Origin of the sequence: Kitasatospora mediocidica KCTC 9733 (assembly GCF_000744225.1) — a bacterium.
GTDB lineage: Bacteria > Actinomycetota > Actinomycetes > Streptomycetales > Streptomycetaceae > Kitasatospora > Kitasatospora mediocidica.
In genome coordinates this window covers 2,543,094-2,599,751 of the sequence record NZ_JQLN01000005.1, presented here as the reverse complement: position 1 = coordinate 2,599,751, position 56,658 = coordinate 2,543,094, and the positions used below count along the sequence as shown (strand labels likewise).

Annotated in this window: 48 protein-coding genes and 1 pseudogene (2 of these 49 running past the window's edge); 19 read left to right on the top strand and 30 right to left on the bottom strand. The window is 72.5% G+C overall.

The annotated features are described in order from the left end of the window. Both BS80_RS25725 and BS80_RS25720 read right to left on the bottom strand, forming a co-directional pair. Window positions 1-33, bottom strand: the 5' end (the start) of a protein-coding gene (locus BS80_RS25725; protein ID WP_232246596.1) for a class I SAM-dependent methyltransferase. 873 nt of this gene lie to the left of the window's left edge; the window shows 33 of its 906 coding nt (coding positions 1-33); its start codon is at window positions 31-33; its stop codon lies off the left edge, out of view. A gap of 131 nt (window positions 34-164) precedes the next feature. Beyond that, window positions 165-1,148 (bottom strand): YihY/virulence factor BrkB family protein, encoded by a 984-nt coding sequence (locus BS80_RS25720; RefSeq protein WP_063772050.1) that lies wholly within the window; start codon window positions 1,146-1,148, stop codon window positions 165-167. Window positions 1,149-1,441: 293 nt separating this feature from the next. On the opposite strand from BS80_RS25720, the gene BS80_RS25715 reads away from it, so the two are divergent. Both BS80_RS25715 and BS80_RS25710 read left to right on the top strand, forming a co-directional pair. After that, a complete protein-coding gene (locus tag BS80_RS25715; protein ID WP_035800975.1) occupies window positions 1,442-5,014 on the top strand; it encodes a bifunctional glycosyltransferase/CDP-glycerol:glycerophosphate glycerophosphotransferase in 3,573 nt (1,190 codons plus the stop codon). Between the two features lie 334 nt (window positions 5,015-5,348). After that, on the top strand, window positions 5,349-7,712 hold the full coding sequence (locus BS80_RS25710) for a CDP-glycerol glycerophosphotransferase family protein (RefSeq protein WP_051967047.1): 2,364 nt from the start codon (window positions 5,349-5,351) through the stop codon (window positions 7,710-7,712). A 7-nt stretch (window positions 7,713-7,719) separates the two neighbouring features. On the opposite strand, the gene BS80_RS25705 is transcribed toward BS80_RS25710, so the two are convergent. Then, complete coding sequence (locus tag BS80_RS25705) at window positions 7,720-9,528, bottom strand: hypothetical protein (protein WP_035800973.1); 1,809 nt, start codon at window positions 9,526-9,528, stop codon at window positions 7,720-7,722. A gap of 316 nt (window positions 9,529-9,844) precedes the next feature. Between BS80_RS25705 and BS80_RS25700 the strand changes: the two genes are divergently transcribed. Further along, on the top strand, window positions 9,845-11,440 hold the full coding sequence (locus BS80_RS25700) for a hypothetical protein (protein WP_035800971.1): 1,596 nt from the start codon (window positions 9,845-9,847) through the stop codon (window positions 11,438-11,440). Between the two features lie 20 nt (window positions 11,441-11,460). On the opposite strand, the gene BS80_RS25695 is transcribed toward BS80_RS25700, so the two are convergent. From BS80_RS25695 to BS80_RS25675, 5 genes are all read right to left on the bottom strand, one after another. Beyond that, window positions 11,461-12,018 (bottom strand): 2'-5' RNA ligase family protein, encoded by a 558-nt coding sequence (locus BS80_RS25695; protein ID WP_051967045.1) that lies wholly within the window; start codon window positions 12,016-12,018, stop codon window positions 11,461-11,463. Next, entirely contained in the window at window positions 12,018-13,073 is a 1,056-nt protein-coding gene (trpS, locus tag BS80_RS25690) for a tryptophan--tRNA ligase (protein WP_035802828.1), read from the bottom strand. Before trpS ends, BS80_RS25695 begins: the two co-directional genes overlap by 1 nt. 30 nt (window positions 13,074-13,103) lie before the next feature. Further along, window positions 13,104-14,417 carry a hemolysin family protein gene (locus BS80_RS25685; RefSeq protein WP_035800967.1) on the bottom strand — a complete coding sequence of 438 codons (1,314 nt, stop codon included), beginning with the start codon at window positions 14,415-14,417 and terminating at the stop codon, window positions 13,104-13,106. Window positions 14,418-14,499: 82 nt separating this feature from the next. Further along, window positions 14,500-15,492 (bottom strand): malate dehydrogenase, encoded by a 993-nt coding sequence (locus tag BS80_RS25680; protein WP_035800966.1) that lies wholly within the window; start codon window positions 15,490-15,492, stop codon window positions 14,500-14,502. Between the two features lie 243 nt (window positions 15,493-15,735). Then, entirely contained in the window at window positions 15,736-16,146 is a 411-nt protein-coding gene (locus tag BS80_RS25675; protein WP_035800965.1) for a DUF3017 domain-containing protein, read from the bottom strand. A 254-nt stretch (window positions 16,147-16,400) separates the two neighbouring features. Here BS80_RS25675 and BS80_RS38055 point away from each other — a divergent pair, with 254 nt between their 5' ends. The 4 genes from BS80_RS38055 (at window position 16,401) to BS80_RS25655 (ending at window position 18,564) form a co-directional block, all read left to right on the top strand. After that, window positions 16,401-16,886 carry a DUF4190 domain-containing protein gene (locus BS80_RS38055; RefSeq protein WP_051967043.1) on the top strand — a complete coding sequence of 162 codons (486 nt, stop codon included), beginning with the start codon at window positions 16,401-16,403 and terminating at the stop codon, window positions 16,884-16,886. Further along, complete coding sequence (locus BS80_RS25665) at window positions 16,883-17,281, top strand: DUF2752 domain-containing protein (protein ID WP_051967042.1); 399 nt, start codon at window positions 16,883-16,885, stop codon at window positions 17,279-17,281. The genes BS80_RS38055 and BS80_RS25665 overlap by 4 nt, the downstream gene beginning before the upstream one ends. A 56-nt stretch (window positions 17,282-17,337) precedes the next feature. After that, entirely contained in the window at window positions 17,338-18,027 is a 690-nt protein-coding gene (locus tag BS80_RS25660) for an RDD family protein (RefSeq protein ID WP_157536566.1), read from the top strand. Between the two features lie 96 nt (window positions 18,028-18,123). Continuing rightward, complete coding sequence (locus tag BS80_RS25655) at window positions 18,124-18,564, top strand: RDD family protein (protein WP_051967040.1); 441 nt, start codon at window positions 18,124-18,126, stop codon at window positions 18,562-18,564. A gap of 66 nt (window positions 18,565-18,630) precedes the next feature. On the opposite strand, the gene BS80_RS25650 is transcribed toward BS80_RS25655, so the two are convergent. Beyond that, entirely contained in the window at window positions 18,631-18,882 is a 252-nt protein-coding gene (locus BS80_RS25650) for a hypothetical protein (RefSeq protein WP_035800962.1), read from the bottom strand. Then, entirely contained in the window at window positions 18,879-19,259 is a 381-nt protein-coding gene (locus BS80_RS25645) for an ATP-binding protein (protein ID WP_051967038.1), read from the bottom strand. Before BS80_RS25645 ends, BS80_RS25650 begins: the two co-directional genes overlap by 4 nt. Window positions 19,260-19,539: 280 nt before the next feature. On the opposite strand from BS80_RS25645, the gene BS80_RS25640 reads away from it, so the two are divergent. From BS80_RS25640 to BS80_RS25630, 3 genes are read left to right on the top strand one after another with little or no spacing between them, the layout of a single operon-like run. Further along, window positions 19,540-20,391 carry a helix-turn-helix domain-containing protein gene (locus BS80_RS25640; RefSeq protein WP_035800960.1) on the top strand — a complete coding sequence of 284 codons (852 nt, stop codon included), beginning with the start codon at window positions 19,540-19,542 and terminating at the stop codon, window positions 20,389-20,391. A 10-nt stretch (window positions 20,392-20,401) separates the two neighbouring features. Beyond that, window positions 20,402-20,605, top strand: a complete 204-nt coding sequence (locus tag BS80_RS25635; protein WP_035800958.1) for a DUF397 domain-containing protein — start codon at window positions 20,402-20,404, stop codon at window positions 20,603-20,605. Between the two features lie 37 nt (window positions 20,606-20,642). Then, window positions 20,643-20,837 (top strand): DUF397 domain-containing protein, encoded by a 195-nt coding sequence (locus BS80_RS25630; RefSeq protein ID WP_035800957.1) that lies wholly within the window; start codon window positions 20,643-20,645, stop codon window positions 20,835-20,837. Window positions 20,838-20,913: 76 nt separating this feature from the next. Here the strand turns inward: BS80_RS25630 and BS80_RS25625 are convergent, their stop codons facing one another. The 3 genes from BS80_RS25625 to purN form a co-directional block, all read right to left on the bottom strand. Then, window positions 20,914-21,348 (bottom strand): VOC family protein, encoded by a 435-nt coding sequence (locus BS80_RS25625; RefSeq protein ID WP_035800956.1) that lies wholly within the window; start codon window positions 21,346-21,348, stop codon window positions 20,914-20,916. Between the two features lie 129 nt (window positions 21,349-21,477). Next, window positions 21,478-23,061 (bottom strand): bifunctional phosphoribosylaminoimidazolecarboxamide formyltransferase/IMP cyclohydrolase, encoded by a 1,584-nt coding sequence (gene purH, locus BS80_RS25620; RefSeq protein ID WP_035800955.1) that lies wholly within the window; start codon window positions 23,059-23,061, stop codon window positions 21,478-21,480. Then, entirely contained in the window at window positions 23,058-23,717 is a 660-nt protein-coding gene (purN, locus tag BS80_RS25615; RefSeq protein ID WP_035800953.1) for a phosphoribosylglycinamide formyltransferase, read from the bottom strand. Before purN ends, purH begins: the two co-directional genes overlap by 4 nt. Window positions 23,718-24,218: 501 nt before the next feature. Here purN and BS80_RS25610 point away from each other — a divergent pair. Further along, complete coding sequence (locus tag BS80_RS25610) at window positions 24,219-25,028, top strand: hypothetical protein (protein ID WP_051967035.1); 810 nt, start codon at window positions 24,219-24,221, stop codon at window positions 25,026-25,028. A 7-nt stretch (window positions 25,029-25,035) separates the two neighbouring features. On the opposite strand, the gene BS80_RS25605 is transcribed toward BS80_RS25610, so the two are convergent. After that, entirely contained in the window at window positions 25,036-26,499 is a 1,464-nt protein-coding gene (locus tag BS80_RS25605; RefSeq protein WP_051967033.1) for a cell division protein PerM, read from the bottom strand. Window positions 26,500-26,600: 101 nt separating this feature from the next. Between BS80_RS25605 and BS80_RS38050 the strand changes: the two genes are divergently transcribed. Further along, window positions 26,601-28,055 carry a helix-turn-helix domain-containing protein gene (locus BS80_RS38050; protein ID WP_051967031.1) on the top strand — a complete coding sequence of 485 codons (1,455 nt, stop codon included), beginning with the start codon at window positions 26,601-26,603 and terminating at the stop codon, window positions 28,053-28,055. Between the two features lie 128 nt (window positions 28,056-28,183). Here BS80_RS38050 and sucD read toward each other — a convergent pair whose 3' ends face one another. The 6 genes from sucD to BS80_RS25570 form a co-directional block, all read right to left on the bottom strand. After that, a complete protein-coding gene (gene sucD, locus BS80_RS25595) occupies window positions 28,184-29,077 on the bottom strand; it encodes a succinate--CoA ligase subunit alpha (RefSeq protein ID WP_035800951.1) in 894 nt (297 codons plus the stop codon). Between the two features lie 19 nt (window positions 29,078-29,096). Continuing rightward, window positions 29,097-30,272: an ADP-forming succinate--CoA ligase subunit beta gene (gene sucC / locus BS80_RS25590; protein WP_035800950.1), complete on the bottom strand. Its 1,176-nt coding sequence runs from the start codon at window positions 30,270-30,272 to the stop codon at window positions 29,097-29,099. Window positions 30,273-30,552: 280 nt separating this feature from the next. Next, window positions 30,553-31,740, bottom strand: coding sequence for a VWA domain-containing protein (locus tag BS80_RS25585; protein WP_035800949.1), 1,188 nt, complete (start codon window positions 31,738-31,740; stop codon window positions 30,553-30,555). Continuing rightward, window positions 31,737-34,121 (bottom strand): DUF5682 family protein, encoded by a 2,385-nt coding sequence (locus BS80_RS25580; protein WP_035800947.1) that lies wholly within the window; start codon window positions 34,119-34,121, stop codon window positions 31,737-31,739. The genes BS80_RS25585 and BS80_RS25580 overlap by 4 nt, the downstream gene beginning before the upstream one ends. A gap of 31 nt (window positions 34,122-34,152) precedes the next feature. After that, complete coding sequence (locus BS80_RS25575; RefSeq protein ID WP_051967030.1) at window positions 34,153-35,247, bottom strand: ATP-binding protein; 1,095 nt, start codon at window positions 35,245-35,247, stop codon at window positions 34,153-34,155. Between the two features lie 179 nt (window positions 35,248-35,426). Then, window positions 35,427-35,864 carry a nuclear transport factor 2 family protein gene (locus tag BS80_RS25570; protein ID WP_035800944.1) on the bottom strand — a complete coding sequence of 146 codons (438 nt, stop codon included), beginning with the start codon at window positions 35,862-35,864 and terminating at the stop codon, window positions 35,427-35,429. A gap of 93 nt (window positions 35,865-35,957) precedes the next feature. Between BS80_RS25570 and BS80_RS25565 the strand changes: the two genes are divergently transcribed. Genes BS80_RS25565 through BS80_RS25555 form a run of 3 tightly spaced genes read left to right on the top strand, consistent with a single transcriptional unit; the run spans window position 35,958 to window position 39,503 of the window. Beyond that, a complete protein-coding gene (locus BS80_RS25565; protein WP_035800942.1) occupies window positions 35,958-36,527 on the top strand; it encodes a PadR family transcriptional regulator in 570 nt (189 codons plus the stop codon). Between the two features lie 60 nt (window positions 36,528-36,587). Next, a complete protein-coding gene (locus BS80_RS25560; protein ID WP_035800940.1) occupies window positions 36,588-37,892 on the top strand; it encodes an SWIM zinc finger family protein in 1,305 nt (434 codons plus the stop codon). A 9-nt stretch (window positions 37,893-37,901) separates the two neighbouring features. Next, window positions 37,902-39,503, top strand: coding sequence for a DUF5691 domain-containing protein (locus tag BS80_RS25555; RefSeq protein ID WP_035802819.1), 1,602 nt, complete (start codon window positions 37,902-37,904; stop codon window positions 39,501-39,503). A gap of 7 nt (window positions 39,504-39,510) precedes the next feature. On the opposite strand, the gene BS80_RS25550 is transcribed toward BS80_RS25555, so the two are convergent. Further along, window positions 39,511-39,918, bottom strand: a complete 408-nt coding sequence (locus BS80_RS25550; RefSeq protein ID WP_035800938.1) for a cobalamin B12-binding domain-containing protein — start codon at window positions 39,916-39,918, stop codon at window positions 39,511-39,513. A 116-nt stretch (window positions 39,919-40,034) separates the two neighbouring features. After that, entirely contained in the window at window positions 40,035-42,605 is a 2,571-nt protein-coding gene (pcrA, locus tag BS80_RS25545; RefSeq protein WP_035800936.1) for a DNA helicase PcrA, read from the bottom strand. A 190-nt stretch (window positions 42,606-42,795) separates the two neighbouring features. On the opposite strand from pcrA, the gene BS80_RS38045 reads away from it, so the two are divergent. Next, on the top strand, window positions 42,796-43,299 hold the full coding sequence (locus BS80_RS38045) for a hypothetical protein (RefSeq protein ID WP_051967028.1): 504 nt from the start codon (window positions 42,796-42,798) through the stop codon (window positions 43,297-43,299). Here BS80_RS38045 and BS80_RS25530 read toward each other — a convergent pair. Both BS80_RS25530 and BS80_RS25525 read right to left on the bottom strand, forming a co-directional pair. Further along, the gene (locus BS80_RS25530; RefSeq protein WP_083975198.1) at window positions 43,280-44,800 is read right to left on the bottom strand and encodes a glycosyltransferase family 39 protein; all 1,521 of its coding nucleotides are present in this window, start codon (window positions 44,798-44,800) and stop codon (window positions 43,280-43,282) included. The two genes, BS80_RS38045 and BS80_RS25530, sit on opposite strands and share 20 nt — an antisense overlap. Before the next feature lie 39 nt (window positions 44,801-44,839). Further along, window positions 44,840-46,039: a glycosyltransferase family 39 protein gene (locus tag BS80_RS25525; RefSeq protein ID WP_035800932.1), complete on the bottom strand. Its 1,200-nt coding sequence runs from the start codon at window positions 46,037-46,039 to the stop codon at window positions 44,840-44,842. Window positions 46,040-46,308: 269 nt separating this feature from the next. Between BS80_RS25525 and BS80_RS25520 the strand changes: the two genes are divergently transcribed. Beyond that, window positions 46,309-47,658 (top strand): acyltransferase family protein, encoded by a 1,350-nt coding sequence (locus BS80_RS25520; RefSeq protein ID WP_083975196.1) that lies wholly within the window; start codon window positions 46,309-46,311, stop codon window positions 47,656-47,658. Window positions 47,659-47,727: 69 nt separating this feature from the next. Here the strand turns inward: BS80_RS25520 and BS80_RS25515 are convergent, their stop codons facing one another. Both BS80_RS25515 and BS80_RS25510 read right to left on the bottom strand, forming a co-directional pair. Continuing rightward, entirely contained in the window at window positions 47,728-48,429 is a 702-nt protein-coding gene (locus BS80_RS25515) for a LuxR C-terminal-related transcriptional regulator (protein WP_035800927.1), read from the bottom strand. Beyond that, on the bottom strand, window positions 48,422-49,894 hold the full coding sequence (locus BS80_RS25510; protein WP_157536565.1) for a PspC domain-containing protein: 1,473 nt from the start codon (window positions 49,892-49,894) through the stop codon (window positions 48,422-48,424). The genes BS80_RS25515 and BS80_RS25510 overlap by 8 nt, the downstream gene beginning before the upstream one ends. Window positions 49,895-50,026: 132 nt before the next feature. Here BS80_RS25510 and BS80_RS25505 point away from each other — a divergent pair, with 132 nt between their 5' ends. Together BS80_RS25505 and BS80_RS25500 are read left to right on the top strand one after the other, a co-directional pair. Beyond that, entirely contained in the window at window positions 50,027-51,577 is a 1,551-nt protein-coding gene (locus tag BS80_RS25505) for a PspC domain-containing protein (protein ID WP_035800925.1), read from the top strand. Further along, on the top strand, window positions 51,574-51,792 hold the full coding sequence (locus tag BS80_RS25500) for a hypothetical protein (RefSeq protein WP_035800924.1): 219 nt from the start codon (window positions 51,574-51,576) through the stop codon (window positions 51,790-51,792). The genes BS80_RS25505 and BS80_RS25500 overlap by 4 nt, the downstream gene beginning before the upstream one ends. On the opposite strand, the gene BS80_RS44150 is transcribed toward BS80_RS25500, so the two are convergent. The 4 genes and pseudogenes from BS80_RS44150 to BS80_RS25485 form a co-directional block, all read right to left on the bottom strand. Next, on the bottom strand, window positions 51,789-52,067 hold the full coding sequence (locus BS80_RS44150; RefSeq protein ID WP_232246654.1) for a Rieske (2Fe-2S) protein: 279 nt from the start codon (window positions 52,065-52,067) through the stop codon (window positions 51,789-51,791). The two genes, BS80_RS25500 and BS80_RS44150, sit on opposite strands and share 4 nt — an antisense overlap. A gap of 213 nt (window positions 52,068-52,280) precedes the next feature. Then, a pseudogene (locus BS80_RS44145) lies at window positions 52,281-52,835 on the bottom strand (DoxX family membrane protein); the annotation flags it as partial. A 193-nt stretch (window positions 52,836-53,028) separates the two neighbouring features. Further along, window positions 53,029-54,624 (bottom strand): glutamine-hydrolyzing GMP synthase, encoded by a 1,596-nt coding sequence (gene guaA, locus BS80_RS25490; protein WP_035800919.1) that lies wholly within the window; start codon window positions 54,622-54,624, stop codon window positions 53,029-53,031. Window positions 54,625-55,524: 900 nt separating this feature from the next. Continuing rightward, on the bottom strand, window positions 55,525-56,658 hold the 3' portion of the coding sequence (locus tag BS80_RS25485; protein ID WP_063772047.1) for a sensor histidine kinase. Its footprint extends 174 nt past the window's final position; the window shows 1,134 of its 1,308 coding nt (coding positions 175-1,308); its start codon lies beyond the right edge, outside the window; the stop codon is at window positions 55,525-55,527.

Here is a 56,658-nt window from a genome sequence, read left to right as displayed (position 1 = left end):
GGGCAGCGCGGGGCGGGAGTCGAGGGTGACCACGGGTGCCTCCTACGGCAGGCCGGTGGCCGGGCACTGCCGGCGAAGCCGGCCGGGGGAACGTGCCAGGCCCCGGATCGGACGTGATCCTAACCACTCCGATGATGGCTGAGAAGGGGATGGACGGCGACCTCTCAGCGGTCCGGATGAGCCGTACCCGAACGCCTGCCGGACGCGCTGGAACCACTGGCCCCAAGGGCCCCAGCAGGCTCCAGAGCGGCCTGGCGGGCGGCCTCGGCACTGGCCAGCGCCCTGTCCCGGGCCGCGGCGGGGTCGGCCAGCGCCGTCCAGGAGACGCAGTACATCAGCAGGCGGGAGACGAAGTTGATCCACAGCAGCAGCGCGATCGGGACGCCGAATGCTCCGTACAGGCTCTTTCCGGACACCGAGCCGAGGTAGGAGGCGAGCAGCACCTTGAGCAGCTCGAATCCGACCGAGCCGATCAGCGCGCCGATCACCACGTCGCGCCGGCGCTGGTCGGTGATCCGTGGGAACGGCGCGAGGAGGTAGCCGAAGAGCAGCATGTCGGCGCCGACCGCGATCACGAAGCCGGCGGCCGCGAGCAGGTAGTGGGCGGGGCCGTGGTCGGCCAGGCCGAGGCCCCGGGCGAGCCGTCCGGCCAGCGAGCTGCCCACCGCGGAGGCGCCGAGCGAGATCGCCGAGACCAGGCCGAGGCCGGCCAGCACCAGGCAGTCCCGGCCCTTGACCAGCAGGAGGTTGCCGCCCTCCTCGGGCAGCTGCCAGATGTCGCGGATCGAGCCGCGCATGGTGTTCACCCAGCCGAGGCCGGAGAGCAGCAGAATCACGCCGCTGACCGCGCCGACGGCCCCGGCGTTGGCGATCAGCGAGTCGAGGCCGAGCGAGGTGGCCAGGCCCGGGACCTGCTCGCCGATCTTCACCTTGATCTCGTCCACCCGGGTCGGGGTGAGGGTCGCCACCGCGATCGCCAGGGCGACGGTGAGCAGCGGGAAGAGCGCCAGGAAGCCGAAGAAGGTGACGGCGCCGGCCAGCCGGTTGGCCTTGGCCGCGGTGAAGTGCTCGTAGGCGCGGTAGGCGCGGGTGCGCAGTACGGCGGCGACGAGCGGACCGATCACCGGCAGCCTGGTCAGGAATTCCATGGGCGACGCCTACCCTGACGTCGCATCGAAAAGTCCTTTTCGGACGGCTTTGGCCCTGGAGGGGTCAACTCCGGTCTGCGCGGTGAACGCCCGGCGGTCCGCCGCGGGCACCGGGCCGGGCCGGGCGGCCGCGGCAGCCGGTCTGTGCCGCACCTCCGGAGCGGGAAAAACGGCTCCTGGGAGGGCTCACGGGCGGAGGGTAGGATTCGCCGCGTACCACCTGCCGCTGCTCCCCGTAGCACGCCGATCGCGCAGGCCGGTCGCCCGTCCCCGATGAAAGGCCCGCACAGCTGATGGCCCCCCGTCTCTCTGTCGTTGTCCCTATCTACAACGTCGAGCGGTACCTGGAGGAGTGCCTGGAGTCGATCGCCGCCCAGACCATGAGCGACCTTGAGTGCATCATGGTCGACGACGGCTCCAAGGACGGCAGTGCGGCCCTCGCGGAGGCATTCGCGGCCAAGGACTCCCGGTTCCGACTCGTCAGCAAGAAGAACGCCGGGCTCGGCGCGGCCCGGAACACCGGGCTGCTGCACCTGACCGAGGGCACCGAGTTCATCGCCTTCGTGGACAGTGACGACACCCTGCCGCCGAGCGCGTACGAGCTGATGATCACCACGCTCGACAAGACCGGCTCGGACTTCGCCACCGGCAACGTGCTGCGCTTCCGGGCCGTCGGCCACTACCAGTCCGGCGGGCACCGCAAGCCGTTCAAGGACACCCGGCTGCAGACCCACATCACCGAGATCCCGTCGCTGGTCACCGACCGCACGGCGTGGAACAAGGTCTACCGGCGCTCCTTCTGGGACGCGGCCGGGATCCTCTACCCCGAGGGCATCCTCTACGAGGACGCTCCGGTCAGCGTGCCGCACCACTACATGGCGCGCAGCGTGGACGTGCTCTCCGAGCCCATCTACCACTGGCGCGAGCGCGAGGTCGGCGAGATGTCGATCACGCAGATGCGCACCAACCCGCGCGGGCTGATCGACCGGGTCACCTCGATGGAGCTGGTCCGGGCCTGGCTGCTCAAGCAGACCGACCCGAAGTACAAGGACTACCTGCGCTCCTACGACGAGAACAACCTCGTCGAGGAGATCCCGATGTTCTTCTGGGACACCCTGGACGGCGACCAGACCTACCGCGCCGCCTACCAGGAGTGCGTCAGCCGGCTGCTGCGCGCGATCGGCCCCGAGCTGGTCCGCAAGCTGCGCGCGCCGCTGCGCCTGAAGTACCACCTGACGCTGCAGAACCGGATGGACGAGTTCATCGAGCAGCTGCGCTTCGAGCAGGACAGCAACGGCGCCGCCCCCGCGCGCGGCCTGCTGCGCCCGTACGCCGACTACCCGTTCCTGCGCGGCGGGCGCAAGAGCGTGCCGGCCGACGTGCTGCGGCTGGACAACGCGCTCGTGATGCGCAGCCGGGTGTACGCGTCCGACTGGGTGGACGGGAAGCTCCAGCTCACCGGGCACGCCTTCCCCGAGCACCTGGGCGCGGAGAACAAGCACGACATGGTCAAGGTGATCGTGCTGCGCGAGGCCAAGGGCCGCCGGGTGATCGCCGTCCAGACCAAGGCGCAGTACAGCCCCGAGGCCACTGCCAGCTCCCCGCACGACCTGTACAGCTGCGACTGGGCCGGCTTCGAGACGGCCATCGACCCGGCCAGGCTCAAGCGCCGCGGGCAGTGGCAGGACGGCACCTGGCGGGTGCTGATCGCCGGTATCGGCAAGGCCGGCCTGTACAAGGGACGGATCTCCGGCGGCTGGCACGACTCCTCGCAGAGCTTCCCCTCGCACTGGGTGGACGACAACGTCCGGGTGATCCCGACCCTCAAGGACAGCTTCCTGCACCTGCGGGTGGAGACCCTGCGGGCCAAGGTCACCGAGCTGCACGCCGGGGACGGCGAGGTGCGGATCACCGGCACCGTGCGCTCGGTCTCCGACCTGGCCGGTGTGCGGCTGCAGCTGAGCCACGCGGAGTCGGACGCCGTGCTGACCTTCCCGGTCGAGTTCGGCATCCCGGCCGGCCGCGCGGTGCCTTTCGGCGCCACGGCCCCGGTCGCCGAGCTGGTCGCCGTCCGCGAGTCCTGGGCCGCGCTGGACCCGGCCGCCGCCGACCGCCCGGCCGACCACTGGGACGCCTCGCTGCTGCTGGCCGACGGCTCGGTGGTGCCGATCGTGGTGGACGACCGGCAGCCGCCGGCCCACTTCGACCTGGCGCTGTCGCCGGACGCCCCGCTGGGCGACGCCCGTTCGCTGATGTCCAAGCCGGACACCGACGGCTACCTGCAGTTCGCCGACCACGTGCTCCAGCCCGTGGTGGACGAGCTGCGGGCGAGCGGGCCGGACTCCTTCGTGCTGAAGGGCCGCTTCCCGCTGCCCGGCGAGCACCGCTACGAGCTGGTGCTCCGGCACGGCTTCCGCGAGGAGGACCACGCCTACCCGCTGGTGATCAGTGACGGACGGTTCGAGGTCGAGCTGCCGACCGTGCCGACCGGGTCGTTCGCCGGCCGGGTACCGCTGCACAAGGGCACCTGGGACCTCTTCTTCCGGCCCGAGAACAGCTCCGGCGAGCTCAGCTGGCCCGCGGTCATAGTGGCCCCCGAGTGCCACGGGGTGCTGCCGATGTCGACGGACTCGCGCGGCAAGCCGATCGAGCTCCAGCGCCGGTACTACGACACCCTGGCCCTGGAGTCGCACTCCGCCCTGCTGCCGGAGGAGCGCAGCGGCTACCGCCAGCGCCAGCAGCGGATCTCGGCCTACCCGGCCGCCCAGCGGCGTCCGCTGCGCGACGCGGTGCTCTACAACGTCGCGCTCGGCGGCCACTACGCGGGCTCGCCGCGCGCCATCCACGAGGAGCTGGTGCGCCGCGGACTGCCGCTGGAGCACCTCTGGACGGTCGACGACCTGCAGACCGACCTGCCGCAGAGCGCCGAGTCGGTGCGCCAGTGGAGCCCCGAGTGGTACGAGGCGATGGCCACCTCGAAGTACATCGTCACGAGCACGCACCTGCCCGACTTCGTCACCCGCCGGCCCGGACAGGTCGTCCTGCAGACCTGGCACGGGACGCCGTTGAAGCGGATCGGTCACGACTTCGAGAAGATCTGGTTCATCGACAGCGAGTACCTCAACCAGCTGGACCGTGAGGTCCCGCTCTGGGATCTGCTGGTCTCGCCCAACAGGTTCTCGACGCCGGTTCTCCGCCGCGCATTCGGCTATTCGGGTGAAATCGTCGAATCCGGGTATCCGCGCAACGACGTCTTCTACTCCCCCGACCGGGAGAAGCGGGCCGCACAGGTGCGCGAGCGGCTCGGCCTGCCGGAGGGCAAGCAGGTGGTGCTCTACGCGCCGACCTTCCGCGAGGACCGCAAGCGCCCGCACGGCGGCTACCAGTTGGATCTGCGGATCGACCTGGAGGCCGCCAAGGAGGCGCTGAGCGAGGACCAGGTGCTGCTGGTCCGGGCCCACTCGATCGTGCACGGCCAGGTGCCGGGCGCCGGCAACGGCTACGTCTGGGACGTCTCCACCTACCCCGACATGGCCGAACTCCTGCTGGTGGCAGACGTCCTGGTCACGGACTACTCCTCGGCGATGTTCGACTTCGCCAACACCGGCCGGCCGATCCTGTTCTTCACGTACGACCTGGAGCACTACCGCGACAACCTGCGCGGCTTCACCTTCGACCTGGAGGAGCAGGCGCCGGGCCCGATGCTGGAGACCTCCGAGGCGCTGGTCGCCGCGCTGGGCTCGATCCCGGCCAGCACCGCCGAGTACGCCGGGAAGTACGAGACGTTCCGCGCCACGTACTGCGATCTGGACGACGGCCAGGCCTCCGCCCGGGTGGTCGACGCCATGCTCGGCACCGAACACTGATTCGTCAGACCCGAACTGCTCTGCGGCCCCGCGCGATTCGCACGGGGGCGCAGAGCAGTTCGGTTTTAATCCGACATTGACACTCTGACTGGTTTTTTCAAGAAACTCTCAGTTCGGGGCAATTGACGGGGATAAGCGCCGCAGTATGGGATAGCCGATGGAATCAGGAGTCACCACCCCCGGGGTGACTCCGGCTCCTCGGCCACCGCCATGGCCGTATACCGCCATGAAGGGCTTTCTCCCTCTGATGCCTCTTGCTGCCCAGATCGACCGCGCGTCTTCCAGCGCCTCGTCCGCTTCCCCGGCTGCGAGGGCCCTCGCCCAACCCCCCAGGATGGGGATCCGCGAAGCCCGTTGGAGGGACGGCAAGCTCGTCCTCACCGGCTTCGCACACCGCCAGGACCGGTCCTCCGGCCGGCGCGGCAGCGCGCTGACCGTGCTCACCCTGTCCCTCGTCGGCGGCAGCCGACGGGTGCGCGTCCTCACCCGGCCGCGGCTGATGCCCGAGGCCACCGAGGAGAGCGGACAGCAGGAGCTCAACCACGACTGGTCCGGCTTCACCGCCGTCGTCGACCCGCGCCGGCTGCGCCGCGGCGGGCGGTGGCAGGACGGCCTGTGGACCGTCACGGCCACGCTCTGGACCGGTCTGCACCGCCGCAGCGGGACGCTGGCCCCGCACTGGTGCGGCTCCGGCGAGTACCCGCCGCTCGGCTGGCCGGACCCCGACGTGCTGGCCGAGCCGCTCTTCGCGGACGGCGAGCTGCAGTTGCGGCTGACCACCGTACGGGCCAGGATCACCGCGGCCCGCGCGGTCGGCGACCGCCTGGAGCTCACCGGCCGCACGGACGCCGGCGCGGCCGAGCTGCGGCTGCGCCACCGGCCGAGCCGGACCGAGCTGCGCTGCCCCGTGCGGCCCGGCGCGGACGGCTCGTTCACCGCCGACGTCCCGCTCGACGAGCTCGCGGCCGCCCGCCTGCCGGGGCACGACGGCATCGGGCACTGGGACGCCGAACTGGTGACGGCCGACGGCCTGCGGCCGGCGCCGATTGTCGACGAGCGGGTCACCGGCCAGTACCCGTTGCCGGATGGCGAGCGGGTGCTGCGGCTCAAGCGACTGGCCGACGGCCGGATGCAGTTCTGCGACCAGCGGCCGGTCCCGATCGTCGACCAACTGACGGCCGGACCGGACGGCTTCGAGCTCAGTGGCAGCCGCAGCCGCGGCACGTCCGAGGCGCTCGAACTCGTCCTGCGGCACTCCGACGGCAGCGCGGAGATCCGCCACCCGGTGCGTGTCGCCGCGGACGGCGGCTTCCGGCTGCACCTCCCCGCGACGGTCGACACCTCCTACGGCGGCCGCCTCCCGCTGCGCCAGGGGGTCTGGGACCTGCTGCTGCGCCCGGTGGACCGCCCCGGCGACGAACAGCACCTGGTGGTGGCCCCCGAGGCCCTGGACAGCCTCCCCACGCCCGCCCGGGTCGGCGGCAAGACCGTGGCCCTCCAGCGCCGTTGGCACGAGACCCTGATCCTGGACTCGCACCCGGTGCTCTCCCCCGCCGAGCGCAACGGCTGGGCGCAGACCCGGCTGCGCACCGAGGACTACCGGGAGGCCCGGCGCCTCCCGCTGCGCCAGAGCGTGCTGTACGACGTGTTCGGCGGACGCGGCTACGCCGACTCGCCGCGCGCCGTCCACGAGGAACTGGTGCGCCGCGGCACGCCGTTGGAGCACCTGTGGGTGGTCGACGACGCGCAGGCCGAGCTGCCGCCCGGGCTGCGCACCGTGCGCGCCTACAGCCCCGAGTGGTACGAGGCGTTGGCCACCAGCCGCTACCTGGTGGGCAACACGCACTTCCCGGACTTCCTGCACCGGCGCGCGGGCCAGACCGTGGTGCAGACCTGGCACGGCGGCCCGCTCAAGCGGATCGCCTACGACGTCGAGAACGCCTGGCTGGCCGACAGCGGCTACCTCGACCAGTTGGACCGCGAGTCGCCGAACTGGAGCGTGCTGCTCTCCCCCAGCCCGTTCGCCACCCCGATCATGCGCCGGGCCTTCCGCTTCGCCGGCGAGGTGCTGGAGTCCGGCTACCCGCGCGACGACTCGCTGGTGACCGGCGATCCGGCCGAGGCGGCCCGGATCCGGGAGCGGCTCGGCATCCCGGACGGCAAGCGGGTGGTGCTGTACGCCCCGACCTGGCGCGACGACGACCGGACGGACGGCGGCTACCGGCTCGACCTGCGGATCGACCTGGACGCCGCCCGCCGCGCGCTCGGGTCCGACCACGTGCTGCTGGTGCGCCCGCACGCGCACGTCCACGACGCGCTGCCGTGCGCCGGGGACGGCTTCCTGTACGACGTCGGTGACTACCCGGACATCCGGGACCTGCTGCTGATCGCGGACGTGCTGGTGACCGACTACTCCTCGGTGCTCTTCGACTTCGCCATCACCGGCCGCCCGATGCTCTTCTTCACCTACGACCTGGACCACTACCGGGACGATCTGCGCGGCTTCTACCTGGACTTCGAGCAGCACGCCCCCGGGCCGCTGCTGGAGACCTCCGAGCAGCTGATCGCCGCCCTGAGCGACCTGCCCGCCGCCACCGACGGCTACGCCGAGCGCTACCGGGACTTCCGCCGGACGTTCTGCGGTCAGGACGACGGCCGGGCCTCGGCCCGGGTGGTGGACTGGATGCTCGAGCGGTGAGCGACGGTCAGCCGGCGTGCCGCCAGACCACGTAGCCGTGCGCCCGGTCGGCCACCGCGACGGACCAGCCGGCCGGCGCGGTCGGCCAACTGGCCTGCGGCGAGGGGTTGTTCCAGTCCACCGGCAGCACGGCCGCGGTGGCACCGGCCGGTGGCGGCTGGCCGCCGTACAGGTTCACCGTCCACACCCGTCCACGATCGACCTCGTACGACTGGCCGGCCCGGATCAGCCAGTCGAGGTTCTGGTCCATCACCAGCTTGTCGTCGGGGTGCACCTGGCCGGTGCCGGTCATCCGGAGGGCGCCGGCCTCGTGCGCGGCGACGTACGGCCGGACCACGTGCTGGGTGATCACCACGCTGGAGACCAGGGCCAGCGCGGCCAGCGCCAGTGCGAGCAGCGGCACCGCCCGGCGGGCCAGCACCGCGAGCAGCACCACCAGCACGAGGACCAGCAGCCCGGTGGCGGTCGAGCGCAGCACCCGCAGCGAGGTCCAGTGCCCGGCCAGGAACGAGACGTCCGGCAGGCCCCAGAGCTCGAAGGTGCCGTGGCGCAGCTTGCGGCCGGCCAGCTCGGTCACGACGCCCGCGCAGAGCAGCACCAGGAGCAGCGTCGCGCCCGTGCGCAGCAGCAGCGTCCTGACCCCCAGCAGACAGAGCCCGGCGGCGCCGACCAGGAAGAGCGGCGCGACCAGCGGCGCGGCGTAGCGGGCATAGACGAAGTCGTCGATCCGGCCGTCGTCGGGCAGCGTGACCGCCGAGGCGACGATGATGCCGAACAGCACCGCGAGCAGCGTTCCGGCGCTGATCCGTGCCGCGCGCGGCACGGACGGGCGGAACACCGCCACCGCGCAGCTCACGATGCCCAGGCCGCCCAGGCCGAAGCCGGAGAGCACGAAGTACCAGGTCTGGCCGAAGCTGCGGGCCACCGAGCGGCCCAGCAGGTGCGGGTCGGTGAGCGAGCTGAAGAAGAGGCTGTCCACCTCGCCCGCCGTGCTGCCGGGGAAGCGGGTGGCCAGGTAGGCGTTGACCAGGTGCACCGCGCCCACCGCGACGGCCAGCGCGCCCAGCGCGGCCAGGGTCGCGCGGCGCGGCGCCCAGCCCAGGGCCAGGACGCCGAGCAGCAGCAGCGTGGTGATCACGATGACCACGCTGCCGCGGTCGTGCAGCGCGTACGCGTAGCCCGTCAGCAGGCCCAGCAGCACCGCGCAGAGCGTCCGCCGGCGCGGCGTCCCCTCGGACAGCCAGCCGTGCAGCGCCAGCAGCCAGCCCAGCAGCACCACCGCGAGGATGCCGTCGGTCATCGCGAACTGCCCGTAGAAGAGCACCGGCGAGAGCAGCCCGGCCGCCGTCGCGAAGCCGTAGGCCGGCAGCTTCGGGACCCGCAGGCGACGCAGCATCAGGAAGCCCAGCGGCAGCACGAGCGCGGTGACCAGCGCGTTGGTCAGCAGCACCAGGTGGTAGCCGGTGGCCGCGCTGTTCGTCAGGGCCAGCGCCGGGGCGACCAGCAGCGGGTAGCCGGCCGGCAGCAGGTGGCCGACCGGGATCTCGGTGACCGGTCCGCCGCCCAGCACCCGGGCGATCACCAGGTAGGAGGGCTCGTCGGGGTCGACGGCGGGAAAACTCTGCGCACGGGCCAGCAGCAGGCGGACCGCGAGCTGCGCCAGGTAGCCGACCGCCAGCAGCGCCGGCCAGGCCCACCGCCTGCCGTCCAGCGCGGCCGAGAGCCGGGCCCAGCCGGTGTCCGGCGCCGGGGGCCCGACGGCTTCACCGACCCGGCCGCCTCCGTCCGGCTGCGGCGCGTGGTCAAGAGAGCTCATCGAAGGTCGCACACCCGGGAACTTCCGTTAGCTGGACAAGCCGGACTCACAGCACGGCCGTTCGACCGTATCACCCGCCCCCGCCGGGGAAGCGGGCACCGGATTCTCAGGCAGCCCCACTAAGACCGACCGGCACATGGTGGGTGGAGGAAGGAGCGGGTCGAGGGCCGAGTCTGGGCGGTGCCGACGAAGGAGCCCATGCGGAGCATCGGCGACTGAGGAGAAGCCGTCCAGGCGAGAGCCATCGGGCCGCGACGCCGCCCACCATGTGCCGGTCGGTCTAAGGTGGAGGGCCGCCCCTGCCACGGAGACCACCATGCCGAAGACCGCTCCCGTCCGTCCTGCGGGCTCCGCGCAGCTGCGCCGGGCACTCGGACGGGTCCCCCCGCCGTGGCGGCTCCCGCTGGCGGTGCTGGCCGGCACCCAGGCGATCTGGCTGTGCTGGTGGGCCGCCTTCTACCCGGGCCTGCTGAGCTTCGACTCGGTGATGTACACCTGGCAGGTCACCACCGGGAACTGGGCCTCCGACCACTCCGTCCTCTACGACTGCTTCGTGTGGCTGGTCCTGCACCTGCCCGGGAAGTTCGCCCTGCTCACCCTGGCGCAGACCACGGCGATGTCCGCCGTGCTCGGCTACGCCTGCGTGGCGCTGCGCGGGCTCGGGGTGCGCGGGCGCTGGAGTGCGGCGGCGGCGCTCGCGGTCGCCGCGCTGCCGCCGACCGGGACCTTCGTGGTCTTCGTCTGGAAGGACGTGCCGTTCACCATCAGCGCGGTGCTGGTGTTCGCGGCCGGCGCCCGGCTGCTGGCCCGGCGCTACGGCGCGTCGGCCGCCGCAGTGCGCGGCTACCGTCCCGGCGCACCCCGGTTCGACCTGCTGATGCTGACCCTCGGCCTGCTCGGCGTCGGCCTGTTCCGCAACGCGAACGAAGGCATGGTGCTGATCGCCGGGGTCGCGCTGCTGCTCGTCCTGCCCGGCCTGCGCAGGACGCTGGCGGTGCTGACGGCCGCGGCCGTGCTGCTGCCGCTGGCCGGACAGCTCTGGCTCTACCCGGCCGTCGGCGTCAAGCAGCCGCCGGCGGACGCCGTCTTCGCGCTCAACTACTCGGACATCGCGGTCGCGTACGACAAGGCGCCGGGCCTGTTCAGCGCGGCGGACCAGCGGCTGCTGACCGAGGTCGCCCCGCTCAGCACCTGGAAGGCGGGCGCCAACTGCTACTCGGGCGACGCGCTGACCAACAGCTCGGCGCCGTTCGACCGGGCGGCCGCCGACCGGTTGAACGGACAGCTGCTGGCCCTGTGGACCAAGCTGCTCAAGTCCAGTCCCGACATCGTGATCGGTGCCCGGATCTGCCGGGCGCACATCGCCTGGGCGCCGTTCTCCGACCCCACCCAGTACGGCGCCAGCACGATCATCTCGCCGCTGGACCGCTCGCCCGACCTGTGGGGCTGGACCGCCCCGGCCGCCACCGCCGACCTCAGCGCCGGGCACGTGGCCCCGAACGGGAAGATGCTGGGCAGCCGCTACCTGCCCGCGCTGCGCAGCCACCCGCTCTCCAGCACGCTGCACAAGGCCGGCGTCTGGCTGCAGACCGCCAGCAAGGTCAGCCAACTGGACTGGCTGCTCTGGCGCGGCGCGACCTGGTGCTACGTCGCCTACGCGGCGCTGGCCCTGTACGCGGCCGGGCGGCGGCGCAGGGGTGTGCTCGCGCTCGGCGGGATCCTGCTGGGGCTCCAGCTGACGCTGATCGCGGCCAACCCGGCGGAGCTGTTCCGCTACAACGTCGTGCCGCTGTTCGTCGGACCGCTGTGCCTGGGCCTGATCGCCGCCCGCCGCGCCCCGCGCCGCGCCGCCGCAGTGCGGCCGTCCCCGGTGGAGCGTCAGGAACAGGAGCAGGAGCCGGCGCTCGGCTGAGGGCGCTCCGGCGGGAGCGCTCAGGCTCCGAAGGTGAAGGCCTGCCAGGGGCGCCAGATCTCGTCCGCGCCGAACCGGGAGAGGCTGAAGCCGGGCACCGCGAAGGCGGCCTGGAAGCCGCGGACGTCGGCGTACGCGGCGTCCAGCGCCGCCTCCGACAGCCCGTGCGCCACCGTCACGTGCGGGTGGTACGGGAAGGCCAGCTCGCGGGCCAGCGGTCCGGAGCGGATCGCCGCCTCCAGCTCGCGGCACTCCTGAGCCCCCTCCTCGACCCGGACGAAGACCACCGGGGAGACCGGGCGGAAGCTGCCGCCGCCCTGCAGCAGTACCCGGAAGGACCGGTACGCGCGGGCCACCGCGGCCAGGTGCGCCCGCACCTCGGGCAGCCGCGCGGCCGGGACCCCGGTCGGCGGCAGCAACGTGATGTGCGTCGGTATCGCGCGCGCCAGCGGATCGCCGTACCCGGCCCGGGCGTCCTGGATCGCCGAGCCGAATGGCTCGGGGACGGAGACGGACACGCCGATGGTGACGGCCTCGGCGAGGCCGTCACCATCGACGGGGGTGGGCACGGAGGGCATCAGCGCTCGGCGGCCGCGAGGCCGGCCGGCGTCAGGAACCCGATCCGGTCGTAGACCGTGGCCAGCGTCTCGGAGGCCACCGCGCGGGCCTTCTCGGCCCCCACCGCGAGCACCCGGTCCAGCTCGGCCGGGTCGTCCAGGTACTCCTGGGTGCGCTGCTGGAAGGGGGCGACCCACTCGGTGAAGACCTCGGCCAGCTCGGTCTTCAGGGCGCCGTACATCTTGCCCTCGAAGTGCGCCACCAGCTGGTCGACGCTCTGCCCGCTGAGCGCGGAGTGGATCCGCAGCAGGTTGGAGACGCCGGCCTTCTTCTCCTCGTCGTAGGTCACCACGGTGTCGGTGTCGGTCACCGCGCTCTTGAACTTCTTGGCGCTGACCTTCGCCTCGTCCAACAGGTTGACCAGGCCCTTGGCCGAGGAGGCCGACTTGCTCATCTTGGCCGTCGGGTCCTGGAGGTCCAGGATCTTCGCCGTCTCCTTGAGGATGTACGGCTTGGGCAGCGTGAAGGTGGGCTCGTAGCGGCTGTTGAAGCGCTCGGCGAGGTCTCGGGTGAGCTCCAGGTGCTGGCGCTGGTCCTCGCCGACCGGCACGGCGTCGGCCTGGTAGAGCAGGATGTCGGCGATCTGCAGGATCGGGTAGGTGAAGAGACCGACCGAGGTGTGGTCGCTGCCCTGCTTGGCGGACTTGTCCTTGAACTGCGTCATCCGGGCGGCCTCGCCGAAGCCGGTGAGGCAGTTCATCACCCAGGCGAGCTGGGCGTGCTCGGGCACGTGGGACTGGATGAAGAGGGTGCTGCGCTCCGGGTCCAGGCCCGCGCCGAGCAGCTGCGCGACGGAGACCCGGGTGTTCTCGCGGAGCGTGCGCGGATCCTGCTGCACGGTGATCGCGTGCAGGTCGACCACCATGTAGAAGGCGTCGCTGGACTCCTGGAGGTCCACCCACTGGCGCACCGCGCCGAGGTAGTTGCCCAGGTGGAACGAGCCGGAGGTGGGCTGGATGCCGGAGAGCACCCGGGGGCGGTCCTTCACCGGACCGTTGACCGCTGCGTTGACCATGCGCACCATTCTTCCAGTTCCGGAGAGCGGTCAGGACACCTCGTCGTTTGGAGGTTCTGCCAGTCGTTCAGCGCTCACCCGGACCCGGTCGATCCGGCGCCCGTCCAGCGCCGCGACGCTCAGCACCACGCCCTCGGCGGTCACCACCTGGTCCCCCACCGACGGCAGCTCGCCGAGCTCGGCGACCACGTAGCCGGCCACCGTCTCGTACGGGCCCTCGGGCAGCGCGACGCCGGCCTCCTCGGCGAAGTCGGGCAGGTTGAGCAGCCCGTCCACCTCCATGCCGCCGCCGGCCAGCTGCCGGGTGGTGGTGGTCTCCTGGGCGTCGTACTCGTCGCGGATCTCGCCGATCACCTCCTCGACCAGGTCCTCCAGGCTGACGATGCCGGCCGTGCCGCCGTACTCGTCGACGATCATCGCCAGGTGGTGCCCCTCCCGGCGCATCTCGCTCATCGCCTCCAGCACGCGCTTGGTGGCGGGCAGCAGCTTCACCGGCCGGGTGATGTCGCGGACCCGGACGGCCTGCTGGCCGAGCGCCCGGTAGAGGTCGCGGACATGCACGAAGCCGACCACCGCGTCGTAGCTGCCCTCGATCACGGGGTAGCGCGAGTGCGGCGAGGAGCTGGTCTCCTCGCGGACCTCGGTCAGCAGCTGGTCGGCGTCCAGGAAGGTGACCTCGGTGCGCGGCACCATCACCTCGATCACCTGCCGCTCGCCGGCCGCGAAGACATCGGCGATCAGCGCCCGTTCGTCGCTGCCGAGTTCGGTGTTGGCGGCGACCAGGCCGCGCAGCTCCTCCGAGCTCATGCTGCCCCGGCCCGCCTTGGGGTCGCCGCCGAGCAGCCGGACCATCAGGTTGGTGGAGTGGCCGAGCAGCCAGATCACCGGGCGCAGCGCGACGGACATCACATCGACCACCGGCGCGGCCAGCAGCGCGATGGGCTCGGTGCGCTGGAGGCCGATCCGCTTGGGGGTCAGCTCACCCAGGACGAGCGAGATGTAGGAGATGAGCAGGGTCAGGCCGACCAGCGCGACGGCGTCCGCCACGCCGGTGGAGAAGCCCATCCGGACGAAGAGCGGGGCGGCCTTGCCGGCCAGCGTGTCCGCGCCGAAGGCGGCCGAGAGGAAGCCCATGCAGGTCACCCCGACCTGCACGGCGGCCAGGAACCGGTTGGGGTCGGCGGCCAGGTGGGCGGCCCGCGAGGCCCGCTTGGTGCCTCGCTCGGCGAGCGAGCGGATCTGGCCCTCGCGCAGCGAGATCAGCGAGATCTCGGCGATGTTGAACAGCCCACCGAGGATGATGAAGACGAGGACGAGCGCGGCATCCTCGAGGGTTTCGTTCACGGTCGGTCAGTTTACGGCGGCGGCCGACCACCTCCGACGAGGGAGGTGGCCGGCCGCTCCGCACCGGTGGCTGGGATCAGCTTCAGATCAGGCCGAGCTCCTGCACCGCGTTGCGCTCCTCGACCAGCTCGGCGACCGAGGCGTCGATCCGGGCGCGCGAGAAGTCGGAGATCTCCAGGCCCTGGACGATCTCGTACTTGCCGTCCTTGGTGGTGACCGGGAAGGACGAGATGATGCCCGCCTCGACGCCGTACGAGCCGTCCGAGACGATGCCCATCGAGGTCCAGTCGCCGGCCGCGGTGCCGTTGACCCAGGTGTGGACGTGGTCGATGGCGGCGTTGGCGGCCGAGGCGGCCGAGGAGAGGCCGCGGGCCTCGATGATCGCCGCGCCGCGCTTGGCGACGGTCGGGATGAAGTCCTTCTCGACCCAGCCCAGGTCGCTGCCGGTCGCCTCGAAAGCGGTCTTGCCGGCGATCTCGGCGTGGAAGAGGTCCGGGTACTGGCTGGCGGAGTGGTTGCCCCAGATGATCGCCTTGGTGATGTCGGCGACGGCGGCACCGGACTTCTTGGCGAGCTGCGCGATGGCGCGGTTGTGGTCCAGGCGGGTCATCGCGGTGAACCGCTCGGCCGGCACGTCGGGGGCGTTGCGCTGGGCGATCAGGGCGTTGGTGTTGGCCGGGTTGCCGACGACCAGGACCTTGATGTCGTCCGCGGCGTGGTCGTTGATGGCCTTGCCCTGCGGGCCGAAGATGCCGCCGTTGGCGCTCAGCAGGTCCGCGCGCTCCATGCCCGCGGTGCGCGGACGGGCGCCGACCAGCAGCGCCACGTTGGCGCCCTCGAAGGCGGTGCCGGCGTTGTCGGTGATGGTGATGTCGCGCAGCAGCGGGAAGGCGCAGTCGTCGAGCTCCATGGCGACGCCCTCGGCGGCCTTGAGGCCCTGCGGGATCTCCAGCAGGCGGAGGTTCACCGGCACGTCCGCGCCGAGCAGGTGGCCGGAGGCAATGCGGAACAGCAGCGCATAGCCGATCTGGCCGGCCGCTCCGGTGACGGTGACGTTGACGGGGGTGCGAGTCATTTTCCTACTCCTGCGATCGCCAGGTGCCACGCTCCACAGCAGCGACACAGGGCTGGCCGACGCACTGGAGCCGAGGAGGATCTCTCGACATCGAGAGACCCCGCGTCAGGCTATCGCAAGGAAGCCGTCCTTACCGCGTGCATCGGTGGCTGGTGCGTCACAGAACAAGCCCGCCCCCGGCGGGAGGCGGGCTTGCGGGCCGTTCGGGCCGTTCACACGGCGATCCGCTCGGTGGCGGCTCGCTCAGTGGCGGCGGCCGATGAACTTGCCGAGGTGTTCCAGGACATCGGCCTGCAACCAGGGATCCGGCTGGGCGATCAGCGCGAGCAGGACGATCACCGCCCCAAGGAAGAGCAGCACCAGCACATCGGTGAAGCGGCTGCGCACCGCGAGCAGACCGACCTCCGGCACCAGCGCGCGCAGCACCGCGCCGAGCAGCAGGCCGGCGCCTATCGTCAGCAGGCCGTACCGGAAGTCACTGGTGACGGTGACGGCCAGGCCGATCCCGACCACGGCCAGCACCAGCGTTATCGGCCACTGCCGTATCGGCAGCGTGTGCCCGCTGTCCATGGCCGCGCCGGATCCCTCCGGCGGCAGCGTGCCCGTGGTCTTGACCGGCCGACGGCGCGACCGGCCCACTCGTACCGCGTTCATGGGGTGTCCCTCGAACTAGCGAGCGGCCTGGCGCTCGGCCGCCTCGACGATGTTGTGGAGCACTCCCATCCTCCCGGATCGGCGGCACTGCTCCCGCACGGGCACCCGCGATTCCGCCGACCTTAACGGATTGTGTGGATCCAGTTGCGTTTGCGCCACAGTTGCGCCCGACGCCCGTCGAGCGGCTGGACAGCCCGCCGCGCGACAGTTGACGATAGGCCCGAGCACATGTCCGACCCCGGGGGAAGAGCACGATGAGCAATCCGTATCAACAGCCGCAAGGTCCTTATGATCCGTACGGCCCGTCGAACGGCTACGGACAGCAGGGCGGTTACGGACAGCAGCCCCCGGCCGGATACCCGCAGCACCAGCAGCAGCCCGACCCGACGTACGGTCAGCAGCCCTACCCCCCACAGCCCGGCTACGGCCAGCAGGCTCCCTACGGCTACCCCGGCTACCCGGCCGCCCAGCAGCCGTACCCCGCGGTGCAGCCGCCGAACAACCTGGCCGTCGCCTCGGTGGTGCTCGGCTTCGTCAGCGTCCTGGGCATGTGCGTCCCGTTCGCCGTCGTGCTCGGACCGGTCAGCCTGGGCCTGGGCATCGGCGCGCTGGGCCGGGCCAGGAAGACCGGCGTCGGCCGGAGCCTGGCGATCGGCGGTGTGGTGATCGGCTCGGTCGCCACGCTGATCCTGGTCGCCATGGTGGTCTTCTACGCCAGCGCCTTCAGCAAGATCCCGTGATCACCCCGGTCCGGGCCACCCCGGCCCCGGCCTCACCGGCCGGCCGACTGGCCCGTGCGGCGCTGCGCTGCGGCCTGGCGGCCGCTGCCGCCCTCGCGGTGGCCGCACTGCACGACGCGCACGACCCCGGGGTGATCTGCCCGCTGCGCCGGCTCACCGGGATCCCCTGTCCCGCCTGCGGCAGCACCACCGTCTTCATCGAGGCGGGGCACGGCCACTGGCTCTCCGCCCTGAACGCCAACCCGGTCACCGTGGTCGCCGTTCTCGCCCTGCTGACCGCACCGCTCGGCGGCGGCGCCTGGTGGTGGCGGCAAGCCCCGCGCACCCGCGCCGCACTGATCACCGGAGCCGCCGTCAGCGCCTGGCTGTGGCAGTTGAACCGCCTGGGTGTCTGATCGTCAGCGCGCTCCGCTAATCTCACCCGCTGTCCCCACACCGTCCCGCACGATCCATGCGTCGTACCCGCCCGGAGGCACCTGTGTCCTACCCGCCCGACCCCAACAACCCCTACGGCCAGCCGCAGCAGACCCCGTACGGCGTCCCGCCGCAGCAGAACCCGTACGGCCAGCCGGCCCAGCCTGGCTACGGCTACCCGCAGCAGCAGCCCGCCGGCTACGGCGTGCCGCCGCAGGCCCCGTACGGCGGCTACACCCCCGTGGCCCCGCCGGTGCTGGCCAGCTGGGGTGCGCGCGTCGGCGGCTCGATCATCGACAGCCTGGTCATCTTCATCCCGCTGACCATCGCCTACGCCATCGGCTTCTCGATGCTGTTCAGCGCGGTCAAGAACTGCCCGGTCGACCCGGACACCGGCGTGGCGGTCTGCACCAGCGGCTCGTCCAGCTCGGCTGGGGCCGGCGTCGCGATCATCGGCATCGGCGCGCTGCTGTCGCTGATCCTCGGCCTGTGGCAGCTCATCCGTGAGGGCAAGACCGGCCAGACCATCGGCAAGAAGGCCGTGGGCATCCGCCTGGTCCGCGAGATCGACGGCCAGCCGCTCGGCTTCGGCATGACCTTCGTCCGCCGCCTGGCGCACGTCGTCGACTCGGCGCTCTGCGGCATCGGCTACCTCTGGCCGCTGTGGGACGACAAGGGCCAGACCCTGGCCGACAAGATCGTCAGCAGCCTGGTGATCCGCGCCTGACCGGCGCACCGTTTTCCCCGGCCCGGCGCTCTCCGCGAGCGCCGGGCCGCTTTCTCTTCCCGTCTTTCCCGCACGTACCTCCCAGGACAGGCCTCGATGAGCAACCCGTACGACACCGCCCAGCCCGACTTCCAGCCCTACCGCGACCCGGTCGCACCGCCGGTGCTGGCGGGCTGGTGGCTGCGCTTCCAGTCCGGGCTGATCGACGCCCTGATAGCCGGCGTGCCCGGACTGCTCCTCCGCTTCACCACCGGCTCCGCCCTGTTGGGCGACCTGCTCCAGCTCTGCATCATGGCGGCCATCGCCTACCAGGAGGGCACCACCGGACAGTCCCCCGGCAAGAAGACCGTCGGGACCATGGTGCTCCGCGAGGAGGACGGTCAACTGCTCGGCGCGGGACGGGCGATCGCCCGCCGCTTCCTGCACGCCCTGGACGCGCTCTGCTGCCTGCTCGGCTACCTGTGGCCGCTCTGGGACGCCAAGCGGCAGACCTTCGCCGACAAGCTCGTCTCCTCCGTGGTCATCATCACCAAGTGAGCTGACCCGCCCGGGCGCCGGCGTCGCACCCCCGTCGGGGTGCGACGCCGCGTTGTTGGGCGCGGCCTACCCGTCGGTCCGGCGCACGTGCTCGCGCAGCAGATGGAGGAGGTTGGTGACGCTCGAGACCGGGCCGCCTCCGAAGGTGACCAGCAGGTTCCCGTCGATCGCCCGGCCGCCGGTCTCCGCGCTGGGGAAGACGACACCGAGCGGCTTGCCGACGGCGTGCAGCTGGTCGAGCAGCCCGCGCACCTGCTCCACGCTCAGCGCACGGGTCTCGGCGTCACCGGGCCGGTTGGGCTGCCACACCTCGCTCACGCGGCCACCCCCTTGCTCAGGTGCGCCCACACGGCCTTGCCGTACGTACGGCGCTCGACGCCCCAGGCGTCGGCCAGCCCGGCGACCATCAGCAGGCCGCGCCCGAACTCGGCTTCGCTGCTGATGGGTTGGGGAGTGGGGATGCGAGGCGACTCGTCCGCGACCACCACCCGCAGCGCGCGGGCGGTGAGCAGGACGAGAACGACGGAGGGGGTGCCCTCGCCGTGGCGGTAGGCGTTGGCAAGCAGCTCGTAGAGGACGGTCTCGGCATCCCGCCGGTCGTCACGCCGCCATCCGGCGGCGGTGAGGGTGTTGCCGAGGAGTTCGCGGTGGAGGTCCCAACTGGGGATCTGCCCAGGGGGCTTGAGGACGCACATGGGTGCTCCGCAGGGTAGGGGGGTGCTCGCCTCGGGGGTGTCACCGTGAGCGTGAAGCAAGGCCCGGGGGTGGGCGTGCAGGTGCTCTTCGGTCGACCGGGGGACGATTACTGACGGTCCGTCGGCTAGCGATGTGAGATGACCGTAGCGCGGGAGTAGCAATATAGGTACCTTTTTGGGGAAGGATTCCCCCGAAGGTGGCTCGGGTGGTCATCAGGTGGACCCGTCGGACGGCCACACGGCACACTGTTGAAACCAAGTCACCCCAGGGAAGGGCACCATGCCGCCACGCAGCGCCCCGAGCATGCGCCAACGCCGACTCGGAGCCGAGCTGCGCAAGATGCGCGAGCAGGCCGGCCTGACGGGGGCGGCTACTGCGAAGCTCCTCGGAGTCGGCACTACCCAGGTCAGCCAGATGGAGTCGGGCCGGATCGGCGTGAGTGCCGACAGGCTTCGTACTTTCGCGGCGTGCTGCCGATGCATGAACCAGCCCCTCATCGAGGCGCTGGTCGACATGGTCCATGAGCGAGGCAAGGGCTGGTACGAGTCCTATCGAGGGATCATCCCAGCCGGATTTCTGGAAGTCGCGGAGGTCGAGCTGCATGCCCACAGCATCCAGACGTGGGTGACAACCCATATGCCGGGCCTGCTGCAGACCACTCGCTACGCAGAAGGGGTCTTCAGCCGCATCATCCCAGCGGTTCCCCGTCATGAGATGGATGCGCGGACAGCCTTCCGGATCCAGCGGAGGAACATTCTGCTAGGACCCAATGCCACGCCACTCGAAGCCTTTATTCACGAGGCCGCACTCCACATTCGATTCGGCGGACAGGATGTCCTTCGCGACCAGCTCGAATCCCTCCTGACGGACTCCGAGCGGGAAGGAATCAGCGTACGCATCGTCCCGTTCGCCGCCGAGACCTTTCCCGGGGCGATCGAGAACCTCAACTACACCACCGGTCCGATTTCCGAATTGGACACGGTCGAACTTGATTCCTCGCGCGGTCCGCTCTTCTTTGATGCGAAAAGCGAGTTGGAAAGCTACCGGGCCATCCTGCAGCGCACCGAGAGCGTTGCTCTGAGCCCTGAGAAGTCGCGAGAACTGATCCGAAGTGTTGCACGGAACCTTTGAAAGGCTAGATATGCCCAAGGCTGATTGGCAGAAGTCATCGTTCAGTGGCTCCGGAGGTGAGTGCGTGGAGGTCCGGACCTCCGGCGACCTGGTCGAGTTGCGCGAGTCCGACACCGGGGACGTCATCATCCGAACCACCCCCACCAAGTTCGCCAAATTCCTCCTCGGCGCCAAAGCGGGCGAGTTCGACCACCACGCCGACTTCAGCTCCTGATTCAGCAGCTCCCAGCACACCCTTCGCGGAGGCACATATGGCTACTCTCAACTGGCAGAAGTCATCCTTCAGCAGCGACCAGGCCAACTGCCTGGAGATCGGCCGGGACGGTGACCTCATCCACGTCCGCGAGGGTGATGACCCCGCGACGGTCGTCACCACCACGACCGCCAACCTCGCGGTCTTCCTCAAGGGCGCGAAGGCCGGCGAGTTCGACCACTTCGCCGTCTGAACCCCCTGACGGGCCGTGGGCGATGCCCACGGCCCGTCAGTCGTTCTCGTTGCTGTCGTCTGCCTGCACCGTCGCATCAGTCCAGGCAGAACTCGTTGCCCTCGATGTCCTGCATCACGAGGCACGACTCGTTCTCGTCGTCGGCGAGCAGCAGTTGCACCCGCGCCGCGCCGAGCGCGATCAGCCGGGCGCACTCGGCCTCCAGTACGGCCAGGCGCGCCTCGCCCACGAGTCCGGTGCCGACCCGCACGTCGAGGTGCAGCCGGTTCTTCACGACCTTGCCTTCGGGAACGCGCTGGAAGAACAGTCGCGGGGCCCCATCCACGGGGTTGATCCAGGCATACGCCGGGCCCTCGTGCTCGGGCGGCAGTGAGCGATCGTAATCGGCCCAGGTGGCGAAGCCCTCCGGCACCGGCGGTACTTCGTACCCCAGTACCTCGCGCCAGAAGCGGGCGACGCGCTCAGGTTCAGCGCAGTCGAAGGTGATCTGTACCTGCTTGATCGACGGCATCGCGCCATCGTAGAACCTGGGCTGCCGGGGCAGGAAGGGAATTTCGGACCAGCTGTGAGAGCAGGACAGGCACAGGTCTCCGCGACCTGTGCCTGTCCTTTGCTACTCGGGGACCACCACCACCGTGTCTCAGTGGAAGAAGTGCCGCGTCCCCGTGAAGTACATCGTCACGCCGGCCGCCGCCGCAGCGGCGACGACCTCCTCGTCGCGGATCGAACCGCCCGGCTGCACAACGGCCTTGACGCCGCCGTCGATCAGGATCTGCAGGCCGTCCGCGAACGGGAAGAACGCGTCCGAGGCCGCGAACGAGCCCACCGCGCGCTCCCCCGCCCGCTCGACCGCGAGCTTCGCGGAGTCGACGCGGTTGACCTGGCCCATGCCGACGCCGACCGAGGCACCGTCCTTGGCCAGCAGGATCGCGTTGGACTTGACGGCCCGGCAGGCGCGCCAGGCGAAGACCAGGCTGGCGAGGTCGGCCTCGGACAGCGCCTCACCGGTGGCCAGCGTCCAGGTGGACGCGTCATCGCCCGCAGCGTCGATCCGGTCGACTTCCTGGAACAGCAGCCCGCCGCTGATCCGGCGCGCCTCGCGGCGCTCGCAGGGGGCGTCGGGGGCGCGCAGGACGCGGATGTTCTTCTTGCGGGCCAGCACCTCGACGGCACCGTCCTCGAATGCGGGGGCCACGACGACCTCGGTGAAGATCGGCGCGATCTGCTCGGCCAGCGCGACCGTCACCGGGCGGTTGACCGCGATCACGCCGCCGTAGGCCGAGACCGGGTCGCACTCGTGCGCCTTGCGGTGCGCCTCCACGACGTCGTCGGCCGTCGCGATGCCGCACGGGTTGGCGTGCTTGATGATCGCCACGGCCGGACCGTCGTGGTCGTAGGCGGCGCGGCGCGCGGCGTCGGTGTCGACGTAGTTGTTGTACGACATCTCCTTGCCGTGCAGCTGCTCGGCGCCCGCCAGGCCGCCGGTGCCGTCCACGTAGAGTGCCGCGCTCTGGTGCGGGTTCTCGCCGTAGCGCAGGACGTTCGAGCGCTCCCAGGTGGCGCCGAGGAACTGCGGGAACGCCTCCTCGGACTCGGTGTAGCCCGAGGCCTCGAACCACTGCGCGACCGCGACGTCGTACGCGGCGGTGTGCGCGAAGGCGGCGGCGGCCAGCCGCTTGCGGGTCAGCAGGTCGAAGCCGCCGGACTGCGCGGCCGCCAGGACGTCGGCGTAGCGGGCCGGGTCGACCACGACGGCGACCGAGGGGTGGTTCTTGGCGGCGGCGCGGACCATCGACGGGCCGCCGATGTCGATCTGCTCCACGCACTCGTCCGGGGTGGCGCCCGAGGCGACGGTGGCGGTGAACGGGTAGAGGTTCACCACGACCAGGTCGAACGGCTCGATGCCCAGCTCGGCCAGCTGCGCGCGGTGGGACTCCAGGCGCAGGTCGGCGAGCACACCGGCGTGCACGCGGGGGTGCAGCGTCTTCACGCGCCCGTCGAGGCACTCCGGGAACCCGGTCAGCTCGGAGACCTCGGTCACCGGGACGCCGGCGGCGGCGATCCGGGCGGCGGTGGACCCGGTGGAGACGAGCTCCACCCCGGCGGCGTGCAGGCCCTGGGCCAGCTCCTCCAGGCCGGTCTTGTCGTACACGCTGACCAGCGCGCGCCGGATCGGGCGGACGTTCTCGGAGACGGGAGGCGTGGTGCTGGGGGCGGCGCTCATGCCGGAATCCATACCTTTCGGTCTTCAATGCGGTGGCCTTCGCGGGCGAGGCGGCCCACGATGTCGACGAGCAGGGTGCGCTCGACAGTCTTGATGCGCTCGTGCAGCGCGGCGCCGCCATCGGCGTGGTCGGCGTCGGCGACCTCCACCGTGCCCTGCGCGATGATCGGCCCGGTGTCCACGCCGGAGTCCACCAGGTGCACGGTGCACCCGGTGACCTTCACGCCGTACGCGAGCGCGTCGGTGACGCCGTGGGCGCCGGGGAAGGCGGGCAGCAGCGCGGGGTGGGTGTTGACGATCCGCCCGGTGTACGCGGCGATGAAACCGCCGCCGAGGATCTTCATGAAGCCGGCGGTGACCACCAGGTCGGGCTGGTACGCCTGGACGGAGGCGGTCAGCGCGGCGTCCCAGTCGGCGCGGCCGGGGTAGTCCTTGACCCGGTGGACGAAGGTCGGGATTCCCGCGCGCTCGGCCCGCTCCAGCCCGGCGATACCGTCCCGGTCGGCCCCGACCGCGACGATCTCGGCGCCGTAGGCGGGGTCCGCGGCGGCGTCGATCAGCGCCTGCAGATTGGTGCCCGATCCGGAGACCAGGACCAGCAGCCGGGCCGGGCGATCGGATGGAGGCGGGAAGGCGAGCGTGGAAGCGGCGGCCACTGCGCGAGTCTCCGTATGTCGGGGTGCCTGCCCGCTGGTACATCCACCGGCGGTGGGGCCACTACGGACAGACGGCAGGTCGAGCGGTCGAACGGATGCGCCGGGACACCCCGCTGCACTGCGGGCCCCGGGAAACCTGGGGGAGCTGCTGACCGTCACCACGATAACGGCTGGTTGAACGGCTCCCGCACCTGGGATTCCGCTCCACGCGCGTAGATCGACGGAGATGAGAGCGGGATCTCCTCCGGGGCGCGTCCCGGGCACGTCCAGGGCGCACCGAGCGCCCGACCACCGCCGCGACCACCGCCCCGAGCAGCCGACGGGACCCGGTTTCGCATCGAACGGCAGGCCGCCCGCTGGCAAACTGCGGCCTGCGAGATCATGGGTGACAGTGCCCCGCGCGCGGGAGCACCGTCCCGCCCGTGGCGGGGTCGGCCCGACCCCGCCGCAGCTCCACCCCGGCCCTGCCGACGCCCGACAACGATGAGGACCCCGACGCCCATGAGCAGCGGCAAGAACAGCGACGAGCGCAACCCCTTCGCGCCGCCGCCGGAGGATGCCCCGGACCAGCCGTGGCGGCCGCGCATCCCGCAGCGGCCGGTGATCGGCGGGCGTCCCGGCTCCGAGGGCTCCGAGGGTGAGCAGGGCGGCCAGGACGGCGGCACGCACGGCCCGGGCTCGGGCGAGGCAGGCGGCGACGGCGGCCAGGGTCAGCCGGGACGCCCGCCGATGCCCCCGCCACACCCCTGGAGCCCGAACTGGCAGGGCGGCGGCGGTCCCGGCTGGCCGGAGCGGCCGCAGGTGCCGCAGCAGCCGCGGTTCGACCCCAACGACCCCGTGCACCGCCGCTCGCGCTACGCGCTGAGCAGCGGCATGGCCGGCCTGTTCTGCGGACTGGCCGGCATCCAGTACGTCGCGCTGCTGCTCGGCGCGCTCGCGCTGTACTGGGGTGTCAGCGCGCTGCGCGCGGCCGGCAAGGACCCGGCTCCGGCCGGCACCCCGGCCACCGGCCCGGGCACCGCCGCCCGGACCGAGGACGCCACCGCCGCCCGGCCGCCGTCCGACGCCGTGCCGGGCGCCCCCGCCGCCTGGCCGTACGCGCAGCGCAGCCGTCCGCAGGCACCTGCCGCGCTCGGCGGGCTGCTCACCGGCGGCGTGGCGGTGGCACTGGTGCTCGGCTCGTTCGCGATCAACGTCGCCTACAAGCCGTACTTCACCTGCCTGAACGACGCGCTGACCACGACCGCCGAGCAGAGCTGCTCCAACCTGGCCCCGCACTGGCTGACCTCCTACACCAATCCGGACAACTGACGGATCGTCAACTCCCTTCGCCGTCCCCGCCATCGCCGCGCCGGGGACGGACGAGGGCGAGGGCGGAGCCGGCCGCCGAACCGGTCGCGGCGCGCGCCGCCTGCCACCACCCGATCGCCCGAGCGCTCCAGCGATCGCGCCACGGCTCCTCCCAGGGCTCCGCCCCGGCGAGGTCGACCAGGCCGTCGTCCGCGCGGCCCGGGCGCAGCAGCCACCAGCGCACGCCGAGCGCTCCGGGCACCGTCAGCACGGCGAACCAGCCGGTCGCCAGCGCCCCCGCCGACCAGGGCGACGGGCCGAGCGCGGCCATCCGGCCCGCCCCGAGCGCGCCGCCGGCCAGCCAGGCGGCGAGGGCGACCAGCAGGCCCGCCGCCAGCGCCGTCGCGATCGCCGCGAGCGCGGTCGCGCCGAGCTGCCAGGGCGCCGGGAGCTCGTCCGGCACCTCGCCCGTACCCGCACGCCCGGCGCGCCCCGGGTACCCGGCGGCCGCCCGGCCGAGCAGTCCGGCGCAGGCCGCGCCCGCCAGCACCGGGACCGCGAACACCGCGTACTGCCAGGCCGCCCCGACGTCCGGGACCAGCGCGAACAACGGGAAGTCCGGCACCGCGCCGAGCACCACCCGCCCGGGCGCCACCGCCGTCCCGGTCCCCAGCAGGAACCCCGCGCCCAGCACGTAGGAGGCGCACCAGACCACCGCGTTGGGCACCAGTAGCAGGCAGGTCAGCAGCAGGCCGGCCGAGCCCGAGACGCTGCCGCCGGTGAGCGCGCGCACCACTGGGTCGGTGCCGTCGGTCCCGAGCAGCACCGCGACGGCGAAGAGCAGCGCGCTGCCGGCCAGCAGCGCCAGCAGCCCGGCCGCCGCCGCCCGCCGGACGGCCGCGCCGAGTTCGGCCCCGGCGGGCAGCGGTCCCGTCCAGCGCTCGGACCGGTCCCGCAGCCGCGCCGCCCTGGCCCGCCACGAACCCGGGACGGGGAAGGCCCGCGCCCCGGCCGCGGCGGAGAGGTAGGTCAGCACCGCCACCGCCAGCAGGTCCGGCAGCACCCGCGCCCGCAGGCCCGGGGCCATCGAGCACTCCAACGCCACCGGCAGTGCCACCGCGAGATATCCGGCGCAGACGGCCGCCGGCACGCCCCCGGTGCGCGCCCCGGTCCGCCGGACCACGCGGGCGCCGGCCCGGTACACCAGCACGACCATCAGCAGGGTGGCGAGCAGCGGCGTCAGCGAGAGCGGCGCCTCGGCCGTCCCCCTGGTCAACGGCCCGCCGTGGGCGAGCAGCCAGACGCCGCCCACCAGCTTGCCGGCGTCGCCCGCGGTGTCCTGCGGGTACGGCGAGAGGACCCACAGGACGAGCACGGGAGCCGCGGTCGTCGCGAGTCCGACGAGCGCCGCGGTGAAGCCCGCGATCGCCGGGCCGGAGCTGAGCGAGCCGGCACCGCGCGGGATCGGACGGTCCATCAGGTGGTGCGTCATGGTCCCTCATGGTGCCAACGTCACCCGTCCTGCTCTGTGAAGAAGCGTGCGCTCGCCGTGTCCCGGATTATCTGGTTATGTGTCACTTTCGAGCGGGCCAGATGGATCCGGCCGAAGCCGCACGGGTCTCGCGGCTGCTGCGACTGCTCTCCCCGCGAGAGGCGCAGGCGCTGGCGCGGCTGGTGGCCGGTGACGACACCCGCGCCATCGCCGAGGCCCTGGGCGTCGCGCCGAGCACCGCGCGCACCCATCTGCACCGGGCGATGCGCAAGCTCGGCGTCCGGACCCGCGCGGAGGCGGCCGCCCTGGCAGCCCCGGCCCTGGCCCCGAGCCCGGTCGCGGTTCCCGGCCCCGCCCCGATCGGGCCGACCCGGGAGGGCTTCGAGGCTTTCTACGCGCACTGCCACGACGACCTGGTGCAGCAGGCCTTCCTGCTCACGGCGGGCCGCCGCAGCGCCGCGCACGCCGTCCGGCAGGCCTTCGGCTCGGCCTGGAACAGCTGGCCCGAGGTCTGCGCCGCGCCCGACCCGGAGACCTGGGTGCGGGCCCGGGCGTTCGGCGCCGCGCTCTCCCCCCGGCACCGCGTCGGGCCGCTCCGCACGCACACCTGGCGGCTGCCGCGTCGGCGCATCCGGGTCGCCCCGCCTGCGCCGTCCGAAGCGGCCGACGAGCCCGGGACGCAGCTGACGGACCGTGACCGGGCCCTGCTCAGGGCGCTGCTGCGGCTCTCCCGCCCGCGGCGCCGCGACCTGGTGCTGCACGACGCGCTGGGCCTGCCGCCCGCAGCCGTGGCCGCCGAGGTGCAGACCAGCACCGCGGGCGTCGAGGACCGGGTGCGGGCCGCCCGGGCCGAGCTGGCCCGGACTGTCCCCGAGCTGGTCGGCGCCGATCCGGCGGCCGCCGGCTTCGGAGCGCGGCTCGGCGGCCTGCTCTACCGGGCGGCGCTGCGCGGCTGTCCGGCGCCGCAGCAGCCGGCCGCCGCCCTGGTGCGGACCACCGGACGGCTGCGCGCGGTGGCGCTGCCGGCTGCCTGCGGGCTGCTCGTGCTGGCCACCGTGGTGACGGTGGGGGCGGCGCTGGACGGGAACGGGCCGTCGACGTACTTCGCCGCCAGGCCGCGCGCGCTGCCGGTGTGCACCGGGTCCGGGACGGGCAGCGCGGGCCCGGCGGCCCACGCCGGGGCGGGCGGGCCGGGCGTGCACAGCGTGTGGTGCGGCTCGGCGCCCGGGCAGCCGGCGGTCATGGTGGCCGCCCCGGCGAGCACGGCACCCGCCGCTCCGGACGGTGGCACGGCGGCCTCCGACGCCCCCAGCGCGCAGGCGTCCGCCCCGGCGAGCCCGGCCTCTCCGGCCTCCCCGTCGCCGGCGGGCGCCACGGACGCCGCTGGGCTGCCGGACCGGGCACCGCTGCGTCTGGAACTGGTCACTCCCCCGGGCGCCGGCGCCCCGGCCGACTGCTCGCCGCGCCTCCCGCGTCCCTGCCCCGGCGGCGCCCGCATCGCCCCGCCCGCGCTCTGGCCGCCGTACCGGCCCTCCGGCGCGGTGGCGGCGCGCTGAGGGCCGAGCGCACGAAAACGTCCAGCCCCGGACCGGGAGACCCGGTCCGGGGCTGGACGTTTGGTGACCGTGTGTCAGCGTGACCGCGTGTCAGCGTGTCAGCGTGTCAGCGTGTCAGCGCGAGGCTGTCACAGGCCGAGCGAGCCGATCAGCTCACGCGCCAGGCGGGCGGTCTCGGACGGCGTCTTGCCGACCTTGACGCCGGCGGCCTCAAGGGCCTCCTTCTTGGCGGACGCGGTGCCCGAGGAGCCCGAGACGATGGCGCCGGCGTGGCCCATGGTCTTGCCCTCGGGGGCGGTGAAGCCCGCGACGTAGCCGACGACCGGCTTGGTGACGTGCTCGGCGATGTAGGCCGCGGCACGCTCCTCGGCGTCGCCGCCGATCTCACCGATCATCACGATGACCTTGGTCTCCGGGTCCGCCTCGAACGCCGCGAGGGCGTCGATGTGCGTGGTGCCGATGACCGGGTCGCCGCCGATGCCCACGGCCGACGAGAAGCCGAGGTCACGCAGCTCGTACATGAGCTGGTAGGTCAGCGTGCCGGACTTGGACACGAGACCGATCGGGCCGGTGGTGGTGATGTCCGCCGGGATGATGCCCGCGTTGGACTGTCCGGGGGAGATCAGGCCGGGGCAGTTCGGGCCGATGATCTGGGTCTTGTTGCCCTTGGCACCGGCGTACGCCCAGAAGGCGGCCGAGTCGTGGACCGGGACACCCTCGGTGATGACGACCGCGAGGCCGATCTCGGCGTCGATCGCCTCGACGACGGCGTCCTTGGTGAACTTCGGCGGAACGAAGATCACCGTGACGTCGGCGCCGGTCTTCTCGATGGCGTCGGCGACGGAGCCGAACACCGGCACCTCGGTGCCGTCGACGTCGACCGTGGTGCCGGCCTTGCGCGGGTTCACGCCGCCGACGATCTGGGTGCCGGAGGCGAGCATGCGGCGGGTGTGCTTCATGCCCTCGGAGCCGGTCATGCCCTGGACGATGACCTTGCTGTCCTTGGTAAGGAAGATAGCCATGCTAGTTAGTCCCTCTTCCTTACTTGGCGTTCGCCAGCTCGGCGGCGCGCTCAGCGGCACCGTCCATGGTGTCCACCTGCTCAACGAGCGGGTGGTTGGCGTCGGTCAGGATCTTGCGACCCAGCTCGGCGTTGTTGCCGTCCAGGCGGACGACCAGCGGCTTGGTGACCTCGTCGCCCTTGGCCTTGAGCAGCTCCAGCGCCTGGACGATGCCGTTGGCGACCGCGTCACACGCGGTGATGCCGCCGAACACGTTGACGAAGACCGACTTGACGTCGGGGTCGCCCAGGATGATCTCCAGGCCGTTCGCCATCACCTCGGCGGACGCGCCGCCGCCGATGTCGAGGAAGTTGGCGGGCTTCACGTTGCCGTGCGCCTCACCGGCGTACGCGACCACGTCGAGGGTGCTCATCACGAGACCCGCGCCGTTGCCGATGATGCCGACCTCGCCGTCGAGCTTGACGTAGTTCAGGCCCTTGGCCTTGGCGGCCGCCTCGAGGGGGTTGGCCGCGGCCTTGTCCTCGAGCGCCTCGTGGCCCGGCTGACGGAACTCGGCGTTCTCGTCCAGCGAGACCTTGCCGTCGAGCGCGATGATCTTGCCGTCACCGGACTTGATCAGCGGGTTGACCTCGACGAGGAGCGCGTCCTCGGCGATGAAGACCTTCCACAGGCTGACCAGGACGTCGGCCACCTGGTCGGCGACCTCGGCCGGGAACTTGGCCGCGGCGACGATCTCGCGGGCCTTCTCCGGGGTGCAGCCCTCGTTGGCGTCGACCGGGATCTTGGCGAGCGCGTCGGGGTTCTCCTCGGCGACGACCTCGATCTCCACGCCGCCCTCGACGCTGGCCATCGCCAGGAAGGTGCGGTTGGTGCGGTCCAGCAGGAACGAGACGTAGTACTCGTCCTTGATGTCCGCGGTGGCGGCCAGCATCACCTTGTGAACGGTGTGGCCCTTGATGTCCATGCCGAGGATGGCGGCGGACTTGGCGACGGCGTCCTCGGGGTCCGAGGCGAGCTTCACGCCACCGGCCTTGCCTCGCCCACCGACCTTCACCTGAGCCTTGACGACAGCACGCCCACCGAAGCGGGTCGCGATCTCGCGGGCGGCCTCGGGGGTCTCGATGACCTCGCCGGCGAGCACGGGTACGCCGTGCTTTTCGAAGAGGTCCCTCGCCTGGTACTCGAACAGGTCCACGTGTGTTCGTCCTTGTTCGTGGTCGCGGATTGTGTCTCTACGAGCGTGCCACGGCAGGATCTTCGCTGCGGGTCGTCGGGGCGGTGCGGGTACGCAGAGTTTGTGGCCTTGCGGCCCACACAGCCACGGGCGCACACGTCAACCAACACGCGCGTCACGTCCGTCTGGCAGGTTATCCCCGACCGACGGGCGTGATTCGCCGGGGACCGGCTCCGCTTTGGTGAGAACCGTCACAACGGGCGTACGGCGGCGGGTCGCGCGCCCCGCCGCGGCCCGGTGCTCAGGAGCCCACCGGGACCGGCAGCGGACGCTTCTCGATCGCGGCGGCCATGATGTCCGGGAAGGCGTCCGGAGTGCAGGCGAAGGCCGGGACACCGAGGGTGGCCAGCGCGGCGGCGTGCGCGTGGTCGTAGGCCGGGGCTCCCTCGTCGGAGAGCGCGAGCAGGGCGATGAACTGGACGCCCGCCGCCTTCATCGCGGCCACCCGCCGGAGCATCTCGTGCCGGATCCCGCCCTCGTAGAGATCACTGATCAGGACCACGACGGTTTCCGCCGGACGGGTGATCCGCGACTGGCAGTAGGCGAGCGCGCGGTTGATGTCGGTGCCGCCGCCGAGCTGGGTGGCGAAGAGGACGTCCACCGGATCGGAGAGCTGCTCGGTCAGGTCGACCACCGAGGTGTCGAAGACGACCAGCCGGGTGTCCAGGCTGCGCATCGAGGCGAGCACCGCACCGAAGACCGCCGAGTGGACGACCGAGGCGGCCATCGACCCGGACTGGTCGATGCAGAGGATGACGTCCTTCTTCACCGCGCGCTGGGCGCGCGCGTAACCGACCAGGCGCTCGGGGACGATCGTGCGCTCCTCGGGCAGGTAGTTCTTCAGATTGGCGCGGATCGTGCGGTCCCAGTCGATGTCGCGGTGGCGCGGACGGTTCACCCGGGCGCTGCGGTCCAGCGCGCCGCCGAGGGTGGCCCGGGTCCGGTCGGCGAGCCGGCGCTCCAGCTCGGCCACCACCTTGCCGACCACCATCCGGGCGGTCTCCCGGGTCGTCTCGGGCAGCGCGTGCTTGAGCGAGAGCAGCGTGCCGACCAGATGGACGTCCGGCTCCACCGCCTCCAGCATCTCCGGTTCGAGGAGCAGCCGGTCCAGGCCGAGCCGGGAGATCGCGTCCTGCTGCATCAGCTGGACGACCGAGGTCGGGAAGTACGTGCGGATGTCACCCAGCCAGCGGGCCACCTGCGGGGCCGAGCCACCCAGGCCGGCGCTGCGGGCGCCGCCTCGGGAGGCGGCGGGGGCGGGCGCACCCCGGTAGAGCGCGGCCAGTGCCCGGTCCATGCCGGCGTCCCGCCCGGTCAGCCGGCAACCGGTGCCGTCGGCCTCGCCGCCCAGGACCAACCGCCAGCGGCGCAGGCGCTGGTCGGTCTCCGGGTCGCTCGAAGGAGTGGTCGCGGCGGTCGGGATGCTCATCGGTCGTTCCCTCGGTCGGGCTGGCGGGGGATCAGCGGGCGGGCGGCGGCGGGGGCCGCCGGGCGCAGGCCGAGCAGCAGGGCCACCGTCGGCAATGCGGCGTCGGCGCGGTCGGCGTCGAGCGGCTCCGCGCGGACCGCGCCCGGGCCCGCCGTCCGGCCCGGCTCCGCGGCGGCGAACGGACCGGCGGCGACCCGCGACCCGACGGTCTGCCGGACGCCTGCCTCCAGCGCCGAGAAGGTGCGGCGGAGCAGCGGCAGGACGTCGGTGAAGGTCTCGTCGGACACGCCCGTCAGCCAGTCGTCCAGCAGTTCGAGCAGCTGGGGGTCGTGCAGCAGCAGGGCGCCGCCCCCGGAGAGGAAACCCTCGATCCAGCCGGCCGCGTCGGCCGGGGCGCTGGCCGTCGAGAGCACCAGGCGCATCCGGCGGCCCGCCTCGGCCGAGTCGAGCCGGGCGTCGTCCAGCAGCAGCCGGACGGCGCGGCCGCGCAGCAGGCCGGGGACGCCGGTGGCGGGCCCGGCCGACGGCTCGCGGCGGGCCAGCCCGTGCAGGGCGGCGGCCCAGCGGTCGGCGAGCGAGTCGGGTTCCTCGGCGGCGGCGCCCTGCTCCAGCAGGCCCACGGCGGCGTGCACCGCGTCCAGCCTGGTCCGCATCGCGCCGGCGCCGTCCGCGTCCAGCCCGGTGCAGGCGGGTGGCAGGCCGACGCAGATCCGGTCGGCGAGCCCACGGGCCACGCCGTCCAGCGCGCTGCTGTCGGTGCCCCGGACGTCGCCGTAGCGCAGCGCGCGGACCAGCGCGGGCAGCGCCTCGGCGAGCTGACCGGCGTCGGTGTCGAGCGCGGCACGGTCGGCCAGCGCACGCATCACCGCGGGCAGCGCGGCCGGCAGCCGCGCCACCAGGCAGTGCTCCGCCAACCGGGTGAGGTCGGCGAGTTCGGCGGCCTTCGCGGCGAGTTCTACCACCTTGCCGGCGGCGGCCTGCTCGATCGTCGTGCCCCACTGCGCGGCCTCCACCACCCGGACGGCGTATTCCGGGTCCCAGCTCAGCTGCCAGCTCTCCCGGAACGTCCCGGTGGAGTTGACGGCGGAACGGGTCTCGGTGCCCCAGCCGATGCCGAGCAGCCGCAGCCGGTGCAGCAGCAGCGACCGGGACGCGTCCAGCTCCTTGCGCAGGTCCAGGACCAGCTCGCGGGCCTCCGTCTCGGGCTTGAGCCGCAGACTGCGCTGAAGCCGGGTCAGGTCGCGCTGCAGCGGCACGGTCGGGGTGGCCGACGGCACCTCGCCGAGCGCCTCGCCGACCACCAGCCGCTCCTGGACCAGCGCGAGCGCGACGTCGGAGCCGTCGCACAGCACGGACCGGACGGCGTCCAGCGTCTCGGCCAGCCCGGCGACCGGGCGGCCGCGCATGGCGGCCAGCGTCTCGGCCAGCCGGACCGCCTCGATGACGTGGGCGGAGGAGACCGGGTGGTCCTCGGCGCGCAGCAGCTCGGCGGCCCGGGTCATCCAGCGGGCGAGCGTGTCGCGTTCGGTGCTGAACAGGTGGTGGTACCAGCCGGGCGACTCGATACCGGCGCCGTACCCGGTGTGCTGGGCGAGACGGCGGTGGGTCCAGGGCACCCAGGTGATCTCGGTCTTCGCCTTCTTGGGCAGCGTGGCGAGGAGCGCGCGGTCGGCGGTGGCGGTGGGCATCGCGCTCAGCGCCGGGACGTGCCAGGCGCCGCAGACCACGGCGATCCGGCGGTGTCCGGCGCGGCGGGCGGCGCGGATCTGCTGGCGCATGTACGCCTCGCGCAGGTCGTCGCGGCGGCCGGTGAGCGGCGGGGCGCCGGGCGGCTGCTCGCGCAGGGCCGTCATCGCCTCCGCCAGTGCCTCGAAGGGCGCGAGCGGGTCGGCGTCGGCGCCCGGTGTGCGGTGCTCGACGACGTCCTCCCACCAGCGCTCGGCGTCGTCCTGGCCGGCGGCCTCGGCGAGGACGGCGATCGGGTCCAGCGCGAGGCGCTCTTCCGCCTGTTGGGCCTGCTGGGCCTGCTGGGCCTGCTGGGCCTGCTCGGCCGCCAGGGCGAAGCCGTACGCCGCCGGCAGGTCGATGAACCGGACCGGCAGCTCGCGCGCCAGCCCGTACCGGATCGCCACCCACTCCGGGGAGAAGGAGGCGAACGGCCAGAAGCCCGCCCGGGACGGGTCGTCCACCGCGTGCGCCAGCAGGGCGACCGGCGGGACCATCTCCTTGTCCACTGCCAGGCTGATGATCGGATCGGCCTCGGCGGGCCCCTCGATCAGCACCACATCCGGCCGCAGGCGCTCCAGCGCCGCCGCGACTGCGCGGGCCGAGCCGGGTCCGTGGTGCCGGATCCCCAGCAGGGTCACGTCGTTGTCACTCATCGGTCCTCCCCTCCTGCCTCCTGGGTCCTGCTCAGCGGGAGAGCTCGCGCGCGGCCCGGTAGAAGTCCTTCCACCCCTCCCGCTCGCGGACCACGCCCTCGACGTACTCGCGCCAGACCACCTGGTCGGCCACCGGGTCGCGGACGACCGCGCCGAGGATTCCGGTCGCGACGTCCCCCGCGCGCAGGACGCCGTCGCCGAAGTGGGCGGCGAGCGCCAGCCCGTTGGTGACCACCGAGATCGCCTCGGCGGTGGAGAGCGTGCCGGTGGGCGACTTGACCTTGGTGCGCCCGTCCGCCGTGATGCCGTCGCGCAGTTCGCGGAAGACCGTGACGACGCGGCGGATCTCCTCGGCGCCGCCCGGGAGTTCGGGCAGGTCGAGGGAGCGGCCGAGCTGGTCGACCCGGCGGGTGACGATGTCGACCTCCTCGTCGAGGGTGGCGGGCAGCGGCAGCACCACCGTGTTGAACCGGCGGCGCAGCGCGCTGGAGAGTTCGTTGACGCCGCGGTCGCGGTCGTTGGCGGTGGCGATCAGGTTGAAGCCCCGGACCGCCTGCGTCTCGCCGCCCAACTCCGGTACGGGGAGTGTCTTCTCGGACAGGATGGTGATCAGGCTGTCCTGCACGTCCGCCGGGATGCGGGTCAGCTCCTCGACCCGGGCGATCTTCCCGTCCGCCATCGCCCGCATCACCGGGGACGGCACGAGGGCGTCCCGGCTGGGTCCGTGGGCGAGCAACTGGGCGTAGTTCCAGCCGTATCGGACCGCCTCCTCGGGCGTCCCGGCGGTGCCCTGGACGAGCAGCGTGGAGTCCCCACTGATCGCGGCGGCCAGGTGCTCGGACACCCAGGTCTTGGCCGTCCCCGGCACGCCGAGCAGCAGCAGCGCGCGGTCGGTGGCCAGCGTGGTCACCGCCACCTCGACGATCCGGCGCGGCCCGACGTACTTGGGCGTGATCACCGTGCCGTCCGGCAGTTCGCCGCCGAGCAGGTAGGAGGCCACGGCCCACGGCGACAACCGCCAGCGTTCCGGACGAGGCCGCTCGTCCTGCGCGGCGAGCGCGGCGAGTTCGGCGGCGAACGCGTCCTCGGCGTGCTGCCGGAGAACCTCGGGAGTGGTGGTGGTCATAGGACGGCTCCTAGGTCGGCCACCGGGCACAGCAGTGCCGCGGGCGGGGCGGTGATCAGGGGGAGCATCGGCGCGGATGACAGACCCGGGGGCTGCCTTCGAACGCCCCCCGACCTGCGACAACCACCTTGCCGCAGACCACTGACAATGCCCGGCTGACGACCCGTCCGCCCGAGACCCTAGGAGTCGGTGGCCGGGACCAGGCCGGCGGCCACCAGGCCCGCGAAGACCGCCTCGCCCAGGGCGTGCACGGCCGACTGCGGGCGGACCATCACGGTGAACTCCTTGATCCGGCCCGCCTCGTCGAACTGCAGCAGGTCGATGCCGTGGATCGCCTTGCCGTTCACCGTGGTGCGGAACATCAGGATCGACGACGGCACCTCGCCGCCGTCCGCGCTGGTCTCGGCCCGGCCGTCGAACTCACCGACGTAGCGGAAGTCCTCGAAGATGCCCAGCAGGACGCGGAGCAGGCCGACCACCATGGCCTTCCCCTCGAAGGGGACGAACTTCACCGGACTGTAGAAGCGGACGTCCTCGGTGAACAGGTCGTCCAGCGCGGCGATGTCCTGCTTCTCCACGGCGGCACGGAAGCGTTCGGCGGTGGTCGGGTCCGTCATGGCTTCTCCCTCTCCCTAGTCAAGAATCTGACTATTCTGGTATGTGACTAGGATGATGCCGGGACCGACACCAAAAGGGAAGAGGCTGCCTCGATGGCCCTGCGACACGCCGTGCTGGCCGCACTCCTGGACGAGGAGCGCAGCGGCTACCAGCTGGCCAAGGCGTTCGACGTCGGCGTGGCCAACTTCTGGCACGCGCTGCCGCAGCAGCTCTACGCCGAGCTGACCAAGCTGGAGCGCGAGGGACTGGTCGCGGGCCGCGAGGTGGTCCAGGAGAGCCGGCCCAACAAGCGCGTCTTCCGGGCCACCGAGTCCGGTCTCACCGAGCTCCGCGATTTCACGGCGGCCGCGTCGAAACCCTCGTTCATCCGCGACGACCTACTGGTGAAGGTGCAGGCGGCCGACCACGTCGACGCCGAGCAGCTGATCGAACAGCTCGGTGACCGGGCGACCGCGGCGGCGGCCAAGATCGAGCTGTTCGGCGCCCTGCTGCGCCAGATGCGCGGCGACGCCGACGAGGAGGAGTTCCTGCGCACGGGCCACCGCATCGGCCCCTACCTCACCTGCCTGCGCGGCCTCGCCTTCGAACGGGAGACCCTGGACTGGTGCCGCCGCATCGCCGACGTCCTGCGCACCCGCCACCCGTCCGGGTCCACGCTCTGACCCACCCGCCGGCCGATGTCCTTCTGACGCCTGTCAGTGGCCCGGCCTAGCGTTCGGGGCATGGAGGAACGCTGGAGCACTGAGCATGTCCTGTCCCTCTCGCCCGACGCCGCGTCGGCGAAGGCTGCCGGGAAGTTGTCCGGGCCGGGGCCGTGGTCGGGGGTGGGGTGCAACGGAACGGCGCTGTGGGGGGCGTGCAAGGGGAGCGGGAGTACGCCGTACCGGACGGTGATCGAGCTTGCCGGCCCTGCGTACCAGTGCAGTTGCCCGAGCCGGAAGTTCCCCTGCAAGCACGCGCTGGGGCTGCTCCTGCTGTGGAGCAGCGGGGGCGAGGCGGTGCCGGCCGGGGGTGAGCCGCCCGAGTGGGCGGGGTCGTGGCTGGCCGGGCGCCAACAGCGGGCCGAGCAGCAGCGGACGCCCAGGGCCGAGGCGGATCCGGTGGCGGCGCGGCGGCGGGCCGATCGACGGGCCGCCCGAGTCGGCGCCGGGGCGCAGGAGTTGCGTCTGCGACTGGCGGACCGGGTGCGGCACGGGCTGGCCGACCTGAGCACCGCGCCCAGCCCGTGGGAGGAGGTGGCGGCCCGCATGGTGGACGCTCAGGCCCCCGGACTCGCCAGCAAGGTAAGGGAGTTGGAATCACACACGGACGAGGACCTGCTCGCCGAGTACGCCCTGCTGCACCTGCTGGCCGCCGCCTACGAGCGGGTCGACACGCTGCCCGCCGAGCTGGCCGCCACCGTCCGCTCCCGGGTCGGATTCAGCACCGAGAGCGCCGAGTTGCTGGCCGGCCCGACCGTACGGGACCGCTGGCTGGTGCTCGGGGTCCGCGACAGCGCCGACGAACGGCTGACCACCCGGCGGCTCTGGCTGCGCGGCGCCAAGACCGGCCGCCCGGCGCTGCTGCTGGCCTTCGGCCGCCCCGGCCAGTCGCCCGACCTTGCCATCCCCACCGGGCAGTTGCTGGAGGCCGAGCTGGCCTTCCACCCGGGCACCCGGCCACTGCGCGCCGTACTCGGCACCCGGCACGGGATGCCCGCGCCGGTGCCCGCCGCCGAGGCCGTGCCGCCCGGGGTGTCCCCCGCCCGGGCCCTGGCCGGGTACGGCGAGGCGGTCGCGGACGATCCCTGGCTGGAGTCCTGGCCGACCGTGCTGACCGGCGTACTCCCCGTGCCGGGCCACGGTCGCTGGCAACTGACCGACGGAAAAGAGGCGTTGAGCATCGATACGGCGACGGGCCCCGGGCTCTGGAAGCTCGCGGCGGTGTCGGCGGGCCGACCGGTGACGGTCTTCGGCGAGTGCGGGCACCGGGGGTTCACCCCGGTCACGGTGTGGGACGAGAACGGCCGCGCGACAGGAGTGAGTTGAGTGAGCACCATGCACCAGGAAGATCTCTGGGAGGACCTGCGGACCACGGCGCTGCTCGGCACCGACCGGCGCCCGCTGCCGTCCGCCACCACAACGCCCGCCCTGGCGGCGGCGGCCGGCGCGGTGGACCGCACCGATCCGGCGGCGGCGCTGCTGGAGCTGGCCGCCCTGGTCACCGTGCACCGCCGCGCTGGGCTGCTGCCCGGCCCGGGCCCACAGCCCACGGCGCCCGCAGCGCCGGACGAGCGCCCGGCGCTGCCCGAGGCGGCGGCCCGCCGCCTGGCGGTCCTGCTGTCCGGGCGGACGACCGGCGCGAACACCACCGGCACCCTCGCCAACCTGGCCGAGCTGCTGCCGCAGTGGCTGGCCGGCGCCCGCGAGTCGGGCTACCGCCCGCCACCCGCGCTGGTCCCCGCGCTGCTGGACGCCGCCCGGGCGCGCAGCGAGCTGCGCGGCGACGCCGTGGCCCTGGCCGGCCCGCTCGGCCGCTGGCTGGCCGAGCAGAACCCGGACTGGGCCTACGTGCGCCGGACGGTGACCGACAACCAGGCCGCCGCCGAGGAGCGCACCTGGCACGAGGGCCTGTTCGCCGAGCGCGTCACGCACCTCACCCGGCTGCGCCGCAGCGACCCGGCCGCCGGCCTGGAGCTGCTGCGCGGCACCTGGTCCACCGAGCGCGCCGAAGACCGGCTGCTCTTCCTGGACGCCCTCCAGGAGGGGCTCTCCGAGGCCGACGAGCCGTTCCTGGAGGCCGCTCTCGGTGACCGCAGCAAGAACGTCCGGGCCACCGCCGCCGAGCTGCTCTCCACCCTGCCCGGCTCGGCGCTGGGCGCGCGGATGGCCGAGCGGGCCGGGACGGCCGTACGGCTGGTGGACGGACGGCTGCTGGTCACCCCGCCGACCGCCTGCGACGCCGCGATGCAGCGCGACGGCATCGCCCCCAAGTCGCCCACCGGCCGTGGTGAACGTGCCTGGTGGTTCGGCGAGTTGGTGGCCGCCACCCCGCTGGGCCACTGGACGGCGGGCTTCGGTCTGACGCACGCCCAGTTGCTCGATCTGCCGGTCACCGGCGAGGACGGCGACGAGGTCGACGACAGCTGGCGCGACGACCTGCGGGAGGCCTGGGCCAGGGCCGCCGTCCGACAGCACGACGCCGCCTGGGCGCGCGCGCTGCTCGGCCCGGCCCCGCGCCGCACGGGCGCGGCCCGGACGGAGTCGGCGCAGCCGGCGGGCGCGCCCGCGAAGCTGCTCGCCGTCCTGCCGCCGGCCGAGCGGTCCGCCTGGACGGCCGCGTTCCTGCAGACGCACGGCCTGGGCGACGCCTTCCAGCTGCTCGGCTCCTGCGCCACGCCGTGGACACCGCCGCTGAGCACCGCGGTGGTCGCCGCCCTGGAGCGGGCGGCCGGCTCCGGGGCGTACCCGTGGAGCCACAGCGGGGTGCTGGGCATGACGGAGCGTTCGCTCTCGCCCGCGACGGCACCGGCCGTCGAGGCGCTGGCCGCCGACGCGACGCCGGACAGCGCGTGGGCCGAGACCTTCGGCCGGCTCGCGGGCACGCTGCGTTTCCGCGCCGCGATGCTCGCCGAGCTGGCCGAAGGGCGGACGGTCTGAGAGGGGCTCAGCCCGCCGCGCGCAGGTTGGCCTCGACCCAGGCCACCACGTCACGGGTCGGGGTGCCGGGGGTGAAGATGTCCGCGACCCCCATCGCCTTCAGCTCGATGATGTCCTCGTCCGGCACGATGCCGCCACAGAACACCTTGATGTCCGCCGCGTCGCGCTCCTTGAGCAGCGCGATCACCCGGGCGCAGAGCGTCATATGCGCGCCGGAGAGGATCGACAGGCCGATGCCGTCGGCGTCCTCCTGGATGGCGGTGTCGACGATCTGCTCGGGCGTCTGGTGCAGCCCGGTGTAGATCACCTCCATGCCGGCGTCCCGCAGGGCGCGCGCGATCACCTTGGCGCCCCGGTCGTGACCGTCGAGCCCCGGCTTGGCGACCACGACCCGGATCGGGCCTGACACACCCATCACTGCCTCCACGTTAACCACCGATAACAAGCCTGAGGGGAGGTTAGCGTCACTGGAGCCCCGGGACGGTGCCACCCCTCAAGAGGAGGGGAAAATCACAGCCCCGGGGACCAGTGCTACAGCTTCTCGACCGGCGCGTACCGCAGCAGCAGGACCTTGCGGCCCGAGCTGCCGAAGTCGATCGTCGCCTTGGCCTTGTCGCCGACGCCCTCGGTGCCGGCCACCGTGCCCAGGCCGAAGGTGTCGTGGCTGACCCGGTCGCCGACCGCGAGCGCCACCACCTCGCGCTCGGTGACCTTGCGCGCCGACGTGCCCCAGCCCGCCTTCGGCGAGGACGAGCTCAGCCCGCCGCCCGAGCCGCGCGAGGAGCCGGACGACAGTCCGCGCGAGGCCGGCATCGCGGCCGCGCCGGTGCGCTTCCACTGCACCAGCTCGCCCGGGATCTCGTCCAGGAAGCGCGAGGCCGGGTTGTAGGAGGGCTGGCCCCAGGCGCTGCGCAGCACCGAGCGGGTCAGGTAGAGCCGCTCCCGGGCCCGGGTCAGCCCGACGTACGCGAGCCGGCGCTCCTCCTCCAGCTCCTTGACCTGGCTGAGTGCCCGCATGTGCGGGAAGATCCCGTCCTCCATGCCGGTCAGGAAGACCACCGGGAACTCCAGGCCCTTGGCGGTGTGCAGGGTCATCATGGTGATGACGCCGCTGCCGTCCTCGTCATCCGGGATCTGATCCGAGTCGGCGACCAGGGCGACCCGCTCCAGGAAGTCGGCCAGCGAGCCGATCGGCGGCGTGCCCTCACCCTCGCCGTCCGGTCGCTCGCCCGGGTCCTGCTCGTACTCCAGGGCCACCGCGGCCAGCTCCTGGAGGTTCTCCACCCGGGTCTCGTCCTGCGGGTCGGTGGAGGACTGCAGCTCGGCCAGGTAGCCGGTCTGCTCCAGGACGGCCTCCAGGACGGCGGCCGGCCCGGCACCGGACTCGACGATCTGGCGCAGTCCGGCCAGCAGCTCGTTGAACTTGCGCACCGCGTTGGCCGAGCGCGCGGCCATCCCGTACGCCTCGTCGACGCGCAGCAACGCCTGGGCGAAGCTGATCCGCTCCCGGGCCGACAGCGCGTCGATCATCGCCTCGGCGCGGTCGCCGATCCCGCGCTTGGGCACGTTGAGGATCCGGCGCAGCGGCACGGTGTCCTCGGGGTTGGAGAGCACCCGCAGGTAGGCCAGGACGTCCCGGACCTCCTTGCGCTCGTAGAAGCGCACCCCGCCGACCACCTTGTACGGCAGGCCGACCCGGATGAACACCTCCTCGAACACCCGGGACTGGGCGTTCGTCCGGTAGAAGATCGCCACGTCGCCGGGCCGGGCGTCGCCCGCGTCGGTGAGCCGGTCGATCTCCTCGGCGATGAACTGCGCCTCGCCGTGCTCGTCGTCCGCGACGTAGCCGACGACCTTCTCGCCGTGCTCGCCGGCCGTCCAGAGCTTCTTCTCGCGGCGGCTGGTGTTGCGCTCGATGACGGCGTTGGCGGCGCTCAGGATGGTCTGGGTGGAGCGGTAGTTCTGCTCCAGCAGGATCGTCACGGCCTCGGGGTAGTCCTCCTCGAACTGGAGGATGTTGCGGATCGTCGCGCCGCGGAACGCGTAGATCGACTGGTCCGCGTCACCCACCACGCACAGCTCGGCGGGCGGCACCGACGCCAGGCCGGCCGCGGCCGGGTTGACGAAGTCGCCGTCCACCGTGCGCCTGGGCGCGGACCCCGCCGCGCCGCCGCTGAGCTCGCGCACCAGCGTGTACTGGGCGTGGTTGGTGTCCTGGTACTCGTCGACCAGGATGTGCCGGAACCGGCGCCGGTAGTGCTCGGCCGCGTCGGGGAAGGCCTGCAGCAGGTTGACGGTGGTCATGATGATGTCGTCGAAGTCGAGCGCGTTGGCCTCGCGCAGGCGGCGCTGGTAGAGCGCGTACGCCTCGGCGAGCTTGCGCTCCATCGGGTTCGCGGCCTGGGCCGCGTAGGTCTCCTCGTCGATCAGCTCGTTCTTGAGGTTGGAGACCTTGGCCGTGAACGACTTCGGCGGGAACTGCTTGGGGTCCAGGTCCAGGTCCCGGCAGACCAGCGACATCAGCCGCTGCGAGTCCGCCGAGTCGTAGATCGAGAAGCTGGAGGTGAACCCGAGCCGCTTGCTCTCCCGGCGCAGGATCCGCACGCAGGCGCTGTGGAAGGTCGACACCCACATCGCCCGGGCGCGCGGCCCGACCAGCTGCTCGACGCGCTCGCGCATCTCGCCGGCCGCCTTGTTGGTGAAGGTGATCGCCAGGATCTCGCCCGGCTGCACCCCGCGCGCGCCCAGCAGATAGGCGATCCGGTGCGTCAGCACCCGGGTCTTGCCCGACCCCGCGCCGGCCACGATGAGCAGCGGCGAGCCCGCGTGCAGCACCGCCTCGCGCTGCGGGTCGTTCATCCCCTCCAGCAGCTGGGCCGGGTCGACGACCGTGCGGTGGGCGCCGTTGCGGTGGTAGGCGTCGCGGGCGGAGGCCGCGGCGTAATCGGTCTGGAAGAGATCGTGCGGGATCTCTTCCTCGTAGCCGCCCTCGTGGCCGTAGTGGTCCTCCGGTGGAGGCTCCTCGGCGTGGTCCGCGGGCGTCGCGAAGGAAGGCTTCAGCTCGAAGCCGGGGAGCGGGAGGTCGTCAAAGAGGCTACTCATGGCCCTCCGAGTGTATGACCCGGCACTGACAGGACAGGCCGGATCGGAGGTCCCGGCGGAACGGTCACAGCACGCCATCGGTTCGTACCGAAACGGACATCGGGATATCCGGAACGGTCGCTTCCGAATTCTTCCGACCAGAGCCGTAACTCCCGCCCCTCCGGCCCCGCGCCCGGCTAGCGTCCCCGTCATGGCCTCGCACCGCAAACCCCGCTCCCGGCCTGCGCTGTTCTCACCGCGGATCGCCCGGGCCGCACGCACCGCCCGCACCGCGGCCGGCGTCGCCGGCGTCACGATGGCCGGCGCGGTCTCGCTCACCCACCTCGCGGCGGTCGGCCCCGCCGACCAGGCCCCCGAACCGGGCCCGGCCGTCAGCAGCGCCGCCCTGCCGTCCGCCCCCACCCGCGCCGACCTGCTCGACCAGGAGGCGGACCGCACCGGCCCCCCACTGAGCCCGCCGCCGGCCCCCGTGTCCACCCCCGCGCCGGCGCCCCGGCGCGGCGCCCTGTCCGGCGGACGGCAGCAGGGGCACGGCGAAGTCCTCGCCGCACCCCTGCTGTTCGACCCGGCCGACGACCCGCAGGCCGTCCTGGAGGGGAGTTGGCGGCTCGACCGGGCCGCCTCCCTCACCCAGGGCCTCCAGGCGCGCTTCGGCCTCCCGGCGCAACCCGCGCCTAACGCTCCATCAGCGTGACGACCAGTCCGTGCACCTGCGTCACCGTCTTCTTCGGGTACGCCGCGTTGAGCGCCGTCACCTCGTCCGGCGAGAAGCCGCGGAACTGGTCCTTGGCCTTCCCTATGGCCACCACCCACACCCGGGGCGTGTTCCCCAGGCAGGCGGCCGGGTCGCTGCACAGCTGCGGATAGAGGTCGTCGACGGCGACCGCGCTGCGCGCGACGAAGACGTCCTTTATGGCGTCCTGCTTCGGCAGGTAGTAGTCGAGCGCGGTGGGCACCTCCATCAGGAGGTCCTTGCCACGGGCCGGCGCGATGCCGTCCCCGGGCTGGTAGTTCTCGGCGATCACCGCGGCCGCGGCCTTGGCGTCCCAGTCCACGAAGGCGTACCGCTCGCGGTTGATGTGCTGCTCGTGGGTGCCCAGCACGATCACCGCGACCAGCCCGAGCGGCAGCAGCATCTTCGGCCGCAGCGCGGCCAGCCCGGCGCCGGCCAGGATCGCCCAGATCGGCACCGTGAAGAGCAGGTAGCGGTCCAGGAAGTACGAGGTCGAGCCCATCGAGATGATCCCGACCGCCGGGATCGGCAGCACCGCGATCAGGCCCATCTCGACCGCCGAGCGCCGCCCGCCGATCCAGGCCATCGGGAGCACCGCCATCGCGAGGACGCACAGCGCGACCCCGCTGGCGCCGAACATGCCGGGCCAGAGGATGCCCCCGAGGTCGGGCAGGGTGGGCTTCGGCACCCATGAGAGCTGCCGGCCCACCTGCTTCTGGCCGGTGAGCACCAGCGGCACCAGCGGCACCAGCGCCGCCACCACGGCCGCCGAGAACCCGATCAGCAGCCGCCGCTCGCGCCCGTTCCACCAGCGCCAGAGGACGACCAGCGCGTGGCCGCCCAGGACCACCAGCGAGATCATGTGGAACAGCCCGGCGCAGACCACCGCGACGGCGTAGAGCGCCCAGCGCGGGAGCGTCGGCCGCTCCAGGGCCCGCAGCAGCAGGAAGGTCGCGGCGGCGACGGCCAGCACCACGAACGCGTAGCTGCGGGCCTCCTGCCCGTAGCGCGACACGGACGGCGTCACCGCGAAGATCACCCCGGCGGTCAACGCGGCACGGTCGCCGAAGAGCTTGCGGGCGATCAGCACGACGAAGACCGCGGCACCCGTCATGGCCAGCGCCGACGGCAGCCGGAGCATCGCCAGGCTGTGGCCGAAGGCCTCGGTCCAGAAGTGCAGCAGGAGGTAGTACACCCCGACGACCGCGTCGACGTGCTGCAACATCCCCCAGAGCTGCGCCGGGCTGCGGTCTATGGCGTCCCAGGTGGCCAGCTCGTCCGGCCAGAGCAGCGCGCGGCCGCTGCCGTAGACACAGAGCCCGAGGGTCAGCAGCGCGGGCCAGAGCCAGAGCAGCCGGGTGGCCACGCGCAGCGCAGCCGCACGCCGCCCGGGCGCTCTGCTGCCGTCCTCGCCAGGGCCCTCGGTGGTCGGGGCAACGCTGCTTCTGGCACTGACGCTCATTGCTGCGGGCCCTCTCGGCTTTCGGTCAGATGGTCACGGTCACGGCGAGTTGGTGTAGACGAAGACCACGTACCCGCCGTAGGCGGCGGAACACAGAGCGGCGGTCGCCAGGACCGCTGGCACCAACCCCCGGGTACGCACCCGTGCCAGGTTTCCCGCCAGCGGAAAGAGCAGAGCGAACGCCGGGATCAGGAATCGCGCACGAGAGTTGAAGTATGCCGCATCACCGAGTGCGAGCAGCAGGATCATGCCGCTGTACACGATCAGTGTCAGAGGCTGGCGTTGGAGGACCGAGACGACCAGCAACAGCACGGAAACGGTGATCGTCGCGGCCACCACCACGTCGGTCATCCAGACCGGTCCGGGCACCATCAGCATCACCCGAAAGGAGTGCGCCGTGGAGCGGCCGAAGTCGAAATGCGACTGCCAGGCGTCCTGGATCCGGAAATACGCGTCAAGGCTGCCCTTCTGCCACCCCACCCAGAGGATGAAGCCGACGAAGCCGAGCGGCGCGAGCGCGGCCCCCAGCAGCGGACGCCACCAGGGCAGCCGGTCCTCCTCCGGGAGCACCCCGCGCCGGTCCTGGCGCCACTGGACGAGCAGCGCCGCCACCCCGCCGATCCCGATCGCCGCGGCGACCGCGACGCCGGTCGGGCGGGTCAGCCCGGCGAGCGAGGCCAGCACCCCGGCCCAGACCCAGCGCCGGGTCACGGCGGCGTACATCGCCCAGACCGCCAGCGCGCTGAAGACCAGCTCGGAGTAGGCCATGCTCTCGACCACCGCGTACGGCGTGACACCCCAGAGCGCCGCGGCGATCACACCCGTCCGGCGGTTGTAGAGCCGCTCCCCCACCGCGAAGATCCCCCAGGCCGCCACCAGTGCGGCTATCCAGGCGACCACCAGCGCGGCGTAGTTCACCGACAGCGGGCCGAGCCACCAGACCACCCGGATCAGCATCGGGTAGACCGGGAAGAAGGCGTAGGGCTGGTACGGGCCGTACGGCCCGGGGCGCGGCACGGTGCCCGCATAGCCGTGCCGGGCGATGTCCTGATACCAGGAGGCGTCCCAGAGCGTGCTCAGCCGGTGCAGGCTGGTCGTGCCGTGCTGGCCCTCCCAGAGCATCAGGACCGCGATGCCGATCGCGCGGACCAGGACGTAGCCGAACAGGGCCGGCGCGGCGTAGCGGGCCGAGGAGACGAGCCTGGCGAGCGGGCGTCGGCCGCGCCGACCGGCCTGCACGCGATAAGAGCCCGCCGTCGATGCTCCGGCGGGCTCTCTGTTCTTCAGAAGGGATGCCACTACCGTCGGCCTTCCAGATTCGGGGTCGGACTGGTCCGGGAACGCTCGGCGCCCGGGCAACGCCAACGCCACATGCTAACGAACGGGAGCAGCCGGTCCCCCTGACCAGGACGCCTGCGCCGGCTCCCCGGGTTCACTCGATTGCCCGAAAGGGCATGCATACCGAGTAGGTACTCAAAACCGGCCGTGCATAGGCTAGCCTCCAGCGTGTGACCGTGATTGAACAGCAGCCGGCCGGCCAGTCCGTCGGCACCCCACAGACAGCACGCGCCGGTCGACCCGCAGTGCGGCTCGGCTGGTTGGACGCCCTGCGCGGCATCGCGGCCCTGCTGGTCGCGATCCACCACTTCGGCGTCCTGAAGCTGCTCCCGCCGGCCGGCCCGTGGATCGAGGACCACTTCGACCTCGGCATCTACGCCGTAATGCTCTTCTTCCTGGTGAGCGGCTACATCGTGCCCGCCTCGCTGGAGCGCAGGGGCGACGTCCGGGGCTTCTGGGTCGGCCGGATCTTCCGGATCTACCCGCTGCTGCTGATCGTCATCACGCTGTCGCTGGTGATCCTCCCCAAGGACTTCTCCGCGGTACCCGGCGTGGTCACCGACCACCCGGTGCGGTCCTACCTCGCCAACCTGACCCTCCTGCACGAGATGCTGAACATCCCCAGCGCGCTGGGTGCGATGTGGACGCTCTGCTACGAGATGGTCTTCTACTTCTTCGTCAGCGCGCTCTTCGTGAAGGGCTGGCACCGGCAGAGCGCCGGCATCTCGGTCTTCTTCGCGGGCGCGGCGCTGCTGCTCGGCGCCTTCGTCACCCCGGCGATGATCACCACCAACACCGCCAGCACCCAGCACCTGATCACCGCGACCATCGTCGTGATGATCACCGGCCTGGTCTGCGTGCTCAGCGGCCGCCCGGAGCTGGTCCGGACCGGTGCCATGGTGCTCGGCGGCCTCGGCGCGGTGCTGCTCTTCTTCAACGCCCGGTCCACGTTCTTCGAGAGCATGATGATCCTGGCCACGATGTTCGCGGGCACCGCGATCTTCCGTGCCGAGAAGAAGCAGATCGACCCGCTGCTCGCCGTGATCACCTGCGGCTTCGTGCTGACCTCGGGTTTCCTGGTCGGCTTCCTCTACAACCACGGGGACGCCCTCAACCGGACCTGGACGGCCGGTTGGATCGCCTTCTCCGCCTCCTACCTGGGTGCCTGGCTGAGCTTCGGCTTCGGCATGCTGCTGCGCAACCGCCGCTGGCCGCGCCCGCTGACCTGGCTCGGGAAGGTCAGCTACTCGGTCTACGTGGTGCACATCCCGGTGCTGTGGGGCATCTACTGGCTCGAGAAGAACGTGCACTTCGCCCAGCACGGTGCGGGGAAGTTCGTCCCGACCCTGATCTTCCTGGCAGCCGTCATGGTCTTCAGCCAGCTCACCTACTCGCTGGTCGAGATGCCCGGGCAGAACCTCGGCAAGAAGGTCGCCAAGATGCTGGACCGCCGGCTGCCGCAGACCGCGCCCAAGCACGCCGCCGCGGAGCAGGCCCCGGTGTCGTCCGGCGTCTCGTAACCGCCCGCGGAACCGACGCGTGAGGCCGGCCCGGTGGACACCGGGCCGGCCTCACGCGTTGCGGGGTGCTCAGACCAGGCGGCGGGCCGTCGCCCAGCGGGTCAGCTCGTGCCGGTTGCTCAGCTGGAGCTTGCGCAGCACGGCCGAGACGTGACTCTCGACCGTCTTCACCGAGATGAAGAGCTGCTTGGCGATCTCCTTGTAGGCGTAGCCCCGGGCGATCAGGCGCAGCACCTCACGCTCGCGCTGGGTGAGCCGGTCGAGGTCCTCGTCGACCGGCGGGGTGTCGGTGGCGGCGAACGCGTCCAGCACGAAACCGGCCAGCCGCGGGGAGAAGACCGCGTCGCCGTCGCCGATCCGGAAGATCGCGTTGACCAGGTCACCGCCCGTGATGGTCTTGGTGACGTAGCCGCGCGCACCCCCGCGGATCACGCCGATCACGTCCTCGGCCGCGTCGGAGACCGAGAGCGCGAGGAACTTCACGCCCCCGGGCTCGCCCATCACGGCGGTCGAGCGGCGCAGCACCTCCACCCCGCCGCCGCCGGGCAGGTGGACGTCGAGCAGCACGACGTCCGGGCGGGTCTCGGCGACCACCCGGACCGCCGACTCGACGTCGTCGGCCTCCCCCACCACGTCGATGCCGGTGACCTCGGTCCGGCCGATCTCGGCCCGGACCCCGGTACGGAACATCCGGTGGTCGTCCACCAGGACCACCCGGGCCACCCTCGCGGGCCCGTCCGACCCGGCTCCCGTCGCCACAGCCTCAGTCATCAGCAGCTCTCTCCATCTCCAGCTCGACCTCGGTGCCGCCGTCGGGCGCCGGGCGCACGCGTGCGGTGCCCCCGTTGCGCTTCATCCGGCCGATGATCGACTCCCGTACGCCCATCCGGTCCTCCGGCACGGTGTCCGGGTCGAAGCCGGGCCCGTGGTCGCGTACGAACACCGACACCGTCCTCCCCTCCACCTCGGCGTAGACCTGCACCGGTCCTCCGCCACCGTACTTGGCCGCGTTGACCATGGCCTCCCTCGCGGCCTGGATCTGCGCCGAGATCCGCTCGTCCATCGGGCAGTCGCCGACGCAGACCAGCTCGACCGGGACCCCGTGCCGGTCCTCGACCTCGGCGACCACCTCACGGATCCGCTCGGCCAGGGTGTCGGGCGCCGCCTCGGCGGCGGCCTCCGGACGGTAGAGCCAGAGCCGCAGCTCGCGCTCCTGAGCCCGGGCCAGGCGCAGCACCTCCTTGGAGTCCTCGGCGTTGCGCTGGATCAGGGTCAGCGTGTGCAGTACCGAGTCGTGCACGTGCGCGGCGATCTCGGCCCGCTCCTGGGCGCGGATCCGGGCGGTCCGCTCGGCGCCCAGGTCCTGCCACATCCGCAGCGCGTACGGCCCGGTCAGCACCAGCACCCCGGCCAGCACCGCGAGCGAGGCCTCCACCACCGAGGCCAGCGTGGAGCCGGCGCCCTGGAGCACCAGGAAGCCGATGATGCCGACCGTCACCAGCAGCACGCCGGCACCGACCCGGACGAAGGCGCTGCTGCGCTTGCTGCCGTTGTCCAGGCCGAACCAGCGCTGCCAGCGGGAGTCGTCCGCCTGCCGCCAGACCAGCGCCACGCCGACGCCGATCGCCAGCAGCGGCCAGGCGTACGGCTGCGAGGACTGGATGTGCAGCGCGTTCAGCAGCGCCATGACGCCGATCACCAGCATCAGCAGGGCGGCCAGCTGGCCGAGGTTCTGCCGGCTGGCCGCGCCGCCCGAGGGTGCCGTGCCGTCGGTGGCGGAGACCGGCGCGGGCTCGCCCTGGAAGGTGCGCTGCAGCAGATCGCGCAACCGGCCGAGCCGGCCCCGGCGGCCCTTGAGCAGCGGCTCGGGGCTCACGCCGGAGGCGCCCGCCGGGACGAACGCGCCATTCGCCCAGACATAGGTGACACCCAGTCCGTTGCCGCGGGCCGGCTCGCCGATGCCGATCGGCACCACGAACCAGAACGCCGCGTAGAGCAGCCCGCCTATCCCGTTGGCGAAGAAGAGCAGCACGAAAGCCAGCCGCACCCAGGCCAGCGGCAGCCCCAGATGGACCGCGAGGCCGTGCGCCACACCGCCGAGCATCCGCCCGTGCGGAGTGCGGTAGAGCTTGCGGTAGGGCGGCCGACCGGCCTGCGGGGTCGGCTCGCCGCCCTGCGCCGACACGCCGTCGGAGGCCGGGGGCACTGCGTTGGAATCGGTACCGGGGGCTGCCACGCCACCGATGGTCACACGTGCGCGCCCGTCGGCGCATCAGGGTTGGGCCCTGATCGGTCTCAGGGACAGATCAGGGTCACGACAGGGCCCCCGCGGGTCCCGCCCGGCGACCGCAGCCAGCAGGATGGAGGCATGACGGACGAGCAGACCGCGGCGGAGGACCAGCAGGCCGCCCAGGACGGACCCGACGGCCGCCCCCCGCTGACCCGCAGCGAGCAGCACCGCGTGCTGGCCGGTGTCTGCGGCGGGCTCGGCCGGCACCTGGACATCGACCCGGTGATCTTCCGGGTGGTGGTCGCCGTGCTCTGCCTCACCGGCGGGCTCGGGCTCTTCCTGTACGGCCTGGCCTGGTTGATCGTCCCGACCGAGAGCGTCCCCGGGGCGGCCGAGGACAAGCACGGCCGGACCGAGCTCCAGCGGGTGCTGACCGGACGGGTGGACGGGCAGTCGATCGGCGCGGTGCTGCTCACCGTGATCGGCACCGGGGTCTTCTTCTCCTGGATGGGCAGTGGCGACTCCGCCTTCCCGCTGCTGCTGCTCGGCGCGATGATCTTCCTGGCGGTGCGCTACGACCCCGAGCGCCGGCGCCGGGCCGACGGGCACGGCCGGCCGGAGCGCCCGGGCGGACCGTACGACCGGCCGGCCCCGGGGCCCTCGGGGGCCGCCGGACCGCCGTCCGCGCTGGCCGACTGGAAGACCTGGCGGCAGGACTTCCACACCGAGTGGACGGCCCGCAAGGCCGAGTTCCACGACCGGGTCAACCTGGCCAAGGAGGACCTCTCGCAGGCCACCCGGCAGAGCGCCTGGGGCACCGACGCGCGACCCGCCGACGACGGCACCCCGCAGGACACCCCGCCGGCCGGGCCGAGCGGCTACCTGTGGGACCCCCGGCACCCCGAGCGCAACCCGTACCAGGGCCCGTACCCGCCGCCCGGCGGCTACGCCACCCCGCCGCCCGGCGCGCCCGCGCAGCCCTGGTGGCAGCGCTCCGACCTGCCGAGCGGCGACCCGCTGCGCAAGTCCGAAGGCGTCCGGCCGGCGCCGCCCGCACCGGCACCGGTCCGCCGCCGGCCGCGGTCCTTCCTCGCCCCGCTCGGCCTGCTGCTCTCGGTGGGTGCGGCGGCCCTGGTCTGGCGAGGCGGCTTCGGCCACCACAGCACCACGGTGCTGCTCTCCACCGTGCTGGCCGTCGCGCTCCTCGGCCTGGGGCTGACCATCCTGCTGGGCGCGAAGTTCGGCCGGGCCCGGAAGCTGGCGATCCCGGCACTGCTGCTCACCATGCTGCTGGCCGCCCTCGGCCACTCCACGACCTCGGCCAACTCAGCCTTCGGAGACCACAGTTGGACGCCGGCCGGCGCGGCCGACCTCCAGCACGAGTACGCCCTGGGGGCCGGCGACATGGCGCTCGACCTGCGAGCCGTGGACCCGGCCGGCGGCTCGGTCAAAACGACGGCCAAACTCGGCGCCGGTGACGTGCACGTGACGCTGCCGCCCGACGTGGACGTCGTACTCACCGTCCGCAGCGGCGTCGGCGACGTCACGGTGCCGGACGGCACGCTCAACGGAGGCTTCGGCACCAACCGGACCTTCGCGCTGAGCCCCCTTCAGGGAGAGCACTCCAAGGGAACCATCGTCCTCGACATCGAGGTCGGCCTCGGCGACGTACAGGTGGAACAGGGATGAAGCGGCACCGGATCGACCTCTTCTCGCTCGTCGCGGGCGGGCTCTTCACGACGCTCGGTGCGCTCTACCTGGCCGCCTCGCTGAACGGCTTCACGGTCAGCGGGCGGATCGTGCTGCCGGTCACCTTCATCGTGCTCGGCGGCGCGGGGCTGGCGAGCGCGGTGGCCGCGATGTCCCGCCGCGGCCGCAGCCCCGAACCGCCGGAAGACCGTTAGCTCTGGACAGCGCCGAGGTCGAGGCGGTCGCCGTCCTTGGTGACCGTGTACTTCGGCAGCGGCTTGACCGCCGGTCCGTTCAGCACCGCGCCGGTGCTCGCGTCGAAGCGCGAGCCGTGGCAGGGGCAGGAGAGCTGCCCGTTCTTCGGCGGGTCCACGGTGCAGCCGGCGTGGGTGCAGACCGAGGAGAGGCCGCAGTACTGCCCGGCGGTCGGCTGGACGACGTAGACGGCGTCCCCGCTGGACGGGTCCTTGACCGTGGCCGAGCCGCCCACCGGGACGTCCGCGACGGCCACCGAGACCTTGGCGGCGCCCTGGGCGGGAGCGGTGCTCCCGGCCGCGGCGGCCGGCTTCGGCTTGCGGCGCACGAAGGTGGCGGTCAGCGACCCGGCCAGCAACCCGCCGCCGCCGAGCGCGACCGCGGCGATCCCGCCGTCCAGCACGGTCCGCCGGAGCACCGCGCTCTCGGTCAGCCCGCGCTGCCGGTCGCGCTCGGCCCGCCGGGCCAGATAGCCGTCCACCGACAGATAGGGCGTGCCGGCCAGCAGCAGCGCCGTCCAGGCCATCAGGTACGGCAGGTCGTTGCCGAGGTAGTACGGCGAGACGTTCCAGCTGATGGTCAGGAAGAGCGTCAGGCTGAGCAGCGTCCCACCGAGCGCGGCCACCCGTCCCAGCAGGCCGAAGAGGGTGCCGAGTCCGACCGCGAGCTCGCCGAAGGCGATCAGCAGGCCGAAGAACGTCGGCGCGTGCAGGGCCGGTTCCAGCGCCCAGCCGATCGGGCTGCCCGCCTTGGCGGCCACGGTCTGCGCGTAGAAGGAGAGCGGGTCGTTGCGCCCGGCCAGGTAGTGGCTGTCCGCGAGCTTGTCGAGGCCCGCGTAGACGAAGGTGACGCCCAGGAAGAGACGCAGCGGCAGCAGGGCGTAGCGCCCGGCGAAGGCCTTGCGCCGGGCCGCGCGCTCGGCGCGCCCGGTCGGCCCCGGATCCACCGGGGGTGACGCCGAGGCGGAGCCTCCGGCCTCGACCGGGTCCTTGGTCCCCTCCATCATGTCGCCACCTTCCCGTACGGCCCGTCAGCTTCCGACGGGACTGGTCCGCATTCTGCCCGTTCCATGGTGCTTTCGGCGGCATCCTGATCACCGCACGGCAGATCCTCACCCGGATCCACCGCGAACGGCCGCACCGCCACCCACGGATACGCGGATGGCGGTGCGGTCGTTCAATCGGCGGGGAGAGGAGTTACTCCCACTCGATGGTGCCCGGCGGCTTGCTGGTGACGTCCAGCACCACGCGGTTGACGTCCGGGACCTCGTTGGTGATCCGGGTCGAGATCTTCGCGAGCACCTCGTAGGGGACCCGCGACCAGTCGGCGGTCATGGCGTCCTCGGAGGAGACCGGGCGCAGCACGATCGGGTGGCCGTAGGTGCGGCCGTCGCCCTGCACGCCCACCGAGCGGACGTCGGCGAGGAGCACCACCGGGCACTGCCAGATGTCGCGGTCCAGGCCCGCCGCCGAGAGCTCGGCGCGGGCGATCGCGTCGGCCTCGCGGAGCAGGTCCAGGCGCTCCCTGGTCACGTCGCCGACGATCCGGATGCCGAGGCCGGGACCGGGGAACGGCTGGCGCCAGACGATCTCGCCGGGGAGGCCGAGCTCCAGGCCGACCATCCGGACCTCGTCCTTGAAGAGCCGGCGCAGCGGCTCGACGAGCTTGAACTGCATGTCGTCGGGAAGCCCGCCGACGTTGTGGTGCGACTTGATGTTGGCGGTGCCGGCGCCGCCGCCGGACTCCACCACGTCCGGGTACAGGGTGCCCTGGACCAGGAACTCCACCGGCTCGCCGGTCGCGCCGGCCTCCTCGACCACCTCGCGGGCGGCCTGCTCGAAGACCCGGATGAACTCCCGGCCGATGATCTTGCGCTTCTCCTCGGGGTCGCTGACCCCGGCCAGCGCGTCCAGGAAGCGCTGCTGGGCGTCGACCACCTTGAGCTTGACGCCGGTGGCGGCCACGAAGTCCTTCTCGACCTGCTCGGCCTCGCCCTTGCGCAGCAGCCCGTGGTCGACGAAGACACAGGTCAGCTGGTCGCCGACGGCCTTCTGGACGAGCGCCGCGGCAACCGCGGAGTCCACGCCGCCGGACAGCCCGCAGATCACGCGCTTGCTGCCGATCTGGGCGCGGACGGCCTCGATCGACTCCTCGGCGACGTTGGCGGCGGTCCAGGACGGGGCCAGGCCCGCACCGCGGTACAGGAAGTGCTCCAGCACCTGCTGGCCGTGCGTGCTGTGCATCACCTCGGGGTGGTACTGGACGCCGTAGAGCTTGCGCTCGTCGTCCTCGAAGGCGGCGACCGGCACGCCCTCGGTGCGCGCGGTGACGGTGAAGCCCGTCGGGGCGGCGGAGCAGGCGTCGCCGTGCGACATCCACACCGACTGCTCGACCGGGGTGCCCTCGAAGAGCGAGGAGCCGGGCTGCGTCACGGTCATCGGCGTGCGGCCGTACTCGCGGCTGCCGTTGTTGTCGACGGTGCCGCCGAGCGTCTTCGCCATCAGCTGGAAGCCGTAGCACATGCCGAAGACCGGGATGCCGGACTCGAAGATCTCCCGCTCGATCGAGGGCGCGCCCTCGGCGTAGACGGAGGAGGGGCCTCCGGAGAGGATGATCGCCTTCGGGTTCTTGGCGAGGATCTCCGCCACCGGCATGGTGTGCGGGACGACCTCGCTGTAGACCCGTGCCTCACGCACCCGGCGGGCGATGAGCTGGGCGTACTGGGCGCCGAAGTCGACCACCAGGACGGTGTCGACCGGCGGTACGGACTGGTCGGGGGTAGCAGAGGACACGAACGGCCTTCCGGCGGCGGATCCAGGGGCCCGCGCGCAGCGCGACCCTGGAAGGGCGGTGACGAGTGGGGGTGTCACCTGAAGTCTACCGGGGGTACGTCCTGCCCCGTTTCACCCGCTTGCCGGGCCGCCCGGCCGTGTCCGGCGGCGGCGCGCACTCGTTGCACCCAGCGACCGTACGAACGCGCCGCACCCGCCAGGTGCGCCGCACCGGCCCGGCGCCTGGGCCCTCGACGCGTACGGCTCGGCAGGACCACGCGTGGAAGTTTCCAGTCCACTCGCGCGCGTGGCGCTCCGCCGCCCCCGCTCAGCTCGGGGGCCCGGCGCGCCGTGGGACCGTGCGCGGGTGCGGTGGACCGGCGGCAGGGGACAGCGGCCGGCCCACGACTGCGCCAGGAGGTGCGGTGGTGGCTCCGGGGACGCCCGGGACCACCACCGCACCACCCGGGTGCTACGCAGCGTGACATCCCGTGTCGCCCCCGGGGAGTCGCCCGGGCGCGGCCGTGACCAAGTGCTGACAAGGTGTCAGGAGTGGGCGCGGCGGAAAATGGACAGGCCCGAACTCGGCCGAATCGGTTGCAGAGCACGTGCTCTGTCGAGGACGATGCTCCCAGGGGGTTCACCGGGGGGCTTCGACAGACCGGCGCGCCGTTCATCGCGATGACGTCGTCCACCGACGGCAGCCACGACCGTCACCTCACGCTCAGTGAGCACCCGGTGAGCAGGACCGGCCGCCGCGCCCACCCGGCGCGCACCGCTGCGCCCCTTTTCAGAGCCAACCGAATAGACGGCGCTCTTCCCCCGGCGCCGTCGCCCCAGCACCGGCGCAGCCCTGACGCCGTGTGCTGAGCGACAAAGGGCCCCGTTCCCCCGCGGGGCCCTTTGCCTTGCCCCGCACCGCTACCGGGCAGCGGTGCGACGGCCCGGGAGCCGGCGCCGCACCGGGCGCTGCGCGCCGTCCACCGGCTGCGCAGGGCCGTCCCCGTCCGCGTTCGGGAGCACCAGCTCGGCCACCGCCCCGCCCTCGGGGTGGTTGCGCAGCAGCAGCGCGATCCCGATCGCCTCGGCGTGGCCCTGCGCGATGGTCAGGCCGAGCCCGTGACCGTGCCCGCGCTCGCGCGCCCCGGTGCGGAAGCGCTGCGGGCCCTCCCGCAGGACGTCCTCGGGGTAGCCGGGCCCGTGGTCGCGGATGGTCACGGTGGTCCCGTCCACCCGGACCAGCACCGGGGCGCCGCCGTGCCGGTGGGCGTTGGCGACCAGGTTGGAGAGGATCCGGTCGAGCCGCCGGATGTCGGTGCTGACCTGCGCGTCCCGCTCGACCGACAGGTCCACGGCTGCCCCCGCGCCCGCGCCCGACACGATCCGGGCGACCACCGGTCCGAGCGGGACGACGGACAGCTCGGCGGACTCGGCCCGCGCGTCCAGCCGGGAGACCTCCAACAGGTCCTCGGTCAGGCTGCACAGCAGCCGCACCCGGTTGCGCACCAGCTCGGTGGGCCGGCCGGGCGGGAGCAGCTCGGCGGCGGTCAGCAGCCCGGTCAGCGGGGTGCGCAGCTCGTGCGCCACGTCGGCGGTGAAGCGCTGCTCGTGCCGCAGCTTGCTGCGCAGCACGGCCGACATCGAGTCGACGGCGGCCGCCAGCTCCGCCACCTCGTCGCGGGCGCCGCCGAGCGGTCCGATCCGGGCGTCCAGGTCGCCCTGGGCGATGGTCCGGGCGGTACGCGCCGCCGTGCGCAACCGCTTGCTGATCCGGTCAGCGGCCAGCACACCCGCGAGCACTGTGACGGCGACCGCCAGCGCGGCCGAGAGCAGGATCGATCGGTCGAAGTCGGCGATGGCCCGCTCGTCGTCGGCGAAGTCCACCCGGACCGAGAACACCTGGCCCCCGGGCCGGCTCCCGGTCCCGGCCGCCGCCCACATCGCGGTGCCCTGCGGGCCGGGGCCGAGCATCGAGCCCTGGTGCCCTTCCTCGGCCAGCCGCCGCAGCTGCGGGGGCAGTTGCGCGTCGTCGACCTTGGCGTTCCAGCCGGACAG

Bases quoted from the DNA above. Each gene is read 5' to 3' on its own strand.
- BS80_RS25720 (WP_063772050.1), bottom strand. From the start codon at position 1,148: ATGGAATTCCTGACCAGGCTGCCGGTGATCGGTCCGCTCGTCGCCGCC.
- BS80_RS25715 (WP_035800975.1), top strand. From the start codon at position 1,442: ATGGCCCCCCGTCTCTCTGTCGTTGTCCCTATCTACAACGTCGAGCGG.
- BS80_RS25710 (WP_051967047.1), top strand. From the start codon at position 5,349: ATGGGGATCCGCGAAGCCCGTTGGAGGGACGGCAAGCTCGTCCTCACC.
- BS80_RS25705 (WP_035800973.1), bottom strand. From the start codon at position 9,528: ATGAGCTCTCTTGACCACGCGCCGCAGCCGGACGGAGGCGGCCGGGTC.
- BS80_RS25700 (WP_035800971.1), top strand. From the start codon at position 9,845: ATGCCGAAGACCGCTCCCGTCCGTCCTGCGGGCTCCGCGCAGCTGCGC.
- BS80_RS25695 (WP_051967045.1), bottom strand. From the start codon at position 12,018: ATGCCCTCCGTGCCCACCCCCGTCGATGGTGACGGCCTCGCCGAGGCC.
- trpS (WP_035802828.1), bottom strand. From the start codon at position 13,073: ATGGTCAACGCAGCGGTCAACGGTCCGGTGAAGGACCGCCCCCGGGTG.
- BS80_RS25680 (WP_035800966.1), bottom strand. From the start codon at position 15,492: ATGACTCGCACCCCCGTCAACGTCACCGTCACCGGAGCGGCCGGCCAG.
- BS80_RS25675 (WP_035800965.1), bottom strand. From the start codon at position 16,146: ATGAACGCGGTACGAGTGGGCCGGTCGCGCCGTCGGCCGGTCAAGACC.
- BS80_RS38055 (WP_051967043.1), top strand. From the start codon at position 16,401: ATGAGCAATCCGTATCAACAGCCGCAAGGTCCTTATGATCCGTACGGC.
- BS80_RS25660 (WP_157536566.1), top strand. From the start codon at position 17,338: ATGCGTCGTACCCGCCCGGAGGCACCTGTGTCCTACCCGCCCGACCCC.
- BS80_RS25655 (WP_051967040.1), top strand. From the start codon at position 18,124: ATGAGCAACCCGTACGACACCGCCCAGCCCGACTTCCAGCCCTACCGC.
- BS80_RS25645 (WP_051967038.1), bottom strand. From the start codon at position 19,259: ATGTGCGTCCTCAAGCCCCCTGGGCAGATCCCCAGTTGGGACCTCCAC.
- BS80_RS25640 (WP_035800960.1), top strand. From the start codon at position 19,540: ATGCCGCCACGCAGCGCCCCGAGCATGCGCCAACGCCGACTCGGAGCC.
- BS80_RS25635 (WP_035800958.1), top strand. From the start codon at position 20,402: ATGCCCAAGGCTGATTGGCAGAAGTCATCGTTCAGTGGCTCCGGAGGT.
- BS80_RS25630 (WP_035800957.1), top strand. From the start codon at position 20,643: ATGGCTACTCTCAACTGGCAGAAGTCATCCTTCAGCAGCGACCAGGCC.
- BS80_RS25625 (WP_035800956.1), bottom strand. From the start codon at position 21,348: ATGCCGTCGATCAAGCAGGTACAGATCACCTTCGACTGCGCTGAACCT.
- purH (WP_035800955.1), bottom strand. From the start codon at position 23,061: ATGAGCGCCGCCCCCAGCACCACGCCTCCCGTCTCCGAGAACGTCCGC.
- BS80_RS25610 (WP_051967035.1), top strand. From the start codon at position 24,219: ATGAGCAGCGGCAAGAACAGCGACGAGCGCAACCCCTTCGCGCCGCCG.
- BS80_RS25605 (WP_051967033.1), bottom strand. From the start codon at position 26,499: ATGACGCACCACCTGATGGACCGTCCGATCCCGCGCGGTGCCGGCTCG.
- BS80_RS38050 (WP_051967031.1), top strand. From the start codon at position 26,601: ATGGATCCGGCCGAAGCCGCACGGGTCTCGCGGCTGCTGCGACTGCTC.
- sucD (WP_035800951.1), bottom strand. From the start codon at position 29,077: ATGGCTATCTTCCTTACCAAGGACAGCAAGGTCATCGTCCAGGGCATG.
- BS80_RS25585 (WP_035800949.1), bottom strand. From the start codon at position 31,740: ATGAGCATCCCGACCGCCGCGACCACTCCTTCGAGCGACCCGGAGACC.
- BS80_RS25580 (WP_035800947.1), bottom strand. From the start codon at position 34,121: ATGAGTGACAACGACGTGACCCTGCTGGGGATCCGGCACCACGGACCC.
- BS80_RS25575 (WP_051967030.1), bottom strand. From the start codon at position 35,247: ATGACCACCACCACTCCCGAGGTTCTCCGGCAGCACGCCGAGGACGCG.
- BS80_RS25570 (WP_035800944.1), bottom strand. From the start codon at position 35,864: ATGACGGACCCGACCACCGCCGAACGCTTCCGTGCCGCCGTGGAGAAG.
- BS80_RS25565 (WP_035800942.1), top strand. From the start codon at position 35,958: ATGGCCCTGCGACACGCCGTGCTGGCCGCACTCCTGGACGAGGAGCGC.
- BS80_RS25560 (WP_035800940.1), top strand. From the start codon at position 36,588: ATGGAGGAACGCTGGAGCACTGAGCATGTCCTGTCCCTCTCGCCCGAC.
- BS80_RS25555 (WP_035802819.1), top strand. From the start codon at position 37,902: ATGCACCAGGAAGATCTCTGGGAGGACCTGCGGACCACGGCGCTGCTC.
- BS80_RS25550 (WP_035800938.1), bottom strand. From the start codon at position 39,918: ATGGGTGTGTCAGGCCCGATCCGGGTCGTGGTCGCCAAGCCGGGGCTC.
- pcrA (WP_035800936.1), bottom strand. From the start codon at position 42,605: ATGAGTAGCCTCTTTGACGACCTCCCGCTCCCCGGCTTCGAGCTGAAG.
- BS80_RS38045 (WP_051967028.1), top strand. From the start codon at position 42,796: ATGGCCTCGCACCGCAAACCCCGCTCCCGGCCTGCGCTGTTCTCACCG.
- BS80_RS25530 (WP_083975198.1), bottom strand. From the start codon at position 44,800: ATGAGCGTCAGTGCCAGAAGCAGCGTTGCCCCGACCACCGAGGGCCCT.
- BS80_RS25515 (WP_035800927.1), bottom strand. From the start codon at position 48,429: ATGACTGAGGCTGTGGCGACGGGAGCCGGGTCGGACGGGCCCGCGAGG.
- BS80_RS25505 (WP_035800925.1), top strand. From the start codon at position 50,027: ATGACGGACGAGCAGACCGCGGCGGAGGACCAGCAGGCCGCCCAGGAC.
- BS80_RS25500 (WP_035800924.1), top strand. From the start codon at position 51,574: ATGAAGCGGCACCGGATCGACCTCTTCTCGCTCGTCGCGGGCGGGCTC.